At 61.3% G+C, this 57,671-nt stretch carries 38 protein-coding genes and 2 riboswitches (1 of these 40 running past the window's edge); of the genes, 21 read left to right on the plus strand and 17 right to left on the minus strand.

All coding sequences use genetic code 11. The features are described 5' to 3' along the window. Positions 1-294: 294 nt before the first annotated feature. The gene (locus tag CIB54_RS19675; protein WP_101220719.1) at positions 295-1,572 is read right to left on the minus strand and encodes a serine/threonine transporter; all 1,278 of its coding nucleotides are present in this window, start codon (positions 1,570-1,572) and stop codon (positions 295-297) included. Positions 1,573-2,125: 553 nt separating this feature from the next. Between CIB54_RS19675 and CIB54_RS19680 the strand changes: the two genes are divergently transcribed. From CIB54_RS19680 to CIB54_RS19710, 7 genes are all read left to right on the plus strand, one after another. Then, positions 2,126-2,638, plus strand: a complete 513-nt coding sequence (locus CIB54_RS19680) for a DUF4822 domain-containing protein (protein ID WP_065949658.1) — start codon at positions 2,126-2,128, stop codon at positions 2,636-2,638. A 41-nt stretch (positions 2,639-2,679) separates the two neighbouring features. Then, positions 2,680-3,114 carry a hypothetical protein gene (locus CIB54_RS19685; protein ID WP_065949657.1) on the plus strand — a complete coding sequence of 145 codons (435 nt, stop codon included), beginning with the start codon at positions 2,680-2,682 and terminating at the stop codon, positions 3,112-3,114. Between the two features lie 141 nt (positions 3,115-3,255). Beyond that, a complete protein-coding gene (locus CIB54_RS19690; RefSeq protein ID WP_065949662.1) occupies positions 3,256-4,209 on the plus strand; it encodes a 2-hydroxyacid dehydrogenase in 954 nt (317 codons plus the stop codon). 129 nt (positions 4,210-4,338) lie between these two features. Continuing rightward, entirely contained in the window at positions 4,339-5,406 is a 1,068-nt protein-coding gene (locus CIB54_RS19695; RefSeq protein WP_101220720.1) for a phosphotransferase family protein, read from the plus strand. A 22-nt stretch (positions 5,407-5,428) separates the two neighbouring features. Next, on the plus strand, positions 5,429-6,196 hold the full coding sequence (locus tag CIB54_RS19700; protein ID WP_065949655.1) for an SDR family oxidoreductase: 768 nt from the start codon (positions 5,429-5,431) through the stop codon (positions 6,194-6,196). Between the two features lie 69 nt (positions 6,197-6,265). Continuing rightward, entirely contained in the window at positions 6,266-7,699 is a 1,434-nt protein-coding gene (locus CIB54_RS19705) for a MocR-like pyridoxine biosynthesis transcription factor PdxR (RefSeq protein WP_101220721.1), read from the plus strand. 82 nt (positions 7,700-7,781) lie between these two features. After that, a complete protein-coding gene (locus CIB54_RS19710; RefSeq protein WP_101220722.1) occupies positions 7,782-8,183 on the plus strand; it encodes a cupin domain-containing protein in 402 nt (133 codons plus the stop codon). Between the two features lie 190 nt (positions 8,184-8,373). On the opposite strand, the gene pepN is transcribed toward CIB54_RS19710, so the two are convergent. The 6 genes from pepN to CIB54_RS19740 are packed head-to-tail and all read right to left on the minus strand — an operon-like array spanning position 8,374 to position 14,874. Then, a complete protein-coding gene (pepN, locus tag CIB54_RS19715) occupies positions 8,374-11,031 on the minus strand; it encodes an aminopeptidase N (protein WP_101220723.1) in 2,658 nt (885 codons plus the stop codon). A gap of 13 nt (positions 11,032-11,044) precedes the next feature. Further along, complete coding sequence (locus CIB54_RS19720; protein ID WP_191950973.1) at positions 11,045-11,875, minus strand: DUF2797 domain-containing protein; 831 nt, start codon at positions 11,873-11,875, stop codon at positions 11,045-11,047. After that, positions 11,872-12,132: a YeaC family protein gene (locus tag CIB54_RS19725; RefSeq protein WP_065895393.1), complete on the minus strand. Its 261-nt coding sequence runs from the start codon at positions 12,130-12,132 to the stop codon at positions 11,872-11,874. Before CIB54_RS19725 ends, CIB54_RS19720 begins: the two co-directional genes overlap by 4 nt. A gap of 14 nt (positions 12,133-12,146) precedes the next feature. Further along, complete coding sequence (locus CIB54_RS19730; protein WP_101220724.1) at positions 12,147-13,016, minus strand: rhomboid family intramembrane serine protease; 870 nt, start codon at positions 13,014-13,016, stop codon at positions 12,147-12,149. Then, positions 13,013-13,987, minus strand: coding sequence for a metallophosphoesterase (locus CIB54_RS19735; RefSeq protein ID WP_420094163.1), 975 nt, complete (start codon positions 13,985-13,987; stop codon positions 13,013-13,015). Before CIB54_RS19735 ends, CIB54_RS19730 begins: the two co-directional genes overlap by 4 nt. After that, a complete protein-coding gene (locus CIB54_RS19740; RefSeq protein ID WP_057725186.1) occupies positions 13,984-14,874 on the minus strand; it encodes an NAD(+) kinase in 891 nt (296 codons plus the stop codon). Before CIB54_RS19740 ends, CIB54_RS19735 begins: the two co-directional genes overlap by 4 nt. A 156-nt stretch (positions 14,875-15,030) precedes the next feature. On the opposite strand from CIB54_RS19740, the gene CIB54_RS19745 reads away from it, so the two are divergent. Further along, positions 15,031-15,978 carry a DUF1853 family protein gene (locus tag CIB54_RS19745; RefSeq protein WP_065949648.1) on the plus strand — a complete coding sequence of 316 codons (948 nt, stop codon included), beginning with the start codon at positions 15,031-15,033 and terminating at the stop codon, positions 15,976-15,978. Between the two features lie 108 nt (positions 15,979-16,086). Here CIB54_RS19745 and CIB54_RS19750 read toward each other — a convergent pair whose 3' ends face one another. From CIB54_RS19750 to CIB54_RS19770, 5 genes are all read right to left on the minus strand, one after another. Beyond that, positions 16,087-16,689 carry a vWA domain-containing protein gene (locus CIB54_RS19750; protein WP_101220752.1) on the minus strand — a complete coding sequence of 201 codons (603 nt, stop codon included), beginning with the start codon at positions 16,687-16,689 and terminating at the stop codon, positions 16,087-16,089. Positions 16,690-16,742: 53 nt separating this feature from the next. Next, positions 16,743-17,741, minus strand: a complete 999-nt coding sequence (locus CIB54_RS19755; protein WP_101220726.1) for a magnesium chelatase ATPase subunit I — start codon at positions 17,739-17,741, stop codon at positions 16,743-16,745. After that, positions 17,741-21,502, minus strand: a complete 3,762-nt coding sequence (gene cobN / locus CIB54_RS19760; protein ID WP_101220727.1) for a cobaltochelatase subunit CobN — start codon at positions 21,500-21,502, stop codon at positions 17,741-17,743. Before cobN ends, CIB54_RS19755 begins: the two co-directional genes overlap by 1 nt. A 2-nt stretch (positions 21,503-21,504) precedes the next feature. Beyond that, positions 21,505-22,578: a cobalamin biosynthesis protein CobW gene (gene cobW, locus CIB54_RS19765; protein ID WP_065949645.1), complete on the minus strand. Its 1,074-nt coding sequence runs from the start codon at positions 22,576-22,578 to the stop codon at positions 21,505-21,507. A 92-nt stretch (positions 22,579-22,670) separates the two neighbouring features. Further along, positions 22,671-22,871: riboswitch (cobalamin riboswitch) on the minus strand. Positions 22,872-22,917: 46 nt separating this feature from the next. Beyond that, positions 22,918-24,354 (minus strand): M10 family metallopeptidase C-terminal domain-containing protein, encoded by a 1,437-nt coding sequence (locus tag CIB54_RS19770; protein ID WP_157829745.1) that lies wholly within the window; start codon positions 24,352-24,354, stop codon positions 22,918-22,920. Positions 24,355-24,537: 183 nt separating this feature from the next. Next, positions 24,538-24,766, plus strand: a riboswitch (cobalamin riboswitch). A 96-nt stretch (positions 24,767-24,862) separates the two neighbouring features. On the opposite strand from CIB54_RS19770, the gene CIB54_RS19775 reads away from it, so the two are divergent. The 4 genes from CIB54_RS19775 to cobM are packed head-to-tail and all read left to right on the plus strand — an operon-like array spanning position 24,863 to position 26,973. Then, positions 24,863-25,051, plus strand: a complete 189-nt coding sequence (locus CIB54_RS19775; RefSeq protein ID WP_065949644.1) for a CbtB domain-containing protein — start codon at positions 24,863-24,865, stop codon at positions 25,049-25,051. A gap of 11 nt (positions 25,052-25,062) precedes the next feature. After that, positions 25,063-25,767, plus strand: coding sequence for a CbtA family protein (locus tag CIB54_RS19780; protein ID WP_065949643.1), 705 nt, complete (start codon positions 25,063-25,065; stop codon positions 25,765-25,767). Beyond that, complete coding sequence (locus CIB54_RS19785) at positions 25,764-26,186, plus strand: cobalamin biosynthesis protein (RefSeq protein ID WP_101220729.1); 423 nt, start codon at positions 25,764-25,766, stop codon at positions 26,184-26,186. The genes CIB54_RS19780 and CIB54_RS19785 overlap by 4 nt, the downstream gene beginning before the upstream one ends. Positions 26,187-26,226: 40 nt before the next feature. Then, entirely contained in the window at positions 26,227-26,973 is a 747-nt protein-coding gene (cobM, locus tag CIB54_RS19790; RefSeq protein WP_065949641.1) for a precorrin-4 C(11)-methyltransferase, read from the plus strand. Between the two features lie 143 nt (positions 26,974-27,116). On the opposite strand, the gene nfuA is transcribed toward cobM, so the two are convergent. Beyond that, positions 27,117-27,701, minus strand: a complete 585-nt coding sequence (gene nfuA, locus CIB54_RS19795; RefSeq protein ID WP_003190728.1) for a Fe-S biogenesis protein NfuA — start codon at positions 27,699-27,701, stop codon at positions 27,117-27,119. Between the two features lie 178 nt (positions 27,702-27,879). Here nfuA and CIB54_RS19800 point away from each other — a divergent pair, with 178 nt between their 5' ends. Then, complete coding sequence (locus CIB54_RS19800) at positions 27,880-32,331, plus strand: SET domain-containing protein-lysine N-methyltransferase (RefSeq protein ID WP_232790582.1); 4,452 nt, start codon at positions 27,880-27,882, stop codon at positions 32,329-32,331. Positions 32,332-32,364: 33 nt separating this feature from the next. Here the strand turns inward: CIB54_RS19800 and CIB54_RS19805 are convergent, their stop codons facing one another. After that, positions 32,365-34,671, minus strand: a complete 2,307-nt coding sequence (locus tag CIB54_RS19805; RefSeq protein ID WP_101220731.1) for a fatty acid cis/trans isomerase — start codon at positions 34,669-34,671, stop codon at positions 32,365-32,367. Between the two features lie 165 nt (positions 34,672-34,836). Between CIB54_RS19805 and metH the strand changes: the two genes are divergently transcribed. Next, positions 34,837-38,547 (plus strand): methionine synthase, encoded by a 3,711-nt coding sequence (metH, locus tag CIB54_RS19810; RefSeq protein WP_101220732.1) that lies wholly within the window; start codon positions 34,837-34,839, stop codon positions 38,545-38,547. Between the two features lie 118 nt (positions 38,548-38,665). On the opposite strand, the gene CIB54_RS19815 is transcribed toward metH, so the two are convergent. Continuing rightward, a complete protein-coding gene (locus CIB54_RS19815; RefSeq protein WP_101220733.1) occupies positions 38,666-45,886 on the minus strand; it encodes an NEL-type E3 ubiquitin ligase domain-containing protein in 7,221 nt (2,406 codons plus the stop codon). Positions 45,887-46,097: 211 nt separating this feature from the next. On the opposite strand from CIB54_RS19815, the gene CIB54_RS19820 reads away from it, so the two are divergent. From CIB54_RS19820 to poxB, 5 genes are all read left to right on the plus strand, one after another. Next, complete coding sequence (locus tag CIB54_RS19820) at positions 46,098-50,945, plus strand: dermonecrotic toxin domain-containing protein (RefSeq protein WP_101220734.1); 4,848 nt, start codon at positions 46,098-46,100, stop codon at positions 50,943-50,945. A 113-nt stretch (positions 50,946-51,058) separates the two neighbouring features. Next, positions 51,059-51,277 carry a DUF2970 domain-containing protein gene (locus tag CIB54_RS19825; protein ID WP_065952433.1) on the plus strand — a complete coding sequence of 73 codons (219 nt, stop codon included), beginning with the start codon at positions 51,059-51,061 and terminating at the stop codon, positions 51,275-51,277. Positions 51,278-51,822: 545 nt separating this feature from the next. Next, positions 51,823-53,481, plus strand: a complete 1,659-nt coding sequence (locus CIB54_RS19830; RefSeq protein ID WP_065952432.1) for a nitrite/sulfite reductase — start codon at positions 51,823-51,825, stop codon at positions 53,479-53,481. Continuing rightward, positions 53,465-53,959, plus strand: a complete 495-nt coding sequence (locus CIB54_RS19835) for a DUF934 domain-containing protein (protein ID WP_101220735.1) — start codon at positions 53,465-53,467, stop codon at positions 53,957-53,959. The genes CIB54_RS19830 and CIB54_RS19835 overlap by 17 nt, the downstream gene beginning before the upstream one ends. A gap of 254 nt (positions 53,960-54,213) precedes the next feature. Continuing rightward, on the plus strand, positions 54,214-55,938 hold the full coding sequence (gene poxB, locus CIB54_RS19840) for a ubiquinone-dependent pyruvate dehydrogenase (RefSeq protein WP_101220736.1): 1,725 nt from the start codon (positions 54,214-54,216) through the stop codon (positions 55,936-55,938). A gap of 51 nt (positions 55,939-55,989) precedes the next feature. On the opposite strand, the gene CIB54_RS19845 is transcribed toward poxB, so the two are convergent. Then, on the minus strand, positions 55,990-56,547 hold the full coding sequence (locus tag CIB54_RS19845) for an NADPH-dependent FMN reductase (RefSeq protein ID WP_101220737.1): 558 nt from the start codon (positions 56,545-56,547) through the stop codon (positions 55,990-55,992). A gap of 226 nt (positions 56,548-56,773) precedes the next feature. Between CIB54_RS19845 and CIB54_RS19850 the strand changes: the two genes are divergently transcribed. Next, on the plus strand, positions 56,774-57,010 hold the full coding sequence (locus CIB54_RS19850) for a hypothetical protein (protein ID WP_065952428.1): 237 nt from the start codon (positions 56,774-56,776) through the stop codon (positions 57,008-57,010). Between the two features lie 49 nt (positions 57,011-57,059). Here the strand turns inward: CIB54_RS19850 and CIB54_RS19855 are convergent, their stop codons facing one another. After that, positions 57,060-57,398, minus strand: coding sequence for a hypothetical protein (locus CIB54_RS19855; protein WP_065952436.1), 339 nt, complete (start codon positions 57,396-57,398; stop codon positions 57,060-57,062). Between the two features lie 182 nt (positions 57,399-57,580). Here CIB54_RS19855 and CIB54_RS19860 point away from each other — a divergent pair, with 182 nt between their 5' ends. Beyond that, positions 57,581-57,671, plus strand: the 5' portion of a protein-coding gene (locus tag CIB54_RS19860) for a LysR substrate-binding domain-containing protein (protein WP_065952427.1). The gene runs 818 nt beyond the window's last position; the window shows 91 of its 909 coding nt (coding positions 1-91); the start codon lies at positions 57,581-57,583; its stop codon lies off the right edge, out of view.

Raw genomic sequence — 57,671 nt, forward strand, 5'->3', positions numbered from 1 at the left:
TTTTATGCCTGGAACAAAGTATCAGCAACACCGCAAAACACATGTGGGAGGGGGCAAGCCCCCCTCCCACACTTGAATCTCTATACTCTTGAAGAGATCGCCGCGTATCGCAAGGTACGCGGCGTTTTTTATGCCTGGAACAAAGTATCAGCAACACCGCAAAACACATGTGGGAGGGGGCTTGCCCCCGATGGCGGTATGTCAGTCACCTATGAATTGACTGAACCACCGCATCGGGGGGCAAGCCCCCTCCCACATTTGAATCTCTGTAGTGCTTGAAGACTGTGTCAGACCTTAAGCAATCAGCGAATACACCAGCGCCGTAATCGCCACCAACCCCACCGCCGTGACAAACACATTCGACGCCTGCCCACGGTACTTGGCCATGGCCGGCACCTTGCGGATGGCGTACATCGGCATCAGGAACAGGATCGACGCAATCACCGGCCCACCCAGGGTCTCGATCATGCCGAGAATGCTCGGGTTCAGCGTGGCGACGATCCAGCACACCACCAGCATGAAGGCGGCGGTCATGCGGTCCAGCGACTTGGCTGCCGGACGGCGACCGGTCTTGAGCACCAGACCCTTGAGGCCCTCGCTGGCACCGATGTAGTGGCCCAGGAACGACTTGGCAATCGCCACGAATGCAATCAACGGCGCGGCGAAGGCAATGGTCGGGTTATCGAAATGGTTGGCCAGGTACGACAGGATCGACAGGTTCTGCGCCTTCGCCTCGGCCAACTGCGCCGGGGACAGGGTCAGCACGCAACTGAACACAAAGAACAGCACCATCGCCACCATCAACAGGTGCGCGCGGCACAGGATCTGTGAACTGCGCTCGTCGGCATGTGCGCCGTACTGGCGCTTCTGGTCCACCGCAAAGGCCGAGATGATTGGCGAATGGTTGAACGAAAACACCATCACCGGAATTGCCAGCCACAAGGTGTTGAGCAAGGCCGACGGTGCCGGAACCTCACTGGCGGTGCTGAGGATGCCGCCATTCCAATGCGGCACCAGGTAAACGGCAAGGAACAGCAAGGCAACGATAAACGGATACACCATCAGGCTCATGGCCTTGACGATCACCTGTTCACCGCAACGCACCACCGCCAGCAGGCCCAGGATCAGTACGAACGCCAGGACTGCCCGCGGCGGCGGCATGATGTGCAATTGATGTTCCATGAAACTGCTGACGGTGTTGGTCAGGGCCACGCTGTAGATCAGCAGGATCGGGAAGATCGCAAAGAAGTACAGCAAGGTGATCAGGGCGCCGGCCTTGAGGCCGAAATGTTCTTCGACCACGTCGGTAATGTCGGAGCCTTCACGGCCGGACAGGACGAAACGGGTCAGCCCACGGTGGGCAAAGAATGTCATCGGGAAGGCCAGCAGCGCCAGGATCACCAGTGGCCAGAAGCCCCCCAGGCCCGCGTTGATCGGCAAGAACAAAGTGCCGGCGCCGATGGCGGTGCCGAACAGCCCAAGCATCCAGGTGGTGTCCTGGCGGCTCCAGCTAGTGAGCGTTGCAGGTGTCGTTGCATAGCGATCGTTGACGCTATTGGCCTGATCATTCATCCGGTCGGATCTCCGCATTCACACGGCCGGGACGAGTCAGAAAAACCTGACAGGCAGCGCCCCGACCTCAACAGGGGCGCGATTGTCCGGGATTATTGAGAATAAGCAAAGGCTTAGCTGAGGAGTGGCGAGGCAGTGCAGAGGCTTGAGAGCGGCTTTTGGTCGTCGATGTCGAGCTTAGGCCATACCTGCCACGCTGAGCTGCCCGCCTCATTCGTCGATTCCGCCAGCCTGGTGTAACGCGCGATGAAAATGGGCACGCTCACACAACTCGATCTGTTTAAATCAGCCCAGTCGCTCAATGTTCTGCGACTGCAATCCACTGACAGGTACCCACTATTATTTTAATTTAACCACTCCAAGTAAGTTATTTCCTACATATAGTTCATCGTCGCACTCCCTATAAATTTATTAGCCGCCGCCTTTGTTACAAGGATTTGCCCAGATATTGAGCGCTCATCGTGTTAAGCCTATATTCCAACCCAGCGCGAACAACCAGTCTTTCTGAAACAATGACAACAAAGCGAACACTGAATCCGTCGGGAGCGACTCCATGAAAAAATACAACCTACTGTTTACCCTGTTACTTTTCGTTGGAATAATCACCCCACTTACCAGCCAGGCACAGTCGACAGCCGAACACTCCGACGCCAGGGCCCTGGCTACATCCCCCCGCTGGCTGACGACAAAAGTTTATGTAGAGGGTGCGCCGGACATCGACGTGAAGGACAAGTACCCAGGCGTGGTCGGCCTATCACTGTGGGACCCTGACCGTAATCGCTATGAATTTTTCTACAGCGATACCGGGCTGTCCAAGTACGAGAACGGCGGGGGCGGTTACTTCATGGTAACCGGTGACAAAAAAAGCCATATCCTGATACCCGATAAAGGGACAACAAGAACCATTGTCCGGAAACTTGAGACGCTGAACACTCAAGAATTCACTTATTCCCGAGAAGTGCCGCGCGACATGATCGATTCCAACCCACTGGTTCGAATATATGTTGTGCATGCGCCTTATACAGGCTCAATAAAAACCACTCCAACACCCAGCCTTAAACCGTGAACTCCACGACTAAAGACAACTTCCATAAAAGGCCTCACCCAATGAAAGCACTATTAAAGCCTTTATTAACTTCTGTTTTACTGCTATCTACCCTTGTTTCAACCGGCGTTCATGCACAGGCTTCCGCCCCTGGGAAACCTGTCGCCGCCAGTGCTGACAATGCCGTCATGTTGACCGTCTTTCTTAAGCATGATCAATCTCGCAACTTGAACGAAATAAGAGCGAAACTCACCGAGCAGGAATTCTTCAAAGTGTTTCCTCCTGAAGGGGTAGAAATTGTCAGTTGGAACATTGCCATGGGGATCGGTCACGTCATCGTTCTACGCTTCCCCGCCTCACGCCTGCGCGAAGTGAATCTTGCGATCGAGCGCTCTGCGTGGGGGCCGTTCAGGACGGAGTTCTTTCCTACCTACGATTACATGGACATCGTAGAGGCAGAACAGAGCAAGGTACGAAAAACCACGTCCGCCAAATAATCAGCGCGCGTAAACAGCGTCTCGCAATCGCCGGGACGCTCGTACTTTTCGCAAAATCAGTGGCGCTTTCTCAGGCCTGCGGCATTTCATGCAGCGAAAATGCAGCATAATCCGGGCATCGAACTCACCGGAGAGCTGCCCATGCCCACCACCGTTCTGGTCCTGGTTGAAACCATCAACGAATACCTGCAAATCATCGAGAGCAATGATTTCCATGTAATCCTGGCGCCCACGCCCGCTGAACGCGCGCAGGCGATCAAGGCTCACGGCGGGCAGATCAAGGCTGTTTTGACCCGTGGGCCACTGGGGCTGTATGCCGAAGAAATCGCCGCGCTGCCGCTGCTGGAGATCATCTGCGTGATCGGCGCAGGCTACGAGCATGTTGACCTGCAGGCAGCGGCCAACCGTGGAATTGTGGTGACTAACGGTGCAGGCGTGAACGCGCCGTCGGTGGCCGACCACGCCATGGCGCTGCTGCTGTCGCTGGTGCGCGGTATCACCCAGACTGACGCCGCCGTGCGCCGCCACGAATGGCCGAAGGTGATGCGCCCGTCCCTGGGCGGCAAGCAGCTGGGCATTCTCGGGCTGGGCGCGGTCGGCCTGGAGATCGCCAAGCGCGCGGCGCTGGGCTTTGGCATGGAAGTGAGTTACCACAATCGCCAACCTCGCGATGACGTGGACTACACCTATTGTGCAACTGCCGTGGAACTGGCGCGCACCTCGGATTTCCTGATCCTGGCCACGCCCGGCGGCGCCAGCACTCGGCACCTGATTGATCGTCACGCCCTCGACGCCCTGGGGCCGCATGGCTTTTTGGTCAACATCGGCCGCGGCAGCGTCGTGGTTACCGCCGACCTGGTAGCTGCGCTGGAACAGCGGCGCATCGGCGGCGCCGCGCTGGATGTATTTGACGACGAACCCAAGGTACCTGACGCGCTCAAGCGCCTGAGCAACACCGTGCTGACCTCCCATGTGGCCGGCCTGTCGCCGGAAGCGACCCACGATACCGTGCAACGGGTCGCGGACAATCTGGTGGAATACTTTGCCGGTCGCCCGGTACTTACGCCGGTAGCCTTGCCGGCGCCCGATAAATGACCGATCAGGCACGCTGATCCTGCTTCAACACGCAGACCTATTAAGCCGTCCCGACCTTGTCGCTGGGCGGCGACCCACATTAGATTAGCCAATAGTCCAAGGCCTTAAGAATAAGCAGAAGGGATAAGCATGGCGCTTAATGACCAATCGACCCAGATTCGCCCCGGCGAAGAACTTGATGCCAGCCTGATCGATCCCTACCTCAAGGCCCATATTCCCGGCCTGCACGGCACGGTCAAGATCAGCCAGTTCCCAGGCGGCGCCTCTAACCTGACGTATCTGCTGGAATACCCGGACCAGGAATTCGTGTTGCGTCGCCCACCGTTCGGCCACAAGGCCAAATCCGCCCATGACATGGGCCGCGAATACCGCATTCTCAATCAGCTCAAAGACGGCTTTCCCTATTGCCCCAAGGCCTACGTGCATTGCACTGATGAGTCGGTGATCGGCGCGGAGTTCTACGTGATGGAGCGCGTCAACGGCATCATCCTGCGTTCAGACCTGCCCGCCGAGCTGGGCCTGGACGCGACGCGCACCCAAGCCCTGTGCAAAAGCTTTATCGACAAGTTCGTCGAACTGCATCAGGTCGATTACAACGCCTGCGGCCTGGCCGACCTGGGCAAACCGCATGGCTATGTGGAGCGTCAGATCCGTGGCTGGAGCGAGCGCTACGAAAAAGCCCTGACCCCCGATGCCCCGCGCTGGGAAGCCGTGCGCGCCTGGCTCAACGACAAGATGCCGGGCGACCACCCGACCTCCAGCATCGTGCACAACGACTATCGTTTCGACAACGTGATCCTCGACCCGCACAACCCGATGCAGATCATCGGTGTGCTGGACTGGGAACTGACCACCCTCGGCGACCCGTTGATGGACCTGGGCAACACCCTTGCCTACTGGATCGAAGCCGCCGACCCTGCGCCCGTGCAACTCATGCGGCGCCAGCCGAGCAATGCGCCCGGCATGCTCACCCGCCGCCAGTTCGTCGACTACTACGCCGAACGTTCGGGCATCCGGATCGACAATTTCGACTTCTACTACACCTACGGGCTGTTTCGCCTGGCCGGCATCGTGCAGCAGATCTATTACCGTTTCTTCCACGGTCAGACCCAGGACAAACGCTTTGCCCCGTTCATCCACATGAACACGCTGCTGGAGCAGATGAGCCTGGCGGTCATCGGCAAATCCGCCCTCTGACAACAATCACAAGGAACCGCTCATGTCCAAGACCCACCTGTTCGACCTCGACGGCAAGATTGCTTTCGTTTCCGGCGCCAGCCGCGGCATCGGCGAGGCCATCGCCAAGTTGCTGGCCCAGCAAGGCGCCCACGTGATTGTCTCGAGCCGCAAACTGGAAGGTTGCCAGCACGTTGCCGACGCGATCATTGCCGACGGCGGCAAGGCCACTGCGATTGCCTGCCATATCGGTGAAATGGAACAGATCGCCCAAGTGTTCGCCGGCATCCGTGAACAGTTCGGCCGCCTGGACATCCTGGTCAACAACGCCGCGACCAACCCCCAGTTCTGCAACGTGCTGGACACCGACCTCGGGGCGTTCCAGAAGACCGTCGACGTGAACATCCGCGGCTACTTCTTCATGTCAGTGGAAGCCGGCAAGCTGATGCGCGACAACGGCGGCGGCAGCATCATCAACGTGGCCTCGATCAACGGCATTTCCCCAGGTGTATTCCAGGGCATCTATTCGGTGACCAAGGCCGCCGTGATCAACATGACCAAGGTGTTCGCCAAGGAATGCGCCGCGTTCGGCATCCGTTGCAACGCCTTGCTGCCGGGCCTGACCGACACCAAGTTCGCCTCGGCGCTGGTCAAGAACGACGCGATCCTGAAGATGGCCCTGGCGCAGATCCCGCTCAAGCGCGTGGCCGACCCCAGCGAAATGGCCGGCGCCGTGTTGTTCCTGGCCAGCGATGCGTCCAGCTACACCACCGGGGTGTCGCTGAATGTGGACGGCGGTTTCCTGTCCTGACCCCGACTGGTTTCTTCAGATCGATTTGCGCGTAACCTTGGCGCAGATCGATCTGTCCCGGGATGAAACATGGAACTGCACCTCGTCATCAACGGCCGCAAGGACCTGGCTGCCCAGCTTTACCAGCAACTGCGCGAAGCCATCACCTGCGGGCGCCTTTCAGCCGGCGCGCAATTGCCGCCCAGCCGACTGCTCGCCGAGCAACTGGGCGTCTCGCGCAAAACCGTGTCGGACACCTACGCCACCTTGACCTATGAAGGCCTGCTGGTCGGCAGGATTGGCCGGGGCACCTTCGTCAATGCGTGGGCACCTCAGCCTGACCGCGTGCAGACCGCCACCGACCTGGCCTGCGCCGCCAACCTGGGCAGATGGGCCGCACTGGCCTCGCCCATGCATCATCCCGCCAGCGACGAGATCCTGCGCTACGAATTCATCGGCGGGGCAACCACGCGCAATCAATTTCCCCAGGAAGAATGGCGACGCTGCACGCTCGATGCCTTGCGCAAGATCGCCCGGAACAGTGGTTTCTACAGTCAACCGGAAGGCTTGCCGGCGCTGCGCGAGGCCATCGCCGGGCATATCGCCTTTTCCCGCGGGGTGAAAGGTCGCGCCGGGGACATCGTGGTGACCAATGGCGCGCAACAGGCGCTGGACCTGATCGCCCGCGTGGTACTGGAGCCAGGCAGCATCGTCGCCATGGAAGACCCCGGCTACAGCCCCGCGCGCCAGTTGTTCGTGGCGATGGGGGCCAGGGTCGCCAGTGTGCCGGTCGATGCACAGGGCATACAGGTCGACCGGATCCCTGATGGCACCCGCCTGATCTATGTGACGCCGTCGCACCAGTTCCCCCTCGGCATGCCCATGAGCCCGGCGCGGCGTGAAGCCCTGCTCGACCGCGCCATCGCGCTCGGCGCAATCATCATCGAAGACGACTACGACAGTGAGTTCCGCTACGAAGGCCGCCCCACCGACTCCCTGCAAAGCATGGACACGCGAGGCGTGGTGACCTACGTCGGGACCTTTTCCAAAACCCTGTTGCCCGAGTTGCGCCTGGGCTACGCGGTACTGCCGCCGGCGATCCATGGCGCAGTACTCAAGGCCAAGCAATTGACCGACCAGCACAGCTCTACCCTGCCGCAATGGGCGCTGGCCAAGTTCATCAGCGAGGGCTACCTGCTCAAACATATTCGCCGCTGTCACAGCGTGTACGCGGGGCGCCGCGAACGGATTCTGCAGCGCCTGGCGGGAGACCTGTCGCCCTGGTTCGAGGCGGTGCCGACGGTGGCCGGGTTCCATCTGGCCGCGCTGTGCAAGGTGCCGGTGGATATCCCGTTGCTGATGCAACTGGCGCGCAAGGCGCAGGTGGGGCTGTACCCCCTGGATGTGTTTTTTCACGACACTGCGCCACGCGCCGGGCTGATTCTCGGCTTCGGCGCCATCGAAACCCTCGATATCGACCCGGCGCTGGACAAGGTCCGCGACATTCTGCGGCAGATTGGCTAGGCGCTTTTGCGCAGGATTGGTCATTGGTCGACCCAGCTCCAGAGCGTAGGGTGAACAGGTCTCGAACGCCATGGAACGCCTCATGAAACGATTGCTCGCCACCGCCGCGATACTGGCCTCGCTCAACGCTTACGCCCACGAACCGGTGTACCACCAGGAAACGCTCAAGGTGCTGCAGGAACACGCGTTGGCCAACGTGCCCGGCAAGAAAACCATCATGCTCACCGTGGACTACGCTCCCGGCCAGGCCACCGTGCCCCACAGCCACACCGGCACCGCCGTGGCTTATGTACTGGAAGGCGAAATAACCTCACGGGTCAACGATGAGAAAGCCATTACCTACAAGACCGGCGATTCGTTCTACGAGCCCGCCGGTTCGCGGCACTTCGAGTCGAGCAACGCCAGCCAGACCCGGCCCGCCAAACTGCTGGTGGTAATGGTGCTGGATGACAAGGCCGAGGTGCTCACGCCCCTTGCCCGATAAGCGGCACATCAGTAATCCCGTTCTGATCACTGTGCGAGGGGGCTTGCCCTGGCTTTTTGTAGGAGCGAGCTTGCTCGCGAAAAACGTCAACGATAACGCGTGCTTTCTGAATGAACGCGGTGACTGTGAGTTTTTCGCGAGCAAGCTCGCGCCTACAGACTGGCATCAGGGCAAGCCCCCTCCCACATTGTCAGGCAAGGCTCTTGCTGACCACCTCGAACACATCGCTGGACAGCTCGCCCGAGCCACGAATGCGCTCCAGCTCCGCCTTCATCAGCGCCTGCCGGGCGGCGTCGTATTTACGCCAGCGCGTCAGGGGCGCCAATTGGCGTGAAGCAATCTGCGGGTTCAGCGTATTGAGCTGGATCACCAGGTCCGCCAGGAAACGGTAGCCCGAACCATCCGCCGCATGGAAGTTGATCAGGTTCTGCCCGGCAAATGCGCCGATCAGTGCGCGCACCTTGTTCGGGTTCTTGATCGTGAACGCCGGGTGCTCCATCAGCGCCTTGACCCGCGCCAGCCCGCCCGGCAGGGTGCTGCCGGCCTGCACGCTGAACCATTGGTCCATGACCAGCGGGTTGTCCTTGAAGTTCTCGGCGAACACCGCCAGTGCCTGGGTTTTTTCCGCTTCGAACGGCGAGTTCACCAGCACGGCCAGGGCCGTCAGGCGCTCGGTCATGTTATCGCTGGTGTCGAACTGATCCAGGGTGGCCGTCAATACTTCTGGCTTGCCGCTGAGCATCAGGTACGACAACGCGATGTTCTGCAGGGCACGCCGGGCAAAGTGCTCGGCCTCGGCCACGTACGGCGTTTGCCTGGACAGCTCACGGTTGGCCTGGTAACGCAGCCACAGGCCTTCGAACAGGTTCTCGGCCAGTTGCTTGCGGGCGTATTCACGGGCGGCGTGAATGGCCTCCACATCCGCCACGTCGCTGATTTCGCTCAGGTAGGCTTCGCTCGGCAACGAGAGCATTTCGGCGACCATGGCCTGGTCCAGGCTTTCGTCGCTCAATACCGTGCGCAGCGCGTCGATCAGGCGCTGATCGAGCTTGAGCGGTTGCCCTGCCTGATGCTGGCCGATCAGTTCCTGCAATACCTGTACCGACAGTTGCTGGCCGGCATCCCAGCGGTTGAACCCGTCGCTGTCGTGCTGCATCAGGAACATCAGTTGGTCGCGGGTGTAGGCGAAGCTCAGTTTCACCGGCGCCGAGAAACCGCGCAGCAGGGAAGGCAACGGTTTTTCAGCGACATCGACGAAGGTGAACGTCTGCTCGGCTTGCGTCACCGAGATCACTCGTGAGGGAGCGCCAACCGTCGGCTCATCGGCCAGGCGCAGGGGGATGGCGGCGCCCTGCCCGTCCAGCAGGCCCAGCTCGACCGGGATCACGAAGGGCAGTTTTTCCACCTTGTCCGGGGTTGCCGGGCAGCTCTGGCGGAAGGTCAGGCTGTAGGTCCTGGCCGCCGCATCGTAGGACTCGCTCACTGCCAAACGCGGCGTGCCGGCCTGACTGTACCAGCGCTTGAACTGGCTGAGGTCGACGCCATTGGCATCTTCCATGGCCTTGATGAAGTCGTCGCAGGTCACGGCTTGGCCGTCATGGCGCTCGAAATACAGGTCGCTGCCTTTGCGAAAGCCCTCGGCGCCGAGCAAGGTGTGGATCATGCCGACCACTTCCGAGCCCTTTTCGTAAACCGTCAGGGTGTAGAAGTTGGAAATCTCGATAAAGCTCTCCGGGCGTACCGCATGGGCCATGGGGCCGGCGTCTTCGGCGAACTGGTGGGTACGCAGGTACGCCACGTCCTGGATGCGCTTGACCGTGGCCGAGTTCATGTCGGCGGAGAAGCCCGAGTCGCGGAACACGGTGAAACCTTCCTTGAGCGACAACTGGAACCAGTCGCGGCAGGTCACGCGGTTACCCGACCAGTTATGGAAATATTCGTGGGCGACGATGGCCTCGACGCGCTGGTGTGCGGCGTCGGTGGCGGTTTCGGCGCGGGCCAGCACAGCGCTGGAGTTGAAGATATTAAGGCCCTTGTTCTCCATGGCGCCCATGTTGAAGTCGTTCACCGCCACGATCATGAAAATGTCGAGGTCGTACTCGCGGCCGTAGGTTTGTTCATCCCAGCGCATGGATTTTTTCAGGCTGGTCATGGCGTGCTGGCACTTGTCGATATTTTCCGGCTCGACGTAGATGCGCAGCGCGACTTCGCGGTCGGTCATGGTGGTGAAGCTGTCTTCGACGCACCACAGGTCACCGGCCACCAGGGCGAACAGGTAGGCGGGTTTCTTGAACGGGTCTTCCCAGGTCGCCCAGTGCCGACCGTCTTCGCCGGGGCCGCTGGCAATCGGGTTGCCGTTGGACAACAGCACCGGGTAGCGGTGCTGTTCGGCGATCACGGTGGTGGTGAACACACTCATCACGTCGGGGCGGTCGAGGTAGTAAGTGATCTTGCGAAAACCCTCGGCCTCGCACTGGGTGCAGAACATGCCGCCGGACTTGTACAGGCCTTCCAGGGCGGTGTTGGTTTCCGGGTGAATCTTGACCGTGGTGTCGAGGGTGAAGGTTTCACTCTTGGGCTGCACGGTCAGGTGGCTGTCGGTCAACTGGTAGTCAGCCTCCGTCAGCGCCTGATCGGCGAGGTTCACGCTCAGCAGCTCCAGCTGCTGACCATCCAGCACCAGCGGCGGCAAACCGGCGCCGCGCTCGGGATTGCGGCGCATCACCAGTTGCGCGTGGACCAGGCTGTGGTCCTCGAACAACTCGAAGGTCAGGTGCGTCTCGTCGATCAGGTAGTCCGGCGCCTGATAGTCCTTCAGGTAAATCATCTTCGGTTGTTCGGTGCGCATGGGTGGCATCCTTCTACTGATGCACGGCGAGCTGGTAGGCCGTGTATTTACGAATATTGATCACGCCGGTGTCGAAGATCAGGTATTGGCCCTTGATTCCCAGCAGCGTGCCTTCGGCAATCGGATTCTTGTCCAGGTTGAAGCTGACGATCTTGGCCGGATACTGCTCCACCGGGTAGCGGATCTCGATCGGCTCGACGTCGGCAATGGTTTGGATGGCCTGCAGGCCAAAGCGTTCCTGCAAACCGAGCAAGCCTTCGGCGCAGGCGGCAAACAGCTCATCGCGTACCTGCTTGAGGTCGACGGACTGCGCGTCGCCCTTGAGCAGCGCACGCCAGTTGGTCTTGTCGGCCACCTGGCTGCGAAACAGATCTTCGACAAAGCCGGACTGCTGGCGCGTGGCCACACGCATGATCGGCAGCGCCTGGCTGGCGCCCTGGTCGAGCCAGCGGGTCGGCAACTGCGTGGCACGGGTGATGCCGACCTTGATCCCCGACGAATTGGCCAGGTACACCACATGGTCGGTCATGCAGAATGTTTCACCCCAGCCCGGATCGCGGCAGGTGCCGGCGTCGTAATGGCAGCGCTCGGGGCTCATGATGCACAGGTCACACTGGGCCAGCTTGGTCATGCACGGGTAGCAATACCCCTGGCTGAAACTGTTTTTGGTCTTGCGGCCGCAATGGCTGCAATGAATCGCACCGAGGTATTCCAGGCGAATATAGGTGCCGATCAACGGGTTGACCGGCACCTCGGTGTCGCCAAGGCGAAACGCGTACTGAACGGTCGGCTCACCGAGTTTTGCCGACATTTTGCTGACTGCACCGCGACCGATTTCAATCAATGGATCGCATCCGACTTGAACAGGATGTTCGGCACCGGTGCCGATTTCGACGCGCATTCCTGCGGGCCCATGTAGCCGGTGCGCTGGTCTTCGGGCAGGTTCTGCAGTTCCCAGGCGATCATCGCCTGCAACGACAACTCGCGCTGTTCGGCGGTGAGCTTGCGGCCGTCGGACCACTTGCCGATTTCCACGGCGAGCTTGAGGCTCTCGTAGATGTCCGGGGTGATGTTTTCGATCATTTCAGCAAAAGAGGACATAAGGCTCTTCCTTATCAAATAGGCGATTTGCGGCGGTTGTACAACCCGCCCAGCAAGCCGGTCAGGCAACCGATAACCAGGCCACCCACATGGGCCGCGTTGGCGATTTCACCGAAGCCGATCATCGAGACCAGCCCCGACAGGCAGAGCACCAGCCACACCAGCATCATCACCAGCACCCCACGGGGCAGGCGATACGCCGGGTTGGGCGCGAGTAACTGAAAGATCCAGCAATGCCCGAGCAGGCCATACAACACGCCGGACAAACCGCCAAACAGGCCCGGACCGCCGTAAGCGTACTGCGCGTAATTGGAGACCAGGCTGAACAACAGGGTCAGGCCCAGCAGGTTGATGCCGCCCTGGCGCGCTTCAATGCGTCGGCCCAGCTCCCAGTACCACATGCCGTTCATGGCCAGGTGCAGGATGCCGAAGTGAATCAGCATCGGCGTGACCAACCGCCACCACTGCCCGGACGCCAGGCTGTCGGCCAACGGCGTGAACTGGATGTACTCGCCCAGCACCCGGAACGGCAGGAACGTCAGCCAGGCCATGGTCTGCAGGTTTTCGCCGAGCAGTGTCACCGCGCCAACGATCAGGCTTGCCAGCAGCACCAGTGCCGTGACCGGACTGTGCCGAACCTGCTGGATAAAGCTGGCGCGCGCAACCGGTGCCTGCTCGGGAATATCCAGTTGCTGGTCCGGGTCGCCGGCGGGAAAGCGTTGGTACAACACGCGCACGTCGTCACTGATGCTCTCGGGCACCCACAGCACTTGCTCGCCCGCTTCCTCGCTGACGCGATGGGGCACCTGCATGCGGTGCAGCAATTTGACGAAACCGCCCAGGTCGACACTCAGGGGCAGGCGCAATACAGCCACGGTACTCATTGAATAACCTCAGGTCGCTCAACGTCGACCCAGACGAATTTATGCGGATCCAGTCGGGTTTCCTGGTCCAGGCGATACGCCACCAGCTTGCCGTACAGCACCGCGCTGTAGTCCAGGCAGGCCAGGTTGGGGCGGATCGGCGCCGGATTGCCGCTGCGCCAGTAATGACCGACGAACAACAACGGCTCGTCGACGCCATAGCGCAGCAGGGTGTTCTTTTCCGTGGAGGACAACGGCGTGCGCGCCACGGGCTCGGGCAAGGCGTCGGGCTGGAACACGATGTCGCCGTAGGTTTTCGGGTCGTCTTCCCAGAATTTGGTGCGGAAGAACGAACGCGTCAGGCCATCGCCACCGGTCAGGGTGAGGCCGTGCGGCAGGCGCATGTCGGTGCCGCGCAACAGGCGATCGAATGCGTTGCAGGCAAAACTGCCCGGTACGGCGGCGGCCTGCAGGAAGTGCTGATCGATGCAGCCATCCGGGAAGGTCGCGAGCAGCGGTTGGATAAAGCCCTCGTCCCAGCACGCGTGCACCACACGGAAACGCCCGGCGTCGACAAACAGCGGCATGTCATAGAACCAGCCGAGGAAGTCGTGCCAGTCGGCCGGGTACTGTTCGAACTGCGTCAGTGTCTCCTGGATCAACCGCGCATGACGCGGGTTGTGCTCGCGCACAAATTGCTTGCCGCTGCCCGGCGGTGCCGGCGTGGTCCAACCCAGCGCATTGAACTCATGGTTGCCCATGATGCACAGCGCCTGGCCGGCCTCGGTCATGTCGTGGACGATGTGCAGCGCTTCGCGGATGCGTGGCCCACGGTCGATGATATCGCCGAGAAACACCGCCATGCGCGACGGATGGCGCCAGGTGCCGCCCTGCTTGTGGTAACCCATCCGGTCGAGCAAGTGCTCCAGCGTGTGGGCGCAACCGTGCACGTCACCAATCAGGTCGTAGCTGCGCGCGGGATCGAGCATCAGTCGCCTCCACCCCCCAAGCGGCTGCCCCAGCCCAGCTTGGTGCGGCACACTTCGTAGTAGTTGTGGTCCAGCGGATGGATCAAGCGCAACTTCTGTGCCTTTTTGCTCACGGTGATGGTGTCACCGGGGGCGCAGGTGAAATGGTTCTGCCCGTCGCAGGAGACTTGCGGATAGATTTGCATGTCTTTGGACACCACGATCTTCAGCTCACTGTTGCCGTCGACCACAATCGGCCGACTCGACAACATATGGGGATACATCGGCACGATCACAATGGCATCGAGCTTGGGATGCATGATCGGGCCACCCGCCGATAGCGCATACGCGGTGGAGCCGGTCGGCGTGGCGACGATCAGGCCGTCGGCCTTCTGGCTGCACACGAACTGGCCGTCGATATACAGCTCGAACTCGATCATTCGCGTGGACTTGCCGGGATGCAGCACCACGTCATTGAGGGCATCGCCCTGACCGATGGCTTCGCCGTGGCGGCGCACTTCGGCCTGCAGCAGGAAGCGGTTTTCCACCAGGTAGTGGCCGTCGAGCACCTTGGCCACTTCGACTTCCAGCTCGTCGGGGCGAATATCGGTGAGAAACCCCAGGCTGCCACGGTTGATCCCCAGCACCGGCACGTTATGCCGCGCCAGGGCACGGGCCGCGCCGAGCAGGCTGCCGTCACCGCCGACCACGATGACCATGTCGCACACTTCGCCGAGCATTTTGCGCGAGGAGGTCTGCAGGCCGTGGCCCGGCAGGATTTCGCCGATGGTGTCTTCGAGGATCACATGCAGGTGGCGTTCCAGCAGGAATTTTTTCAGCCGGCGGACGGTGTCCAGCACCTGGGTACTGCCCAGGCGACCGATAATGCCGATATTGCGAAATTGCTCCATGGGGCTCCTGCGGGCATAGGGGTGTGGCAAAAAGAAAGGATTATGGGCGAAAGGCCGCGTCAGGCAAAATCCTTTGTCGCCGCCGGGCTGCGATGACAATGGTTCTCAGGCGGCTCCCAGGCACCTGCACGCGACTCAAGAGGCTATGCTCGCACCATGACTCTGTTCCCTGACCTGCACGCCCTGCCCCGCCAACTGCGCCACCCCGAGGTGCGCGACCTGGCGTGGGTGATGCTCGCGCCACCAATGCTCGCACAGACGCCGTGGCCGCAACGCCACCCGCTGGCGGGCAGTGACTGGGTACAGGCGCCGCAAGTACTCGACGCCTGGTTACGTGCGCTCGATCAGGACAGCCGCGCGCTGCAGCACTGGCTGAGCCTGGCGCGCACCCGGCGCCTGGGGCTCTACTATGAGCGCCTGTGGCAGTTCGCCGTGCAGCATGCACCCGGCGTCGAGCTGCTGGCGGCCAACCTGCCGATCCGCCGTGCCGGGCACACCCTGGGCGAGCTGGATATGCTGCTGCGCGACCGCGACGGCGTGCATCACCTGGAATTGGCGATCAAGCTCTATCTTGGTCCACAGGACGGCAACGGCCAGGACACCGCGCAATGGCTCGGCCCCGGCTGCCATGACCGGCTCGACCGCAAGCTGGCCCACCTGGCCCAGCATCAATTGCCGATCTCGGCGCGCCCGGAGAGCCGCGAGGCCCTGGCGGCGCTGGATATCCAGCAGTTCGATGCGCACCTGTGGCTGGGCGGGTATCTGCTTTACCCGTGGCCGGGCCAGGCCGACTCGCCCGTGGGCGCCCACCCACAGCATCTGCGTGGGCGCTGGTTGCATCAGCGCGATTGGCCGGAATTTGTGAGCACCCGCCCCGTCGGCCGCTGGCAACCCCTGCCCCGGCATGCGTGGCTGGCACCGGCGCATTACCCCGCGGCTGAGGTGTGGAGTGAGGAGCAGATGGGCGGCTGGCTGGCACACCTGGACCCGATGGCGCCAGCGCAATTGCTGGTGCGGCTGGTGCAGAGCGGTGAAGAGTGGGAGGAAGCGGAGCGGCTGTTTTTAGTCGCCGATCTTTGGCCGAATGTACCGGGGGCGGGCTGATAATCTGCGGTGTATTCAAGATCGCCATCGGGGGCAAGCCCCCTCCCACATTTGGAATGCGTTTCCCTTGTGGGAGGGGGCTTGCCCCCGATGGCGGCTGGCCAGGCACTACTCATCATCGATATGCCGATAATCCAGCTGCAACCCAATAGCCAGCTCTCGCGCCCGTCCCAACCGGATCGGCCCGCGCTCGATATCCACCAGCAATCCCGGGCACGCCAGCAGCGGCACCCCATCGATCACCTTGAGCCGCCCATCGGTAATCACCAGCAAGCGCTGCAGCTCTGCCGGATAACGCTTGCGCCGTGCCACCAACCAATGCCCGGCCTCGGTCAAGGCTGCCAGCAGCGGCGTACCGCCACCGGCGCCGAGCGGCTCAAGCCAGTCTGCCAGGCTTTTTGCCGCTTTCAAGCCTTGCACCTGCCACTTCGGCGCTTGCCCGCTGGCCGTCAACAAGGCCAGGCGCGCACGTTGTCGGTAGGCGTCATCAAACACCTGCGCCAGCAGGCCCTTGGCATCGCTCAACGCGCGGTGCCGCCGGGTGGAGGCCGAGGCGTCGACAATCACCAGCCACAGCTCCTGGGCAGAGCGGCTGCGCACCTGCCAGCGTAAATCTTCACGGCGTTGCGGCCTGCCGCCGAGCAAGGTGACCGGCCAGTTGATTTGGCCCTGGCGCGCACTGCGCGCCTTGCCTTGCCTGCCATTATCCAGCCGCCCTGCCTTGGGTCGGGCATCCGCCCCCGCGTCAGGTCGAGGGCGAATGCCTAGGGCTTTTTTGGCCAGGCGGGAACATCGCGGCGGGGCCCGGTGGGCAGGGCCGGCGCGGGCATATCGCCCCATTGGCCCTGGCCCGGCGAGGGGTCCGAGGGTTGGGGGGCTTGGCCCTGGTTGGGCGGACTGGCCGCCGGTGCCTGCTCCTGGCGTCGATGACGCAAGGCAAATTCCGCGACCGCGTCTATATCTTCCTCGGCGATAGCGCCGGCCCCGCGCCAGGCGGCATGCGCCCTGGCGCCGCGCAGCCACACGAGGTCGGAGCGCATCCCGTCCACGCCTGCGGCAAAGCAGCGCTGGGTAATCTGCTCCAGGGCACGGTCATCCAGCTCGATACTGTCAAGGCGTGCGCGCGCCTGGGTGCAGCGTTCGCGCAAAGCGGCTTGCGGCAGCGCCCACTGTTCACAGAACGCGACGGGGTCACTGTCGAAATCCAGGCGACGACGGATGATCTGCCCACGCTCGGCCGGCAACGTCTGCCCGCTCAAGGCCACGTTGAAGCCAAAGCGGTCGAGCAGCTGCGGGCGCAGCTCTCCCTCTTCCGGATTCATCGTGCCGATCAGCACAAAACGCGCCGCATGCCGATGGGAGATGCCATCCCGTTCGATCAGGTTAGTGCCGCTGGCAGCCACATCAAGCAACAGATCGACTAAATGATCAGGCAGCAAGTTGACTTCATCAACGTACAACACGCCACCATCGGCTTTGGCCAGCACGCCGGGGGAAAATTGTGCACGGCCCTCGCCGAGCGCGGCGTCCAAGTCCAGGGTGCCGACCAGGCGTTCCTCGGTCGCGCCCAGGGGCAAGGTGACAAACTGCCCGCTGGCGAGCAGGTCCGCCAGGCCACGGGCCAGGGTGGACTTGGCCATGCCGCGCGGGCCTTCGATCAGCACACCGCCGATCCTGGGATCGATCGCGTTCAGGCACAGCGCCAGTTTCAGCTCATCGGCAGCGACCACGGCGGCCAGCGGGAAATGCGCAATATCGGTCATCAACTGTCTTCTTCCATATCCAGCAACAGGTTTTCCAACGCTTCGCGGTAAGCGCCGGGCGCTTGCCACATGCCGCGCTGCTGGGCTTCGAGCATGCGCTCGGTCATGTCGCGCAGGGCGTCGGGGTTGTGCTGTTGCACAAACGCGCGGGTGTCAGGGTCGAGCAGGTAGGCGTCGGCGAGCAGCGCGTATTGGTGATCATCGATCAACGCGGTGGTGGCGTCGAAGGCAAACAGGTTGTCCACGGTCGCAGCCATTTCAAACGCGCCTTTATAGCCGTGACGCTTCACGCCTTCGATCCACTTCGGGTTGGCCGCACGGGAACGCACTACCCGATTCAGCTCTTCCTTCAAGGTGCGGATTTTCGGCAGGTCCGGCTGGCTGTGATCGCCATGATAGCTGGCGGCTTTGTCGCCGCTCAGGGTTTCCACGGCGGCGAGCATGCCGCCCTGGAATTGATAGTAATCATTGGAGTCGAGCACGTCGTGCTCGCGGTTGTCCTGGTTCTGCAGCACCGCCTGCACCTGGCTCAAGCGCTGGGCGAATTGCCCACGGGCAGCGGTGCCTTCGTCGGCGCCGCCGTAGGCGTAGCCACCCCAATTGAGGTACACCTCGGCCAAGTCCTCGCGGCTTTGCCACAGGCGACCGTCAATCGCACCCTGCACGCCCGCGCCATAGGCGCCTGGCTTGGCGCCGAAAATGCGCCAACCGGCCTGTTTCGCCGCGGACGCTGCGTCCAGGCCCGACTCAAGCAGCGCTTGGCGCTCACTGCGCACCTTGGCGGCCAGCGGGTTCATGTCATCCGGCTCGTCCAGGGCCGCCACCGCTTGCACCGCCGCATCGAACAGGCGGATCAGGTTGGCGAACGCGTCACGAAAGAAGCCGGAGACGCGCAGCGTCACGTCGACACGCGGACGGTCCAACAGGCTGATCGGCAGAATCTCGAAGTCATCCACACGCTGGCTGCCGGTGGCCCATACCGGGCGCACGCCCATCAGCGCCATGGCCTGGGCGATATCGTCGCCACCAGTGCGCATGGTGGCAGTGCCCCACACCGACAGGCCCAACTGGCGCAAATGATCGCCGTGGTCCTGCAGGTGCCGTTCAAGCAGCAGATTGGCCGACTGGAACCCGATGCGCCAGGCCGTGGTGGTCGGCAGGTTGCGCACATCCACGGTGAAGAAATTGCGCCCCGTGGGCAATACATCCAGGCGCCCGCGACTCGGCGCGCCACTGGCACCGGCCGGCACAAAGCGACCACCCAGGGCGTCCAGCAGGCCGCGCATTTCTGCCGGGCCGCAGGCATCCAGGCGCGGCGCCACGACAATGCGCAAGCTTTCGACCACCGCCTTCACCTCTTCCCAGCCGGCTTCCTCCAACTGCTCCAGCGGCCCCTCCAGCGCCTGCTCGATCAAGCGCATCGCGTAGAGCTCCAGGCGCTCGCGGGTGTCTCCGGCGGTGCGCCACAGCTGTGCGTCGAGCTTGCGCAACACTTCCGGCTGACGCCCGGTCCACGGCTCTGATAGCGCGCAGTCCAGCGGATCGAAACCCAGCTCGAACGCCTTGGCCAACACCCGCAACAGGCTCGATTGCGCGCCACGGCCATCGCCACGGGGAATGCGCAGCAAGGCCAGCAAGGTATCGATACGCAAGCGCCCCGCTGGCGACTCGCCAAAGATATGCAGGCCGTCGCGGATCTGTGATTCCTTCAAGTCACACAGGTAGGTGTCCAGGCGCGGTAACCAGATGTCGGCATCGGCCTCGCCGTCCAGCTCCAGTTCCTGATCGATACGGGTTTCGCGCACCAGCTTGAGGATGTCTTTCTGCAATTCCAGCGCGCGTCGCGGGTCGAGCAACTGCGCTTCGTAATATTCGTCGGCCAGCAATTCCAGGTCGCGTAGCGGGCCGTAGGTTTCGGCGCGGGTCAGGGGCGGCATCAGGTGGTCGATGATCACCGCCTGGGTACGCCGCTTGGCCTGGGCGCCCTCGCCCGGGTCATTGACGATAAAGGGGTAGATATTCGGCAGCGGCCCGAGCAGCACGTCCGGCCAGCAGTTTTCCGACAGGCCCACGCCCTTGCCGGGCAGCCATTCGAGATTGCCGTGCTTGCCCACATGAATCAGCGCATGCGCGCCGTAGGTTCGGCGCAGCCAGAAGTAGAACGCCAGATAGCCGTGGGGCGGCACCAGGTCAGGGTCGTGATACACCGCGCTCTGATCAACCTGATAACCCCGCGCCGGTTGAATACCGACGAAGGTCTGGTCCAGGCGCAGGCCGGCGATCATCAGGCGGCCGTCGCGGCACATCGGGTCCTGATGCGGTGCGCCCCAACGCGCGAGCACGGCCTGGCGATTGGCTTCAGGCAGGCGCTGGAACATCGCTTCATAGTCGTCCAGGCCCAGGCTTTGATGGCACGGGCGCAGGTCGAGGCTGTCCAGGTCGTTGGTGACGCCGCCCAGCAATGCGTGGATCAAGGCGGTGCCGCTGTCCGGCAAGGTGGAAGGCACCGGGTACCCTTCGGCTTGCAACGCGCGCAGGATGTTCAGCGCTGCCGCCGGCGTATCCAGGCCCACACCATTGCCGATACGGCCGTCGCGGGTTGGATAATTGGCCAGGATCAATGCGACACGCTTGTGCGCATTCGGCAGTCGCGCCAGCTCGACCCAGCGGCGCGCCAGTTCGGCGACAAAATCCATGCGCTCGGGCGCGGCGCGGTAGCAGACCACGTCCGACTGGCTGCGCTCACTACGCCAGGCCAGGTCCTTGAAGCTGATCGGCCGGCTGATGATGCGCCCGTCCAGCTCTGGCAAGGCGATATGCATCGCCAGGTCGCGGGGGCCGAGCCCTTGTGCGCTGGCTTCCCAGCCGGGTTGGTTATCCTGGGCGCAGATCGCCTGAATTACCGGGATATTGCGCCGAAACGGGCGCAGGTGCGGTGCTTCCGGGCTGGATTGGGCAAAGCCTGTGGTGTTGAGTATCACCGCGGCTTGCACCTCGTCCAACAGGTCCTCGACCACCGTGAGGCAACCGGGCTCTTTCAAACTGGCCACTGCGATGGGCAACGGGTTCAGGCCCGCTGCCTGCAAGCGCTGGCAGAACACATCGATAAACCCGGTATTGGCCGCCTGCAAGTGGGAGCGGTAGAACAGCACCGCAGCCACGGGGACGTCGGCGCGCCAATCCGCCTGCCAGTCATTGAGGCGGGCATTGGCTCTGTGGGGGTGATAGATCGCCGTACGCGGCAAGGTTTGCGGCTCGGCCCAGGCATAGTCGCGGCCCAGATGGGCACTGGCCAGACAGTGATAAAAGTCCAGCGCATTGCCCAGGCCACCCTGGCGCAAAAAGTGCCACAGACGCTCGCGCTGTTCGGCAGCGACGGTGCTCAGGCCGCTGAGTTCCGGGTCCGGACGATCATCCCCCGGCATCAGGATCAGCGTGACGCCGCGCTCGGCCAGTTCCACCAGGCGCTCGATGCCGTAGCGCCAATAACCGATGCCGCCATGCAAGGAAATCAGGATGACCTTGGCGTGGCGCAGCACCTCATCGACGTACAGGTCGACCGAGGCGTGGTTCTGCACCTGCATCGGGTTGGCCAGGCGCAGGCTGGGGTAATCCTCGGGCAACTGCTGCGCCGCTTCGGCGAGCAGCGCCAGGCTGGAATCGCCGCTGCACAGGATCACCAGTTCGGCAGGGGTTTGGCCAAGGTCGGCGATAGTGTCGTCCGCGACGAAACCACCGGGCTGGGTCCTGAGCAGGTGCATGGTTAAACGCTGAGGGCAGCGCGCAGTTGCGCTTCGAGGCCGGCGGCATCCAGTTCCTGGCCGATCAGCACCAGGCGCGTGGTGCGTGCTTCTTCCAAGCCCCAGGCCCGGTCAAAGTGCTTGTCGAAGCGCGTGCCCACGCCCTGGATCAGCAGGCGCATCGGCTTGTTCGGGATCGCAGCGAAACCTTTGACGCGCAGGATGCCGTGCTGCACCACCAGTTGGGTCAGGGCGTCGAGCAACAGGGCTTCGTCGGCTTGAGGCAGGTCGATTGAGATCGAGTCGAAGGCGTCGTGATCGTGGTCGTGATTAAGGGGGTCCTCACCGTCGTGGTGATGATCATGATGGCTGTGGCGAGCATCAATGTGCTCCTCCGAGCCCGCACCCAGGCCAATCAGCACGTCCAACGGCAGGCGACCGCTGCTGGCTTCGATGATCTTCACCGCCGGCGGCAGCTCTTCAGCGACTTCCAGGCGCACGCGGGCCAGGTCTTCGGCGCTGATCAGGTCGGATTTGTTGAGGATCACCAGGTCGGCGCTGGCCAATTGGTCGGCGAACAATTCGTGCAAAGGCGACTCGTGGTCCAGGTTCGGGTCGAGTTTGCGCTGGGCATCGACTTGATCCGGAAACGCGGCGAAGGTGCCGGCAGCCACGGCCGGGCTGTCGACCACGGTAATCACCGCGTCCACGGTGCACGCATTGCGGATTTCCGGCCATTGGAAGGCCTGGACCAATGGCTTGGGCAAGGCCAGGCCCGAGGTTTCGATGAGAATGTGGTCAAGGTCGCCGCGTCGGGCCACCAGTTCGCGCATCACCGGGAAGAACTCTTCCTGAACGGTGCAGCACAGGCAACCGTTGGCCAGTTCGTACACGCGGCCATTGGCTTCTTCCTCGGTGCAACCGATGGAACACTGCTTGAGGATTTCACCGTCAATGCCCAGCTCGCCAAACTCGTTGACGATCACGGCAATGCGACGGCCCTGGGCGTTGTCGAGCATATGACGCAGCAACGTAGTCTTGCCCGAGCCGAGAAAGCCGGTAACGATGGTGACGGGGAGTTTGGCCAGTGTTTTCATCGGATGCCCTTTGGGGCGGGCATACGGGACGACAGGCCCTGCGGCGGCGCGCAGCAGCGGGTTTCGTCACCGGATCACCCCGCCCGGTTGAATTGAAAAATCGATTGCGAGGCAGGTCTCCTGGCTTGGGGCTTGCGGGTCTTGCGACCGGCGCCGGCTGCGCCTTCCCGCCGTATCGGCAGTGGCATTGCAGTCAGGTGAACCCTTCACAGTTGCGGGGGCAGCCGCGGCTTGTACCGCGTTCCCTTCTTAGCTTCGGCCGCAGCCGAAGAACCTCGAGCAGGCAAGGCTACGCAGTGCGCGGTCTGCGGTCAATGTCCCGTAGCCGCGATGAAAGGTTCAGGCGTAGTGATAGCTGACAGGTACATCGCCAACAATATCGGTATGCAGTATTTGCCCCTGGCTCTCGAGGTACAGGTCAATCTCGCCATTGCCGGTCAAGTCGAGTACGACCCACGACTCGTTCGTGTGCGGATCGTAGCCCACGCCCACCTCGCCTGCCCGCCCGGTGAACTGGCTGACGAATGTCAGCGAACGGATGTCATGTTTGCGCAACAGCGCGCCAATATCGATTTTGTCCTGACCACTGACAAAGTCGGTCACCTGGTCCGGGGCGTACAACGTCGAATCACCGGCATTGTCGTATACAAACGTATCGCTGCCCGCACCGCCGCGCATGCGGTCCGCCCCGGCGCCGCCTTTGAGGCGGTTGTCGGCGTCATTTCCGATCAGCACGTCATTGCCCGAACCACCGATGGCGTTTTCCAGGACAACGCCCTTGGCGATGGACACATTGCCCTTCATTCCCCCTACGTCGCAGAAGGATTCGGCACGCAAGTTGATCACCTGGTCCTGATGATATCCGGAGAAGTCCAACGTATCGTTGCCACCCCCATCCCAGACGCAAAAGACAGCACGGTTGCGCGATGAACTCAAGGACAGGTCGTCTCGCTGGGTATTGGAGTTGAACCCGTAGGTGGTATCGGTGTTACGGGTCTGGTGATTGGCACCATAGACCCGCTGAGACCAGGCAATGTCAGCCATCAACGGCGACGAGGCATGTTGGCCCTTGAAGTCCTGACCGGTATTGCTCGGCGCAAAATAACTCATGACGGAGTGGCCCCGACTGTCTTGTGCGTAGGCGGCGTGGTCTGCATAGTTGGAAGGCCCCCACGACGCATCATAATTGCCCGTATGCGCGGCGCCCAATGTGTGTCCGATCTCGTGAGTGAGCGTTTGGCGCGCGAAGCTGTTGACTGCCGGCGCGCGGTTATCCGAATAGTCGGGGTTAACCCGTACCCGTCCTTGATAACTCGAGAACAAGCCATCCGCCACCGGTGGCTGCTGGTTGTCACTGTTGACGAACCGCAGCCGCGCTTCAGCGTCAACAGCATCTTCTTCAAACTTGATATTCGCCACATCCGCCCAGGATTGCATTGAACGTCTGGCCTGTGCTTTTTGTGTTTCGTTAAACTTGCTTTCCTGTGATGCAACTTCACTAAACGTATAACCGACCCGCACGACGCCATCGCGATTGCTGTCTGTCAACCGACGCCCCCTCCTGTCAATGTTGCGCGCCATCGCCTCCGTAGACCACGAGGGTTTACCGGAGCCTGCGCGATAGTAGGGATCGTCGACACGCAAGGATTTGTCCCAAAGCGCGGGGGTGTTGGCGCCTGGACGCTGTTGGTCGCCGGGTGCGCAGCCGTGTTGCAGCTGATGACTATATTCGGACACATTACCCGGATTGAAAACACGTCGAGATACATACGTCATAAATAAGCCTCCTACCCCTAATGACACTTCAACTTCCAGGGGCCACCTTCCAACACGCGACAATAAAAATAAAGCATGAGCACGCCCTTAACCAATTAAGGATATTGCCTATTGGTTGCCCAGCAGCACTGAGCGCTGCGCCAACCTGTGCCTCAATTGACGCCCAGGTCTGGCCCGTGTTTTCCTATGCATCTTGTTTCGGGTGCCCTTCACAGGGTGAAACGGGAAACCGGTGACCCATGCCTTGATTGATCAGAGGCATGAACAGTCCGGTGCTGCCCCCGCAACGGTAAGCGAGCGAAGCGTCAAATCCACTGTGCCTGTGCATGGGAAGGAGACGCTTGTCAGGCCGACTCTTTCCAGAGCCGTCCCCTCGCAAGCCCGGAGACCGGCCCGAAAAATTCAGATAACAAACCCGCGGTGGGCGGGCGCTGTTCAGAATCCTGCGTGCCCGGCTCGCGGGGTTCTCATGCGCTCGTTTCACTCAAGACACCTGAAGGGACGCGCCATGTCGATCACCAGCAGTACCTCGCACACCGCCAGCAGCACCTCTACCCTGAGCCAACGCCTGAGCGCCGCCATCGGCGCGTCGATCCTCGGCGCGTGCCTGGTGTACTTCGCCGGTTTCTCGCATATCGAGGCGGTGCACAACGCCGCCCATGATACCCGGCACAGCGCCGCGTTCCCGTGCCACTGAGGCCTGCCGAGATGATCAAGCGTATCGCGCAAACTGCGGGCTTCACCGGCCTTCTGGCTGCCCTGTTGCTGACGCTGCTGCAAAGCTTGTGGGTCGCTCCACTGATTTTGCAGGCGGAAACCTTCGAAAAGGCCCCATCGGCCACCGAAGTCACCCATGAGCACACCGCAGGCGCGCCTGCACACACCCATGACGCCCAGGCCTGGGAGCCGCAGGACGGCTGGCAACGCGTGCTGTCCACCACCGGCGGCAACCTGGTGGTAGCGGTCGGGTTTGCGCTGATGCTGGCCGGGCTCTACACGTTGCGTGCCCCCACTCGCACCGCCCAAGGCTTGCTGTGGGGGCTGGCCGGTTACGCGACCTTTGTGCTCGCCCCCACCTTGGGCCTGCCACCGGAGTTGCCGGGTACCGCCGCCGCAGACCTGGCACAGCGCCAGATCTGGTGGGTCGGCACCGCCGCCTCGACGGCTGCAGCAATTGCGTTGCTGGTGTTCGGGCGCAACGGGTGGCTGAAAGTACTGGGTGTGGCAATTCTTGTGGTGCCCCACGTGATCGGCGCACCGCAACCCGAGGTGCATTCGATGCTGGCACCGCAAGCCCTGGAAGCGCAGTTCAAGATCGCTTCGCAGTTGACCAACGTTGCGTTCTGGCTGGCCCTGGGCTTGATCAGCGCCTGGCTGTTCCGCCGGCACCGCGACGGCTCATACCCGGCATGACCCTGGTCGTCGGCCTGGGCTGCCAGCGAGGCTGTAGTGCCCAGGCCCTGCTGGCGCTGGTTGACAGTGGCCTCGCCGAGGCCGGAATCGACCGTCAGCACCTGAGCGCATTGGCAAGCATTGAGCGCAAGCAGGATGAGCCAGGGCTTTTGGCACTGTCTCGGATCCTGAACGTGCCACTGCTGTGTTTCAGTGCCGCGCACCTGAGCGCTTATGAGGAACGTCTGAGCCACAAATCCGCCGTCGCTTTTGCCCATACCCAGTGTCACGGGGTTGCCGAAAGCGCCGCGCTGGCCCTGGCCGAGCAGCTCGCCAGCGCCCCCGTCCGGCTGCTGATCACTCGCCGCAAAAGCGCGCAGGCCACCTTTGCATTGGCCGGCGTCGACGCTAACCCGGATAATCACCCCACCCGATCTTGAGCATTGTTCATGCTCGTGCGCACTCCAACAGGAATCTTGCATGACCGTTTACTTCATCGGCGCAGGTCCCGGCGACCCGGAACTGATCACCGTCAAGGGCCAGCGGCTGATCCGCAGTTGCCCGGTGATCATCTACGCCGGCTCGCTGGTACCCGCAGCGGTACTGGAAGGCCATCAGGCGCAGCAGGTGGTCAACAGCGCGGAACTGCACCTGGAACAGATCATCGACTTGATCAAAACGGCCCACGCCAACGGCCACGATGTGGCGCGTGTGCATTCCGGCGACCCAAGCCTGTATGGAGCGATTGGCGAGCAGATCCGTCACTTGCGTGAGTTGGGCATTGCGTTCCAGATCATACCCGGCGTCACGGCGGTGGCAGCCTGCGCGGCGTTGCTGGAAACCGAGCTGACCCTGCCGGATATCGCCCAGAGCGTAATCCTGACCCGCTATGCCGATAAAACCAGCATGCCCGCCGGTGAAGACTTCGACAGCCTGGCCCGCCACGGCACGACCATGGCGATTCACCTGGGGGTCAATCACCTGGAGAAGATCGTCGCCGAGCTGCTGCCGCACTATGGCGCCGATTGCCCGATCGCCGTGGTGCACCGCGCGACGTGGCCGGATCAGGACTGGGTGGTGGGTTCGCTGAGTGATATTGCCCGGAAGGTCGAGGCCAAAGGCTTTCGACGTACGGCGCTGATTGTGGTGGGGCGGGTACTGGCCAGTGACACATTCAGTGAGTCTTCACTGTATCGGGCGGGACATGTGCATCTATACCGACCTTGAGTTTCTACGTCACACCGCTATCGGGGGCAAGCCCCCTCCCACACTTGATCCTTATTGTTAGATAGTTATCACAACCCACTGAATTTCAAGCAGAAAAAACGGCGCTCACGGGGCGCCGTTTTTCGTCGCAGTGAACACCTTACTCAGTAGTAGGCGTTTTCTTTCTGCGTGTGGTCGGTCACGTCACGTACGCCCTTGAGCTCGGGAATGCGTTCGAGCAAGGTCCGCTCGATACCTTCGCGCAACGTCACGTCCGCCTGGCCGCAGCCTTGGCAACCACCACCGAATTTCAATACGGCAATACCGTCATCCACGACGTCGATCAGGCTCACCTGGCCGCCGTGGCTGGCCAGCCCCGGGTTGATTTCGGTTTGCAGGTAGTAGTTGATGCGCTCGTTGACCGGGCTGTCGGCGTTGACATTGGGCACCTTGGCGTTCGGGGCCTTGATGGTCAACTGGCCGCCCATGCGGTCGGTGGCGTAATCGACCACGGCGTCATCGAGGAAGGCTTCGCTGAAGGCATCAATGTACGCGGTGAAGCTTTTCAGCCCCAGGGCGGTGTCTTCAGGTTTCTCTTCCCCCGGCTTGCAGTAGGCAATGCACGTCTCGGCGTACTGGGTACCGGGCTGGGTGATAAAGACGCGGATGCCGATACCCGGGGTGTTCTGCTTGGACAGCAGGTCAGCCAGGTAATCGTGGGCGGCGTCGGTAATGGTTATGGCAGTCATGGAAACTCCTCACAGGCTTGCGGGCAGTTTACGCCAAATTATTACGCAGGTACAAAGTCCGAGTGTTTTTGTCGGAAAAGCATCCCGGCGCTGCGCCCCTGCCGAGTCCTGTAGCAATGCCTATCTATGTAGCACGTGCGAGAGAGTGAGTCTGCCTAGCATGACGTCGCGATCCTAATTGCTCACGCGCGAGGTTTTAATGAAGCCCACACTTTCCCGACTCATGTCCAAGAGTCCACCTACACGTCTGTCGGACCTCGATCACCTGCTCGACCATCTGGCGGGCCTGATCCAGGGCCCGACACTTGCGAACGCTCTGACGTCTTACTACTACCCTCCAGCAGACTCCGCACTGGGCCGCGAATGCAAAGCCGCTTTTCGCGTGCTTAAAATCCTTGAAGAGGATGACGACTTCAAGACGTTCCTCAGTGAAAAACCCTCGCCCAACAACTCCCCGCTCGGCGATTTCCCTTACGACTTCCTGTCCGAGCTACTCAGTACGCCGAAATCACCTATCCCCACCCCAGCCGAAGTGTTCGACATTGCAGGCCATCCAGTGGTGCTGCGTAAAGCGCCGCTCTACTTCGCCAACCAGATCGACGTCCTGCTGGACATCCACCGCAAAGTCGGCAACGGCGTCAAAAGCGACGGTTCAGTTCGGCTTGATCGGGTATTGGCCTACTACGCAATCATACCCGCCGCCCCGACTACCATGGCCCAGTGGAAGGCCGTGCAATACCACCTGCAGGAATATCGGGCGCTTTGCCGGCTGGGTCACGATGGCCATGTCAGCGACCTGGAACACTTGCTAGGGCCAGAGGACGACAAGATCATCAAGCACGTCGTGCGCGACCTCGAGCGCGACAATGCCCGGTCGTTGTTCGCACAGGTAGTCCCCCAGCGGTTGACCCCGGCACAACAAGCAGCGCTAGACACCACCCCCACCGTCCTCCTGGAACAGCTGCTCAATACCCGCGAAAACCTGGCAGTGGGCCAATCCATCGCCGCGGCACTGGACTGGTATGGTGCCGGCGATGACCAAGAGTGCCCGCAAGCCGTCAAAGTGAAACTGCTCTGGCGCGCACTCTGGCTGACGATCACGCCCGACGCCCACTCACTCAACGACAACGAACTCAAAGCGTTCATCCCGCCGGCAGTCAACTATGGGGTCATTCGTCAGTCATTGATCAAGGAGTACGAGCGCTCATTGGACCTCAATCCATCGACGGCGCGCCTGGCCGTCTGCGTGCTCAAGGCCAATATTCCCAGTGAAATATGGGTCGAGGGCATTCCAGATGAGTTGCCCTACGGCACCTCCAGCGCATGGGTCAACTTCAAAAGCGGATTTATCCTGGCCGAGTCCGTTGCCCCAGGCTCATCACGGCATATGACATTCGAGCGACTGCTCAATCTGCCGGGTGAGTTCCTTCGTGTGTATGCCGACGAACCAGCACAACAAACACGGGTGGTTGCCGCGAAAATCCAACCGACGCTCACCTGGGCAGTAGAAACTGGCCTACTGCCGGTAAGCCGGTACGGCTACTCCACCCAAGACATCGAACACGCATTGGCCGCCCTGGAACAGCATGAAAGCGAGATGATTAAGGCGGCGCAAGACCTCGCGCTGCAACCACCCAGTCGTTTTCGCTTCAACTCGGACGCTGAGTTTGACCAGGCTTTCAATGACTACCTGCACATCCCAAGAGCGGCCTACAAAACCCTGATCAAAGGCTTGCTGGCGCAGTTTGCGCCGTTATGGCCGGGCAATAGCGACCGTGACGAAATCACCGTTTATTCATTGCGCAAACCCCTGCATGACGTCCAGGTCGAACATGAAGACAAGCACAACACTGACGCCGTTCGCGGGCGCTCGGGGTTTATCTTGCGTCTGGCGTGCGCTGACCACCCCTACACCCTGCGCTACATCGAGGTTTTTCCGAACGCCGGCATTGTTCGCGTGCGCGAAGACCTCAAAAACCTGTGGGTGGGCGGCGAGGTAAAGGTTGAACGTGTTGGCGGGACCAGCCGCTCAAGCCGAGGCCGCTTCAGAAAAGGCACCGAACTGCCATTCGACTGGAAAGCTTATCAGGACGCCGTGAAGCCTGAGCCCGGCCAGACAGCCACCCTGATCGTCGAGCAAGTCGGGCAGGTGATGCCAGCGCTCATCGCGCCCCACGATCAGCAAGCGCCACAGGTCCCACCGCCGCTGCCCCCTCGGCAGCCCCTGTCATTGGCCGCCAATATCCGCCAATCGCCACGGATCGAGGCACTGGCAGAGATGATCGCGCGTGAGTTGTTCTTTTGCGATGAAAAGATCCTCTTGGAGAAAACCCGTAAAGCCACACGGGCCATGGATATCGGCCATGACTTTTTTGAAGACATCTCGTACTGGGGAAAAATGTTCGTGCCATTCTGGGGCGCTATCGACGACCTGGCCTCAGGCGATCCCCAGCGTATCGAGTCAGGTGGACTCGGCCTTTTTACCGATATCGTGTCGTTCGGTGTGCCCATCGGTAAATACATTGCCGGCTGCACGCGCGTCGTGGTCCAGGCGGGCAAGGCCGGTATCCGCCTTGCATTGCCGCACCTGTCCACGCTGACCAGAAAGCTGATCACCGCCACGTTGCAGGAACTCAACCCACTGGGTGCGGTGGTCGCGGTATTGAACCTGGGGCGATTCGCCCTGATCAATCTCGGCACGGCAGCCCTGCGCCAGGCAAGCAAGGGGATCGCGCAGTTGCGCGACGGGAGTGTCGCAGCCCGCCACATGATATCCGTCGACCCGCGCATCTGGTCACCGCGCCAGGCCGGCGACCGCTTGTTCACGGTGGACGGTTGCCCCAACATCCCCATGCGCAATGTCGGCACCCTGGAGGCTGCGGATTATCGGCTGATTGACGCCGGCTCCAACCGCGTTTTCGGGCCACGGTTTCGCGAGCCGGTCACGGTTATCAGCAACAGCAACCCGCTGATCCGCAAATACGCCGTGGACCCTCACTGGATTGCAGGGCTCAAGCCCGATTCCCGCGGGATCTTTTTCCGTGCCGAGTACAACCAACGGTTCATCTGCAATATCGATGACAGAGGTACGATCTCGGTATATCAGGTGCGGGACAACTCCTATGGTTTTATCCAGGAGACCGCCGCCGGCGCCGACAACAGTTTTTCCGTGGTGCTGGTCAACCCCAAGAGCAACCGGGACTTGTCGATCACTCTATCGTCCGTAGAGCCGGGGCACTGGTATTCAAGCCTGATCAAAGTCACCGGCGGCGCTCCGGAAAAGCCCGACTTCGTCACGCCCTCGGTCCTGTTGAATTGGACGCAAGCCAGTGAAAACGCCCTGAAAAAAACCATGGATGATTTTGTGCGGACCTACAACCTGGACCCCAACGCATTCAGGCAGTTTGTGCATACCGGCGACAACCTGGCGAGTCGTGGGCTCACGATGCTGGACCGAGCAGGCACCGCCCGCACGGAGGTAACCTTCGATCATTTGGAAAGTTGGCGCACGACCTCCCAGAAAAAACGCAACACGCTCACCCTCGAGGGATTCGCCGCCGACCACAACCTCGACCCAAGAGCCTTTGCAGAGTATGTAAACCTGGATGGCAGCTATCGGGCAGCCGGAAAGGTACTCGCCAAACATGCCAGCGGCGCGCAGTTCACCCCGGTGAGCCACACCCATCTGCAAGCGTGGTACACCCTCTACAACGCCAATAATTCAAGCTCTTCCATGGCCACATTTGTTGAAGCAAACGATCTCAACCCGGTGATCTGGAGCACCTATGTCAACGACAACGGCAGCCTGACCCGTGTGGGAAGAGAAATGCGGGTTTTCGGCTCAAGAGACATCGTAGACGAGCCGATCGCCAGGAAACGCCCAACTGCCCCGCCCCAGCCGGGCAGTTCGAAGCGGCCGCGACTGGAAAACGATACGCCCCCCTCACGGCACCGATCCACGTCTATCACCGGCTCTTACGATCACAGAATCAACAATAATGCACCGATCCTGCAGGACCCGAACGATGTGCGGCGCAGCCTGACCCAGGATCTCGAAGGCCCACCTGAAAAAATCAAGATCACCGAGGCCAATCAATTTTTTGATGAGTTCAACGGCCGCCAACATATCGAGATCAAGAAGGCTGCAACCAAAAGCATCCGCGAATGGATCGCCAGGGAAGGTAATCACCATCGCACGCTTGATCGATTGCTTGAGGTCAAGAAGCTCGATGAGGGCTCGGAACGGGGTTTATCGGTGGTCGCCAAGAGCGATATCAAACGGTTCGATGTCCTCGGCCCCTACACCGGCAAGTTGCACTTGAACAAGGCTTCGATTGCTGCCGAGGTAATGGAAAAAGGCAGGGTGGCCGTCGGTACTTATCTATTCCAGACGAACACCAAAGGGGCGTCTATCAGCGGTCACGGCAACAGCAATATCCTCAGCCTGATTAACGCGGTCAACGTACCGCGCATCGCCGACGTCGGTATCGAAAATGTGGCAGCCTTACATGTAGGCAAGTACATGGTGTTCCTGCTCGCGTGGAAGGATATTCCTGCCGGCACGGAGTTGCTGATGGACTACGGGCGAGAATACTGGAAGTACATAAAACCCCAAGGCCATCGCCCATAGGGGGGACCGATCTGATCGCCCCCGGTCGCCACTTCAGAGGTTCTCGTAGCGGTTCATGTCCAATACACCCTCTTCTACCGGCGTGGTGTCGTGGATGTAGTGCGACAAGTCATGGAAGTACTGCCAGAACTGCGGGTGACTGCGACGAATACCCCAGCGGTCGACAATCTGCTCGAAGCGCTTGGCATCCTTGGCTTTTTCCATCGCCGCAACAAACTCCGGCACTTGCTGGGCAGGGATGTTGAACATGAAGTTCGGGTAGCTGCTGAGCACACCCGGGTAGATGGTCAGGGTGTCCAACCCCGGCTGATAGCGATACGCCTCACCCAACAGGAACGCCACGTTACTGTGGGCGCGATTGCGCAGCATGCTGTAGATCACCCGCTGACCACTGGCGGTTTCGATGCGCAGCAGGGTGGCCTCCGGTAATTGGTCGATCACCTTGAGCCCTGCCGCAGGGCGCGACGTCAGGCGGCTCAGCGCCTGTTCGGCGTCCTGCAAGGCCGGGTCGATACCGGCGCGCGAGCAATAGGCCCCGGTGCAGCGGTTGATTGGATCGGGGCTGACGTTCAGGGCACCGTAGCGGCTCAGCAGTTGATTGGCGAAGTCGCGTTTAGGGTCTTCTTCATTCAGGTCAAGCCCGCTCGGCGTGTCGTCATCGATGGCTTCATAGTCCAGCCACAGCTTGAGTTTGCCGCTGTTCTGGTACCAGTCATCAAGGAAGTCCTCGCGGGTATCGGCCGGCATCAGGCGCAGGAAGTTCTGCTCGGCGCCGTTGCGGATCAGGTCGAAGTACAAGCGCGTCTGGGCCTGGTGCGACACGTTGCCGAACACGTCGAAGTTCACCGCCAACTGGTAATAGGTGCGCTCCAGCAGCGGGTAGTCGAACAGCCACAGCGTCTGCGGGACTTCGCCGATCAGGCCTTTGTTCACCGAGGCGCTGTCGAAATGGCGGAAGATGCTTAGCAAGGCGTTGTCATTACCCGCCCACAGCGTCGACCAGCCTGGCGCCGGCAGGTGCGCATAGTTGTCACGGCGCAGGGCTTCGTATTGATTGCGCTTGTCGCGATAAGCCAGCCACAGGCTCAGCACGCTGCCCACGTCATCGTTCTGTCCAGGCATGGCCAGCAGCGGCGTGGCCTGGCCGCGATAGCGCGCATCGGTGATGTACAGGTCGTGGTCCGGGTCCTGGAACAACGTCCAGAAGTTATCGCGGATCACGTCGGTAGCGATCTGCCCACGGCACACCGGGCCGCGTATGAACGTGCGCACGAAGTATTCGGCGTTATCCAGCATGAACTGGTAACGGGCCTTGGCCGGGATGGCTTCGAAGGTGGCGAACGGGTTGGCTCGACTGCCGGGGCCGTAGCCCGGCAAGGCTGTCACTTGCCAGTCACCGGCGTAGAACAGCGCCTTGATGCGCGCCATTTTCGCGGCGCTCAACGGGTAAGTGATATGAGTTTTATGCACGATCACGCCCTGCACCGGCCACAGTCGGTAGTACACCTGGGTGCCGGGGTCGTCGTTGGGGCGCCGCGTGGCGATCAGATCGATGGGCTGGCCGCTCGGCGTGCGTGAGCGAACCCATTGGAAATAATGCCCCGGCTCACCGTTCTCGAAATAGAGGTGGGCGAGAAACAAATGCTCGAACAACCAGCGGGCCACCAGGCTTTCCCGAGCGCCCGGCTGGTTGAACAGGTTTTCCCACTGCTGTACCTGCAAGGCTTCCCTGGCACTGGGGGCCAGGCTTTGCTCGTCGAGCGGCGCGCCGGAGGCCAGCCAGCGTTGCAGCGTCTGGTATTGCTGGTCGGTCAGGCCGGTGACCGCCAGCGGCATGCCTTCCCTGGGGTGGCTACCGGCGTAGGCACTGAACTCACCCGGCGTCGCGCACATATTGGCGCGGTTCAAGCCCAGCGCGATCTCATCGGGAAGCCTGGCATTGGGTTGCAGCGGCGCGTTATGGCCCAGTTCCAGCATGCGCGCCATCAAAGCGGCCTGGCTGCCCTGGGCATCCAGCACTGAATAGAACCCCTTCTGCTGCCAGGCCTGTTTGCCGAACGCGTCGTAAAACAACCGCGTGGTCGGCGCGGCGGTGCTGCGCTCGCCGTCATACACCGGCATCTTGCTTGCACCCCGCGTCGCGCCCTCGGCGCTGCCCAGGTTGAGCTGGCAGGCGGAGTCGTAACAGGCATGGCACGCCACGCACTTCTCGGTGAAGATCGGTTGGATGTCGCGGGTGTAGGAAATCGCCGAAGCGGAGCGGTTTACCGGCACAGCATCTGCCTGCACCGTACTGGCTATCAAAGCCAGAACGGCGCTGACAATTAAACGAAGTGACATGTATCCGGTCCCGATTCAAGGCGTGCAGTCTGAAAGTGGCGGTGATTCTACCGAGCCATGGCTGCCTGCAACATGAGCGACATTCATGCAGAACCCGACATGCTCAAATCCTGCACAGGTTTGTTATCATTCATGCCCTCCGTAATGCCTGACCAGAGTAGTCCCATGTCCGATCGTAGCGCTCGTCTGCAAGCCCTTCACCACGCCCTCAAGGAACGTATCCTGATCCTGGACGGTGGCATGGGCACGATGATCCAGAGCTATAAGCTCGAGGAACAGGACTACCGTGGCAAACGCTTCGCCGACTGGCCGAGCGACGTCAAGGGTAACAACGACCTGCTGGTACTCACCCGCCCCGATGTGATCGGTGGGATCGAAAAGGCCTACCTGGATGCGGGTGCGGACATTCTCGAGACCAATACCTTCAACGCCACGCGGATTTCCATGGCCGACTACGGCATGGAGGAACTGGCCTATGAACTGAACGTCGAGGGCGCACGCCTGGCGCGCAAGGTGGCCGACGCCAAGACCTCGGAAAATCCAGCCAAGCCGCGTTTTGTCGCGGGCGTGCTCGGCCCCACCAGCCGTACCTGCTCGCTGTCGCCGGACGTGAACAACCCCGGCTACCGCAACGTGACCTTCGATGAACTGGTGGAAAACTACACCGAAGCCACCCAGGGCCTGATCGAAGGCGGCGCCGACCTGATCCTGATCGAAACCATCTTCGATACGCTCAACGCCAAGGCCGCGATCTTCGCCGTGCAAGGTGTGTTCGAGGAACTGGGCGTCGAACTGCCGATCATGATTTCCGGCACCATTACCGATGCGTCCGGCCGCACCCTGTCGGGCCAGACCACCGAAGCGTTCTGGAACTCCGTGGCCCACGCCAAGCCGATCTCGGTCGGTTTGAACTGCGCCCTCGGTGCCAGCGAACTGCGCCCGTACCTGGAAGAGCTGTCGAACAAGGCCAACACCCACGTTTCCGCCCACCCGAACGCCGGCCTGCCCAACGAATTCGGCGAGTACGACGAGCTGCCGTCGGAAACCGCCAAGGTCATCGAAGAGTTCGCCCAGAGCGGTTTCCTGAATATCGTCGGCGGCTGCTGCGGCACCACGCCAGGCCATATCGAAGCCATCGCCAGGGCCGTGGCCGGCTATGCGCCGCGCCCGATCCCGGACATTCCCAAGGCTTGCCGCCTGTCCGGCCTGGAGCCGTTCACGATTGATCGCAGCTCGTTGTTCGTCAACGTCGGCGAACGCACCAACATCACCGGTTCAGCCAAATTCGCCCGCCTGATCCGCGAAGACAACTATACCGAAGCCCTGGAAGTCGCCCTGCAGCAGGTAGAAGCCGGCGCCCAGGTGATCGACATCAACATGGACGAGGGCATGCTCGATTCGAAGAAGGCCATGGTGACCTTCCTCAATCTGATTGCCGGTGAACCGGACATCTCTCGCGTGCCGATCATGATCGACTCCTCCAAGTGGGAAGTGATCGAGGCCGGCCTCAAGTGCATCCAGGGCAAGGGCATCGTCAACTCGATCAGCATGAAGGAAGGCGTCGAGCAGTTCATTCACCACGCCAAGCTGTGCAAGCGCTATGGCGCCGCCGTGGTGGTGATGGCGTTTGACGAAGCCGGCCAGGCCGACACCGAAGCGCGCAAGAAAGAAATCTGCAAGCGCTCCTACGACATCCTGGTCAATGAAGTCGGCTTCCCGCCGGAAGACATCATCTTCGACCCGAATATCTTCGCGGTCGCCACCGGCATCGAAGAGCACAACAACTACGCCGTCGACTTTATCAACGCCTGTGCCTATATCCGTGACGAGCTGCCGTATGCGCTGACCTCCGGCGGCGTGTCCAACGTGTCGTTCTCGTTCCGTGGCAACAACCCGGTGCGTGAGGCGATCCACTCGGTGTTCCTGCTGTATGCGATCCGCAACGGCCTGACCATGGGCATCGTCAACGCCGGCCAGCTGGAGATCTACGACCAGATCCCGGCCGAACTGCGCGATGCCGTGGAAGACGTGGTGCTCAACCGCACCCCGGACGGCACCGACGCCCTCCTCGCCATCGCCGACAAGTACAAGGGCGATGGCAGCGTCAAGGAAGCCGAGACCGAAGAGTGGCGCGGCTGGGACGTCAACAAGCGCCTGGAACACGCACTGGTCAAGGGCATCACCACCCATATCGTTGAAGACACCGAGGAGTCGCGGCTGTCGTTCGCGCGGCCGATCGAGGTGATCGAAGGCCCGCTGATGTCCGGCATGAACATCGTTGGCGACCTGTTCGGCGCCGGCAAGATGTTCCTGCCACAAGTGGTGAAATCGGCCCGGGTGATGAAACAGGCCGTGGCCCACCTGATCCCGTTCATCGAGCTGGAAAAAGGCGACAAGCCGGAGGCCAAGGGCAAGATCCTGATGGCCACGGTCAAGGGCGACGTGCACGACATCGGCAAGAACATCGTTGGCGTGGTGCTCGGCTGCAACGGCTATGACATTGTCGATCTGGGGGTGATGGTGCCCGCCGAGAAGATCCTCCAAGTCGCCAAGGAGCAGAAGTGCGACATCATCGGCTTGTCCGGTCTGATCACACCGTCATTGGATGAGATGGTCCACGTGGCCCGCGAGATGCAGCGCCAGGACTTCCACCTGCCGCTGATGATCGGTGGCGCCACCACTTCCAAGGCGCACACGGCGGTGAAGATCGAGCCCAAGTACAGCAATGATGCGGTGATCTACGTCACCGATGCCTCCCGTGCGGTGGGCGTGGCCACGCAATTGCTGTCCAAGGAACTGAAGGCTGGCTTCGTCGAGAAGACCCGCCTGGAATACATCGACGTGCGTGAGCGCACCTCCAACCGCAGCGCCCGCACTGAACGCCTGAGCTACCCGGCGGCGATTGCCAAGAAGCCGCAGTTCGACTGGAGCAGCTACACCCCGATCAAACCGAGCTTTACCGGCGCCAAGGTGCTGGACAATATCGACCTGGATGTCCTGGCCGACTACATCGACTGGACGCCGTTCTTTATCTCCTGGGACCTGGCCGGCAAATTCCCGCGCATCCTTACCGACGAAGTGGTGGGCGAAGCCGCTACCGCGCTGTACGCCGACGCCCGGGAAATGCTCAGGAAGCTGATCGATGAAAAGCTCATCAGCGCCCGTGCGGTGTTCGGTTTCTGGCCGACCAACCAGGTGCAGGACGATGACCTGGAAGTCTACGGTGACGACGGCCAGCCGATCGCCAAATTGCATCACCTGCGCCAGCAGATCATCAAGACCGACGGCAAACCGAATTTCTCCCTGGCCGACTTCGTCGCGCCTAAAGACAGCGGCGTGACCGACTACATCGGTGGCTTTATCACCACCGCCGGTATCGGCGCCGAAGAGGTCGCCAAGGCCTATCAGGACGCCGGCGACGACTACAACTCGATCATGGTCAAGGCCCTGGCCGACCGTTTGGCCGAAGCCTGCGCCGAATGGCTGCACCAGCAAGTGCGTAAAGAGCATTGGGGTTATGCCAAGGACGAACAGCTGGACAACGATGCGCTGATCAAAGAGCAATACAGCGGCATCCGCCCTGCCCCCGGTTACCCGGCGTGCCCGGACCACACCGAGAAAGCCCAGCTGTTCCAACTGCTCGACCCCGAGGCTCGCGAAATGCACGCCGGGCGCAGTGGCGTGTTCCTCACCGAGCACTACGCGATGTTCCCGGCGGCGGCGGTCAGCGGCTGGTACTTCGCCCATCCGCAGGCGCAGTACTTTGCCGTGGGCAAGGTCGACAAGGACCAGGTGGCCAGTTACACCACCCGCAAAGGCCAGGACCTGGCCGTGACCGAGCGCTGGCTGGCGCCGAACCTGGGGTATGACAACTAAGCAGGATCAAAGCGTCCCTGGGCCATCGGGGGTTCCTTGGCCTGGAACGCTGACCCAGCTGAATGCCCGCCACTGCCCGCACGACGAACTCGCACTGCGGGCAGTGGCACCTGATGAGTTACGGGCGCGAGGAAGGACCGGGTTTGGGCGACCCAGAGCCCGGCGGTGATGTTGCCACCCTGCCCGCCGACAGATCCGCGACTTCCCTGCGCGACAGTTCAAGCAGTTTCTGTGCCCGTGCGCTACCCAGCTCGATCTCCAACAGGTTCAACGCGACGATGTAGCGTTCCTGACTCTCGGTGCCCAGCTCCCTGGCACTGTGCTCGTCTTCCAGCGCCCCTTGGCGCGTGGCCGCGTTTTGCTCAAGGGCCTCGAACGCGTCGGGATAGCGCTCGCGCAGGTAATTGAGCCAGTACTCCCGAGCGATCAGGCTTTCATAAAACCCATCGGACGCTTCGGCCGCGAGTACCGAAGCGCGCGCCGCAGTCACCGCGGCCCCGCTGAGCGGCGTGCCAAACGCCATGTACGAGGGTTGCCCTGGCAGTTCCAGCCTATCAGGCCACCCCCTGGTCATGCCGATCCGATACTCCAAACGCGCTTCGGCCGGATCCTGCCCACGGGCATTGGCCCCGGCCAACAGGTCGACCTGGTCGAGCCGGAACAATTGCCGGGACAAGTCCAGCAGCCGCTGGCCTTTGAGCCTCAAATTGTGCGCCGGCACTCCCTCCAGCACCCTCGCCTCGAACACCAGCACCTCCACTTCGCTGAAGGAAAGGATGCGCCCGTCGATACAGGTGCTGTGGGTTTTCGACGCTTGGAACAACGACCTGCGCTGTTGCGCACTGGCGGCAGCGACCTCGATCACGTCCCAGACACGCCGGGTAAGATCGGCGCGGGTGTATCGGTACTCGTGGGTATACCGTAGCTGGGAAAGCAAATGAAAGAACGGCCCATGGCCTGACTCCTGGGCCAGTTGCCGCCACCATTGCCGCCTGGACGCTGCCAGCGCGGCCGGCGTGTTCACCAGCCAGGATTGCGCTGCAGCATCACCCGTCTCATCCGTCAGGTCGGGGATGACTTCCAACGGCTCCCCGCCATCACCGTCGGAGTCACCGTCCGAATCATCACTGGAACCAGAGCTCGAGTCTGCTTCGGAGTCACTTTCAAGGGCGGCAATCCGCGAGTCAATGTCGGGGCGCGTAAACCCCGCCACACCACCGCCTTGGTGGGTATCGCTGTAGTGCCTGAGCTGCTCGAAGCTGTTGAGTGAGAGCCGATGGTTGTCGGTAAGGTCGAGACCGAGCACCAACGGATCGTGATTACCGTCCAGCAAGCGATCCGGAAACATCGTGAGAGTATTGCCACTGAGGTTCAAGCTCGTCAGGTGCGTTGCCTCCAGTGCGCCGTCGGGCCAGTGTGTAATGCCGTTGTAGCTCAGGTCCAGGGTCTGGAGCCCACTGAAGGCACGGGTGCTGAACTCACTCAGGCTGTTGTGGCTCAGGTCGAGCCGGCGCAACCGCGCACCACCCAATTGGCGATACAGCGGCTCGGGGTCGCTGATGGCGTTGGCCGACAGCTCCAATTGTTCAAGCTGGTCCATCCGCGCCACCGCCTGCGGCACCGCCGTCAGGTCGTTGCCGCCCAGGACTAACCTGCGCAGTGCCGGGAAGCTGTTGAGGAAGCCATCGGCGCCGTGCGCCGAGACCCGCACACCGGTCAGGTCCAGGGTCTGTACATGGGCAAACGGCAGGTCTAATGCCGGCAGAGTGTCGGCTTGCAGGCCGTGCAGACTCAGTTCAGCAGCGGGCTCGGCCGCCAAGCCACCTTGCCAGCACTCGCGGATCTTGATCGCTACCATCTGACGCTCTTGGGCCACCACGCTCACGTCCGGGCCGTGCAGCTCACGGGTATACAGCCAGCCATTGAGCTGGCGGGTCAGAGACGCGTACTGCGCATACCCGCTATTGAGCTGCACATCGATTTGCGCATCGCTCATCCCGTCTTTGCGCAGTTGCGCAAGCCGTTGCAAGGCCTGCTCCTCGGTCAGCGCCGGATGCAGTTGCTGCAAACGTTTGGCATACCCCGCGACACCTTGCGGGCCAGCGACAGGCTCGGGCAATGGCAACAAATAGCGAGCCATCGATTGATCGGTCTCCTGCGGTGCAAAGACCGCCGGCACCACTTCCTGCTCAAAGCGCTGCAGCGTACCCTCGGGCAAGCCTTGGGCGTTTTCAACCCGCTGGCGCGCCGATTTCAGCGCGGCTTCACCCGTGGGGCTGAACCGGTTACCCGCCAGGTTGACCTTCATCAACAGCGCGTCGTTCGCCAGTACCGGTGATGGCAATGTCGCTATCTGGTTGTCCCGCAGGTCGAGCCAGTTCAATTGCGGCAACGTTTCGGCCCCGGTTGGCCAGCCCTGCAAACGCGTGCCCCGCAGGTTCAACACCTTGAGCTGCGTCAACGCGCTGACATCCAGGCCATTGAGCGAGTTATTGCCCAGGTCCAACAGCTCCAGGCTGCCAAGACCATTGAGCTGCGCCTGGACCGCGGGCGTCGCCACCAGGCCGTTGTTGGCCAGGTCGAGGCGGGTCAGATTGGGCAGATCATCTGCGCCAATGGGTATCTCGCTCAAGCCAAGCCCGTTGAGTTCAAGGGTTTGGGTGCCACTGAAGGCGCGGATGAAGCTGCGCGTCTGCGCGGTGGACTCACCCGACCAACCCAGGCGCAGCGTGCGCACATGGGAAAACGTCCCGGCCGGCAGAGCGGGCAGCGTCACGGCTTTCCCAGGGTAAAGTGGGGCGATCACTTGCACATCCTGCGCCGGCAATTCAAACACCGATACATCCGCCTGCCCCCCATAGCGCTGGGCTACTGCCCCGCGCCAGCTGGTTTCAAGCGCGCTGATCACCTCGGCATTTTGACCCGACTGCCAGGGTGATAAACGCGACCTGAAACGCAACTCAGGGGTCGCCGGGCCATAGAACGCCCCGAAAAGCCCACTTTGCTCGACACCCAGAGCCTCGATAGCGGCAAACCTGGTTTCAGGGGTATCCCAGGTCGCCATTATGTTTTCGCTTAACGCGGTGGTTTGCAGAGAGGAACCCATCAGCGCTTGCAACTCACCCGAGGCGTAGCCGCTGACCATCTGGTTCAAGTCAGCCAAATGCCTGCTCCCTCCCCGATAGTTTCTGACGTATTCATACGCGGGCTTGAACGCCTCGCGGGGGAACTTTGACCAGTCCAGCGACAGGCCGGCCCACAGCTTTTCATACCCGTCATACAGGCGCTCAGGCAGTGCGCGAATGCTGGTATTGGTCAGGTCCAGGCGCTCCAGCTGGGTAAAACCTTCAACGTAGGCAGGCCACTGCGACAGCGTATGAGGCGCGTCAAACTGCAATTTTTTCAACTTTACCAACGCGGACAAATCGAGTTTATTGAGTGCGGTAGGGGAAAACCCGGTGCAATGAATATGCAGTTCCTCAAGCGCAGTCAGTGCATTGAGTTTTGAGGAAAAGTCCGCAGCCAACGTCCCCGCATCGGCCTTGAACGTCAGGCTTTTGAGTTTCGGCATCGCGCTCACGGCCACGGGCACCGTTGTCAGAGACGGCCTGCCGAGCAGGCTTGAGTTCCATACGCGGCCGTTTTCACCAATGGACAGGGTTTCAACGTCAGGAAAGCGCGCAAGAAAACTATCGGCATTGGCATCGTTCATACCGCGCCCACCCACCGACAATTCACGGATATGGGGAAAATCAGTGGTCAGGGGCGGCAGAGGCTCATTGATCATAATGGCCAGACGATCGGAAAAGCTCACTTCCCCAGCCAGCGCTGCGCGCCCCCACAGCGCCTTGAACATCTGCGCCACTTGAGTTTTGTGCCGATACGCCGAGCTGTCGGGTGTGCCACTGAATGGATCAGCCGCCACCGGGGGCTGGCCTACCCATTGGTCGAGTGCCGAGGCAAACGCTGCGTATTCGCGCCCGCGGTTTTGCAGAAGGGTGAGTATGGCGCTGTCGGTCTTGCTCTGTTGCAACTGCCGAATATAACCCGTGGCTTGTTCATCGCTCAGCTCCGGATAAAGCGCTCTCGCTCGCGCCGCAAGGTTGGCTCTCAGGCCTGGACTACGCCCACTGGCGTAATACCCCACCTGCTTGTCATTGATCCGCACAGGCGGCTTGAACCACTGCCGTTGCGGCTCCAGCAATTGCGCTGTTTCACTGCGATGAAGGTCGGCAGCCTCGATGATTTTTTCTTGCAGTTGCGCGCTCTGACCTACGTGCGGTACACCCAGCGCCTGCCGCGCCTCATCGGGCATGGAGTGCATCAACGAAGCATAAAAATTATCGCCCTGTGTGGGCAGACTATTGAGTTCCTCGCCTCGCTCATTGAACGCCTGGAAGCGCGGGCCTTTTTTCACCAGATACCTCTTGTCTCGTGCCGAGTCACTGCCGATGCTGTCCAGCAAGGGGCCGCTACCACTGTCTTCGCGAATCTCCAGGCGCAACGTTTGCGGCCAACCCGGTAGCTTTTCCAGGGTATGCAACGCCAACCGGCGACTGTCCCTCAAGGCCATGGTTTCGCTGCGCAACCCGGCATACGCGCGGGTCTGGCGGCCTTGCCGGGCGTACCAGCGGGCCTCCTCCAGCAGGGTCAACGGCACCCGGCCGGTGGCGTGCAGTTGCTCAAGGTCATCGGGGCGGGCATCGGCCAGCACGTCTTGGGCGCCAGCCTCGCTGAGCCCCGGACAGACACGCTGCAGCCGGCTAACCTGGCTGTCCACCGGCTCGGTGCCGGCGTAGAGGCTGTCGAAAATGGCGGCTTTGCGGGCCTGGGCAAAGTCGGCGAGTTGCTTGCCAAGCTCTTGCGGCCTCAAGTCACGCACGCGCGCGCTCTCTCTGCCCAGCAGGTAGTTCACTTGCGGCTCCTCCAATGCCGCCAGAATGACCGCCGGCAATCGCCCGCCCAGGACATCGGCGCGGGTAATCTGGATCGGCGTCTTGGCAACCGCGCCACGCGGCGCGTGCTCGGAACCGTACTTCAACGAGTCACCGGAGAGCTCTGCCCCCTTGAACACCTCAAGCACACGCCCTTTTGGCCAGCGGGGCATTTGGGCCACCAGCGGCAACGCAAACAGATAACGCTCATCGATCGGCTGGCTGCCTCGCAGTTGTTCGATCACCTGGCCGCTGTCTGCGTCGGCCTTGAACAGGCGCATGGCATCCGTCAGTTCGGGAGGCGGTGCCGCGTGGTCCATGTGCATCTTGCGCAGGGCGTTGTCGCTGACGCCGCTCACATCCGCCACCTTGATCAGCTCGGTATCGGAAAAGCCCTCGGTGGTATGGCCCATGCGCCGCAACAGCGTCAGGCGGTCCCACTCCAGCGGCCGCTCCAGGCTATGGCGCCAGGCGCCACGGTTGTTACTGTGCAGCACCGGCTGGTAGGCGTCGGCATTGGTCGGGTGCTTGATCCGCCAGCGCTGGATCGACTCATCAAACACCTGCTCGTAGAGCTGACCGCCCTGGCGCATATAGGTCTTGCCATTGAGCGTGTATTGCCCCAGCGCGTTGGGGGCCGTGCCGGCATCCAGCGTGTCGGGGCTTTGATAGCCCGTCAGGTCCGGCTTCCACAGGCGGGTTTCACCATTGGGCAGGGTGACGGGGCTCAGGTTTTCGAGCACCGGCACCGCGTTGGCGGCCCTGAACCGGCTCACCGCCGTCCCCACACCCGCCATCAGCGCAATCTGGGCCAGGTTTTCAGCCACATCGATCAGGTGTTCCTTGGCTGCGAGCTTGTCGCCCTCGGCCCACTCGATCGAGCCTGCCACCGTCTCGGAGAGCAATTGCTCGGCCATCACCGCCAGCATGACCTCGCCCAGCACCGGCACAAACATAGACACCAGGTTGAGCGCGAGCATGCCGACTTCCAGCAAGTGTGCCAGTTTGGCCTCCCGCGCCTTGACGTCGACGTCGGCAGTCGGCACTGCGTGGGCGCGGGCGTCGGCCAGCACCTTGTCGCGGTGCTTTTCATAGAGAAAGGGCCACAGGTCGAGCAGGCCGGAATAAGTACCACCGCTGCGAAACGGCATCATGCTGCCAGGTGCAAGGTAAGGGTCGGCTACCGGCTCCATCTTTGCCGGTTTTGCAGGCGGCAGTTCTTTAATACGCAAGATCTTTGACAACCCGAGCAGGAATTCCACCGCCGATCGCCAAGGCGAGCTCAACGGATCAACGGGCGAGTCGGCAGACTTTTGCGTGAACTGGCTGAAGTAGCGCGGCCGCTGGTCATAAGCCACGAACTGGCTGAAAAACTGCTGATAGGGCGTTGGTGCAGGGTCGTCGGCGGCCATGCCCGCGCGGGCGGTGAACAGGCGTTTGAACTCGTCGCGCATTTGTTGCTTGGTGTAGCGTTTGAGCGGATGCGCCGGGTCATGGGGGATATAGAGAATCAACGCGTCGCTGTGCTGATCGCCGATTGCAAAATAGACGCAGCCGGTCAGTCTTTTCCCCATCAGGCTCATGTCGAGCAACCAGACCTTTTTGTTGCCGAGCGTGGGATAAAGGCTGCCATTGATCACCGAGACAATCATGGCGTGATCCGCCACCTCGATATCCCCGGTCGCTACGGCGTAGTCGGCGGCGGCCTGCAGGGTTGCCTTCTGACTGGCGATAAAGTGTTGGCGCAGGGGCGGTATCGGGCTGGCGTCGACCGGTGCAAAGAACGCCTTCAGGTAAATCTGATACTGCGCCCCGATATCGAGGCTGCGGCATAACGTCATGAACTGGCTGACCGTCAGGTTGACCGTCGTCGGCTCATAGTTGCCGGCGGTGGCGGTTTCCAGCACATAACCCGAGGTGTTGTGGTAAGCACCCGCTTCGCACTCCCAGGCTTCAAAGTTATGCAAGGCGGCTTGCAGCATCGATAACTTGAGGAGTTCGAAAGACGCCACTTCCACTTCCAGCACACTGACCGCCAGCGCGCGCCGCAGGCACAGGAAGGTCTTGTCGACATCGACTTCTACCTGGTGCTGGTCTTTCAAGGCTTTGACCAGCAACGGCCTGGCGAATGCATCGACGTCCAGGAACGTCGACATCGTGCTGTCCAATTGGACCTGGGCGGCCGCGCTGGCCTTGACGCTCGCATTGACGGCCTTGCGGTGTGCCGGCGAAAACTTTTTGTATTCCTGCGGCAACACCGACGGGGTGTTTTCAAGCGCTGACCTGCGGGCAGGTGTCGCGTCCACCAGCCATTGGGGCACGGTCTTTTCAATAAACTCGCGATGAATACTTCGGGTGGCAGCGGGTGGTTTTCCAGCGGCGCAAAGGGGCGGTGAATCAGTCATGGTGTCGCTCCGGGTAAAGGGGAGTGACAGAGCATCACGACGCTCACCGCAATCGGTGGTGCATATGTGCCGGCGTGTTTTAGCGCTGCGCGTATCCCGTTACCGCGGCCATCACGACTGAATGGAGTTTGCTGTTGCGCACCGACCATCGGTCCGCAGACCTGGCAACCCACCAATGCCGGGTTATCTACAGAAAAAAAGGAAATTCGTCATGCCCATTCAACTCATGGCCCTGAGCCAGTTGCCCAGCCAAGCCATCCATGCCCATTTCGCCACTCGCCCGCGCCTATTTTCAGTGTTGTTCAAGGCGCTGCGCACGGGCCTTCTGGAACACTACCCGGATCTGAAACCGGACCTGCTCACGCTCAAGCTGGCCAGCCCCACCGTGACCGGCAGTTATGCGTTCCCGCTGCTGGTGAACGTCGCCATAGCGCATGTGCTCAACCCTCAGCTGCTGGACCTGCAACCCCGCGGCGAAATGCCGTACTACCTCTCGCCCGCACCCGGAAGCGGCCTGGCCGACATCGACATGCAGGTGGTTGCGCGCATCATCGACGAGTTACCCGGCTCGCTTTACCTGCATTGGCAACAGGACCTGGCGGACTACTGGAGCGCCCTCGACAGCCACGGCAGCAGCCGCTGGCAATGGCTTGGCGAGTTTCTCCAAGGGCAAATGAGCGCAGCCGCCACGCGCCCCTCCACCTTGAGCGACGCCCAACGGGACATGCTGGCAACCGCCGCCACCTGGCCCGTAAGCCGGGAACGCCTGCCCCGCTCCACGCCCGCCACGTATGCCTATTTCATTGAGACCACGCTGTCCAGAGGCGGAAACGAACAACGCCTGCTGACCCCAGACCTGCTGCTGGTACGCGACAGGCAGGTGCTGCTGTGCAGCGTGTCCGGCGCTGTCGAGTCGTTTGATTGCCTGGATGCCTTTGGTGAAACCTGGGGCACGCGGATGCAGGCCCGGTTCCAGTTCGACAGCCTCACTTGGCGGCGCAATGAACCCGACGGCAACGTGTTCGAACAACAGGCCGGGCTGATTCTCAACCAGCAACTGGAGGACCTGGCGAGCGTGTCATTTCAAGGTCAAGGCGAAGAAGTGCTCACGCGTACCCTGGATAAACTCACCGACCCCGCTGTGCTTTTTACCCAACTGCCCGTGGCACCGGCGGCGCAGTTGCAAGAGATCGATCACCAACTGCCCGGATGGCTCAAGCAAGCCAAGGCCGATGACCGTTTTGCCTACCACCGCCATCTGCAAGATATGGCGCAGGTGTTGAAAAACAACCAGGGCCGCTCATTCAACGAGGGCATTGAAAACATCCACACCTTCAGCCGCGACGCATTGCGCAAGCAGATGCACACCGACCATGGGGATTACGACCCCGATGACCTGATGCTGGACTTCGCCGTAGCAGCCGGTTATCCAGGCACCACCGGCATTATCGACCATGTGCGTCTGTCACTGACGGAACTGGCCTTGAAGAATCTCGCCGGCAAGCCCAAAGGCACACTGACGCTGTCCTCCAAAAGCACCGCGACGCTTCCCGCCTGGCTGAGCGAAGACTACCTGTTGGGCAGCCACGGCTTGATCCAGCGCGTCGACATTGGCACCAGCTACCCAGAGAAGATCAAGGAGTTGCTGCTGTCCGACACGGTAGAGGCGCGCCGACGAGAACACCTGTTTACCACAGAACTCAAGGTCCACCTGCCGATGCTCGCGCTGGAATATGCGATCAGGCAGCAATACGGCGTTACCACCACCGGCTATCGGTATGTAAAAGCCTTGATGAGCGAAAACCCGGCAGACAGAGTCGTTGACGATCAGGAGATCGTGCTGCGCCCTCTGGCCCTGTGCCGCAAGACCGGTGCCGCGCCGGACACTGTGAACAATTTCTTCATCATCGAACCCCGCGACGTAGGCACCGGCCCGCACCTGCTGTATCGACCGTTGTATACCGATGCCCTGTATCAATACCCGACACGCCAGGCCTTGCTCAATGCGCTGGCCGCCCCCGGAGAGTTGCAGACCAGTGTACTGACCTGGCTGAGCGACAGGGCACGGCCGGTCTACGACCACGGCGGCTTCACCGAGCCGCACATCATTCGCTTTCTGCCCGGGGATGAATTCGCCCCGCCTGAACAGCCCCTGCCCGCGTCGCTGGCCGTCGATGAAGGTGCCGAAGAGTGGCTGCAGTCGCAGATCAACGGCCAACTGCCTAACCACCTGTTCGGCAGCACCGCACGGGCGCTGGTGGACCTGGCGGATCGCGCGTCGGTGTCCAACAGCGAAAGCCGCTGGGCCATTGTGATGGAAGGCGCCTGGTTGCTGTTCAACACCTTGTTGTTGCCCCTGGCACGCGGCCCGGCCATGTTGAGCGGTTGGCTGCTGGTGTTGGTCAGCAGCCTGGAACAGGATCTGGCGGGTCTGCAAAGCACGGACCCAACCACGCGCGAGCTGGCGCTGATCGATCTGCTGCTCAATACCGCGATGGTGCTGTTGCACGTCGCTACGCCAGCACACCGTCCCCAACAAGCCCTGGCAGAACTCGCCCCGCCAGACAACGCCCTGCACTTGTCATCCTGGCGCCGCCCTGCGGGCCAGCCGCCTCAGGCTGGCGTGCCGCTGGTTCGCCATGGCCCGGTGGCGCTGCCCGGCGAGCCGCCGGCGACCGGCCACACGGCCCTGGACTTCAGCCGCTCGATTGCCACCCCGCAGGCCGGCGCGAGGCTGCTCAAAGCGTTACTCGATGTGCACGTGCCCTGGCCTGAAACCTTGCCGCCGCCGGAGGCCAGTGGTGCGCTCAAAGGGTTGTATCGCATCGGCGCCACCTGGCACGCCAGCCTCGGCGGGCTGCTGTTCCAGGTCAGTGTGGTGCCAGGTTTCGCCGAGGTGTATCTGGTCGACCCAAAGCACCCGCTGCGCCCCGGGTTCAAGCTGGCCGGCGATGCACAAGGGCATTGGCGACTGGAGCGCAAGGCCAGGCTTGCGGGAGGCATGCCCAGGGAAAAACTGGATAAATGGCAGCGCGAACATCGCGATCAATTAAAGGCGCTGAAGAATGATCTGGACAGGCTCAACGCCGCGTTCCTGCCTTTTGCGATGTCCTCGATGTCGTTCGAAAGAGCACAGAGCTTTGCCCGTAACCAGTGGGTCGAGCAGCTAAGGGGCCTGCACGAGGATTGGCTGAGGCTCGGCACCTCGGCGCAGATTCCGCAACTGCACAGCAGAATTGCAACCCGTCATGAACAACGACGCCTCAGTTCGATACAGGCCAGGATCGCCTGGAATATTGCCATAGAAAACAACCAGAAAAACGCCGAGGCGGCCTACGCCGTGATGCAACAGATCGAAGCCAAGGCCGGCGAACTGATGCGTGCCGACAGGACCGATCCAACGCACTCAAGTGCGCGCAATAACGCCACCAAAATGCTCTATAACTATTGGGCAGCGGTCTTCGAGGTCATGTCGCAGAGGCTTTCAGACACCTATTACGCCGAACACGGCGAAACTGATAGCGAACTCCATGAGCGAGTCAATAGCGAGTTACCCCGCAACATCACAGACGCCTATGAGGCGTATATCCACTTGAAAAAGCTGCAGCTCGAAGCGCTGAAACACATGGTCGAGCCAGCCCAACGCATTGAAACCTACCTCAAGAACGCGGACCCGGTACTGCGCCAACTCCTGCTGCGGGAAAACCCCTCCGATCAAACCATTTCTTCAACCACCTTCAAACTGCAGTCGCTGATTTTGCTCACCGAGCTGATACTCAACCGCACTCACCCTTCCCGGGAAGCGGCGGAGCATCCTTTCATCACTGACCTCACCGACCCGAAAAACATCACCTGTGTGCTAGCTCATACAGAGTTAAGTACGACCCGCGGCTACTCGACAGCGGAGCAAATTGACGTACTCAAGGGTGTTCTTGAACGGTATGAACGGCTGGAGAACGCCGTCAACTCGCTGACCGAAATGGGCTCGGGCTTCATACGTGAGGAATATCGGACGACGTTCCTGGAACAACTGGTTGCCGATCGTGCCGACCTTGAAGCGCATCTGGCCGACGTGATCCTCATAGAGGAAGGGTTCATTGACGTACCACGTCTGCCCTCTGCGCCCCGGAAGAAGCCCGCCAACCGAACAGTCATCAAGACGCGCAGCAAACACACGCTGGTGGGGGATTTGCGCCCGCCCCAGGCAGATATGCCCGGCAATTTTGTGGAGATCAAGGACCCGATCACCGGTCAGACCCTCGCCACTTACCTCGAACATGCCGAGGAAGGGGATTGGGTGGAAGTTGTCCAGGCGGCGCCGGTCATACCGCCCAAAGCTGCGGTGGTACGTTCGCTGAACACGATAAAACGCAGTGCAGACACTGTGATTGCGCAAAAGCCAGGGATTGTGAACACGATACGCACCGAACAGCGAAAACTTCGGGACCCCACACGACGCGAAACCCTCACTCCGCTGGACTGGGACGACATGTTGACCCAGCAGGCAAGCAGAGTGGACGCCTTGGCCGATGAAATCCAACGCGACCACGGCACGGACCCAAAGGCCGGGGCGCTGGCAGATACGTACAGGAAAGAGGCGAACGACCTGAGAACACTGGCCCACCAGGTGTGCGCCGAGGGCTACCTGCAGCAGCGCCCCCAAGCCTACAAAGTCGCCTATCTGTTCAAGCACGGGTTTATCGATATCAACCTGGCAGAACGTCGCGCGCCACTGAAGACCGGCGACTTCATCGACAAATACACCGTGCGCGATAAAAGCAAAATAGCAGCGGGAGTACCTTACAAGGACACCCTCTTGTGGCACGCACACTTCCATTACCCACTCATCGATACGGACGTATTGCACAGCAGCTTCGGCCACCTGAAGACCACGCAAGAGGAGCCCTTTACACGTAGAGAATTGATCGAACAGGCACAGGCAGACAACCGTGCGCTGATCTACCTGGAAAAAGCCGTGATCAGACCGCCCCTGGATTACGACCTGTTCCTCAAGCTGGCCGTGGAACCGGAGAACAGGCAGGCGGCGCTCCCTGAGTAAGCGCGAGGACGCGAGAGCGCCCAGGTTTTCAGCCACTGGCCCAACACCTGGCCGGTGGTGCATAGACACGGGGCGTCTATGCTCTGTAGGACAGTCTTCCTGACGAGGGTGTTATGGACGATCCACTCGACAACAAACCGCCGACCTTCTGGCAGATGCTGCACAGCGTGATGGCGGCAGCCTTTGGCGTGCAGAGCGGAAAAAATCGCGCACGCGACTTTACCCACGGCAAGCCCAGCCATTTCGTGGTACTGGGCATTTTGTTCACGGCGGTGTTTGCGCTGACGCTGTTCGGCATCGTCAAGCTGGTGCTGCACCTGGCAGGCGTGTAACGCTCATTCACCAGCACCAGGTAATCGGGGCGCTCATTGCCTTGCGGCACGTCGCCGGGCTGGGCCAAGCTGTTCTGCGCGGCGCGCCGGGAATAACGCACGCGCCATCGCTACCTTCAACATGATGGTTTGAGCCTTGGGCATTGAGCCGCAGGACAATGGCAATGCGACATTCAATCGAGGCTCAATCAGCCGTTTTTACTGGTGACTGACCCAGAATACGGCGGTCCCCACCACCAGAATGATCAGGAACAGAATGGCCCAGGCATCCACGGTACTGTCAGGTTTACGGGCTTTGGTGGAATTGCTCATTGCATCGCCTCTTGTCGGTTTTATAGATGACGGCACTAAGACTCGACCTCAGTAAAGATCATGATTGCCCGCATGACAAATGTGGGTATGGCGATAACGGTTCTCATTAGTCAGTTTGGTTATTTACATATACCCAAACATCACTTTTGCGCATATACGCAAACTGGTATCGTGCGCCGGCTCCGTTGGGAGTGCGCGGCCGTGCGCGCAGATTTGCCGAGAACAGGACCTATATGTACGTATACGACGAATACGATCAGCGCATCATCGAGGACCGCGTCAAGCAGTTCCGTGATCAGACCCGACGCTACTTAGCAGGTGAACTGAGCGAAGAAGAGTTCCGCCCTCTGCGCCTGCAAAATGGCCTTTATGTTCAGCGCTTTGCGCCGATGCTGCGGGTGGCCGTGCCCTATGGCCAACTGACTTCGCGCCAGACGCGGATGATGGCCAGGATTGCCCGCGACTTCGACAAAGGCTATGCCCACATCAGCACCCGCCAGAACGTACAGTTCAACTGGCCGGCCCTGGAAGACGTGCCGGACATCCTCGCTGAACTGGCCACCGTGCAGATGCACGCCATTCAGACCAGCGGTAACTGCCTGCGTAACGTGACCACCGACCAGTTTGCCGGCGTCGCTGCCGACGAGTTGATCGACCCGCGGCCGTGGTGCGAGATCGTGCGTCAGTGGACCACCTTCCACCCGGAATTCGCCTACCTGCCACGCAAGTTCAAGATCGCCATCAATGGCTCGACCTCGGACCGTGCGGCGATCGAAGTGCATGATATCGGCCTGGAGCCGGTGCACAACGCTGCTGGCGAGCTGGGCTTTCGCGTGCTGGTGGGTGGCGGCCTCGGGCGTACCCCGGTGGTCGGCGCGTTCATCAACGAGTTCCTGCCCTGGCAGGACCTGTTGAGCTACCTCGATGCCATTCTGCGGGTCTACAACCGCTACGGTCGTCGTGACAACAAGTACAAGGCGCGGATCAAGATTCTGGTAAAAGCGCTGACGCCCGAGGTGTTCGCTCAGAAAGTCGACGCCGAGATGGAACACCTGCGCGGCGGCCAGACCACGCTGACCGAAGCCGAAGTGCATCGCGTCGCCAAGCATTTCGTCGATCCCGAGTACAAGGCCCTGACCAACCAGGATGCCGAACTGTCCGCGCTCGATCAGCAACACCCAGGTTTCGCCCGCTGGCGCACCCGCAACACCCTGGCGCATAAACAGCCAGGCTACGTGGCGGTGACCCTGTCGTTGAAACCCACCGGCGTAGCGCCGGGCGATATCACCGACAAGCAACTGGACGCCGTCGCCGACCTGGCCGAGCGCTACAGCTTCGGCCAACTGCGCACCTCCCACGAGCAGAACATCATTCTCGCGGACGTCGAGCAGAGCCAACTGTTCACCCTGTGGGGCGAACTGCGCGAAGGCGGTTTCGCCACGCCGAACATCGGCCTGTTGACCGACATCATCTGCTGCCCGGGCGGCGACTTCTGCTCCCTGGCCAACGCCAAGTCGATCCCGATTGCCGAGTCCATCCAGCGCCGCTTCGACGACCTGGACTACCTGTTCGACATCGGCGAGCTGGACCTGAACATTTCCGGCTGCATGAACGCTTGTGGCCACCACCACGTCGGCCACATCGGCATCCTGGGCGTGGACAAGAAAGGCGAAGAATTCTACCAAGTGTCCCTGGGTGGCAGCGCCAGCCGCGATGCGAGCCTGGGCAAGATCCTCGGCCCATCCTTCGCCCAGGAAGCCATGCCCGAGGTGATCGGCAAGCTGATCGACGTGTACATCGAACAGCGCACCGAAGATGAGCGTTTCATCGACACCTACCAGCGCATCGGCATTGACCTGTTCAAGGAGCGCGTCTATGCAGCGAATCATTAAGAACAACGAAGTCCTCGACGAAACCTGGCACCTGCTGCCCAAGGACGCGAGCTTCGACGGCATCTCCAACTGCGACGACCTGATCGTGCCGCTGGCACTGTGGCGTGAACACGGCCACGCCCTCAAGGCCCGCGACGGCGGCCTGGGTGTGTGGCTGGACGCCGATGAAGAAGCCGAAGAGATCGGTGAAGACATCGAGCACTTCCAGGTCATCGCCCTGAACTTCCCGGCCTTCACCGACGGGCGCAACTACTCAAATGCGCGCCTGCTGCGTGAGCGTTATGGTTACAAAGGCGAATTGCGCGCGATTGGCGATGTGCTGCGCGACCAGCTGTTCTACCTGCGCCGCTGCGGGTTCGACGCCTTCGCCCTGCGCGCCGACAAAGACCCGTACGAAGCGCTGGAGAGTCTCAAGGACTTTTCGGTGACGTACCAGGCTGCAACGGATGAGCCGCTACCGCTGTTCCGTCGCCGCTGAGTCTTGGCGCACCAAAAAGCCCTGGCATGCCAGGGCTTTTTTATGGGCGCGGTGATGAGGTTCATCGGCGAATCTACTCGTCGCCTGATCCACCGCTATCGCGGCCTTGCTCAAGCTCGACGGTTACCACAGGGGAGCGGCGGTGAAGCCCCTCCCTGACGCAATCTTCACATAAAACGCGGAGCATTCGCCGTGATTGAACTGTCCCCTACTGATCAGCAGTTTTTCAACCTCACTGACGATTGGAGTTCTTCATGGCGAAAATCAACCTGGCCCAGCAGTTGGCGACCACCCTTGAACAGGCGGGTATCAAGCGCATCTGGGGCCTGACCGGCGACAGCCTCAATGGCCTCACCGACGCCCTGCGCAGCATGGACAGCATCGAGTGGATGCATGTGCGCCACGAAGAAGTGGCCGCGTTCGCCGCCGGCGCCGAGGCCGCCGCCACCGGTGAGTTGACGGTATGTGCCGGCAGTTGCGGGCCGGGCAACCTGCATCTGATCAATGGCCTGTTCGACTGCCATCGCAACCATGTGCCGGTACTGGCGATTGCTGCGCAGATTCCGTCCTCGGAGATCGGCCTGAATTATTTTCAGGAAACCCACCCTCAGGAGCTGTTCAAGGAATGCAGCCACTTTATCGAGCTGGTGAGCAACCCCGAGCAGATGCCCCACGTGCTGCATCGGGCCATGCGTTCGGCGATCCTCAATCGGGGCGTGGCGGTGGTGGTGATCCCGGGAGACGTGTCGCTGCTGGAGGTGGAAGACAAGCTCAAGCCGTGGCCGGCGCTGCATGCTCCGCGCACATTGCCGGCCGAGGCCGACCTGCAGCGCTTGAGCGATATGCTCCAGAGCAGCGAGAAAGTCACGCTGCTGTGCGGCAGCGGTTGCGCCGGTGCCCATGACCAGGTGGTGGCGTTGGCCGACGCCCTCGGCGCGCCGGTGGTGCACGCGCTGCGCGGCAAGGAACATGTGGAGTGGGATAACCCGTTCGATGTGGGCATGACCGGCCTGATCGGTTTCAGCTCCGGCTACCACGCGATGCTCGACTGCGACACGCTGATCATGCTCGGCACCGATTTCCCTTACCGTCAGTTCTACCCGACCGATGCCAGGATTATCCAGGTTGACCGCGACCCGCAGGCCCTGGGCCGACGTACGACGCTGGACCTGGGCATCGCCGCCGATGTCAGTGAGACCCTCTGCGCGCTGCTGCCGCGTCTGACGCGCAAGACCGATCGCAGCTTCCTTGAAACCTCCCTGAAGCATTACGAGAAAGCGCGCCAGGGCCTGGATGACCTCGCGCAACCGTCCAAGGCGGATCGACCGATCCATCCCCAATACGTGGCACGCCTGCTTAGCGAACTGGCCGATGATGATGCGATCTTCACCGCCGATGTCGGTTCACCGACCGTATGGGCCGCGCGCTACCTGAAGATGAACGGCAAGCGCCGCCTGATCGGCTCGTTCAACCATGGCTCCATGGCCAACGCCATGCCCCAGGCCATCGGCGCGCAGGCGGCGTTCCCGGGTCGGCAGGTGATCTCGATGTCGGGCGACGGCGGTTTCACCATGTTGATGGGGGATTTCATTTCGCTGGCGCAATTGAACCTCCCCGTCAAAGTGATCGTGTTCAACAACGCGTCACTGGGTTTCGTCGCAATGGAGATGAAGGCCGCAGGCTACCTGGACACGGGCACCGAGTTGAAAAACCCGGATTTCGCGGCCATGTCCAATGCCATGGGTATCCTGGGGATTCGCGTGGAACAATCCGAGGACCTTGAGCCGGCCCTGCGCCGCGCGCTGGCCCACAACGGCCCGGTGCTGGTGGATGTGGTCACGGCAACCCAGGAGTTGGTGATGCCGCCGACGATCAAACTCGAACAGGCCAAGGGGTTCAGCCTGTATATGCTCAAAGCGGTGATGAGCGGGCGTGGCGATGAAGTGATCGAACTGGCGCGCACCAACTGGCTGCGCTGATCCAACGGCGGGAGGGGCAGACCCCTCCCGCATTCGGACTCATTGTTCAATTCAGCCCTGTTGTTTTTCGACCCATTGGCCGTAGGCATCAATAAATGCCTGCAGGAACGGCCTGGTCTTTTCCGACAGCTTGCCGGCCTCATCGAACACACTGCCCGCTCCGCCCAGGTAGGCTTCGGGCTGTTGCATGCACCACACGTCAAGAAACACCAGGGACTGGCGCAGGTGATGGTTGGCTCCAAAGCCACCAATGGCGCCCGGCGATACGCTGATGATCGCTCCGGGCTTGCCGCTCCAGGCACTCTGCCCGTACGGGCGCGACCCGACATCGATGGCATTCTTCAACGGCGCCGGCACGGAACGGTTGTATTCGGGCGTTACGAACAGCACCGCGTCGGATGAACTCACCTGTTGACGGAAAGTGCTGTAGGCTTGCGGCGCGCCTGGTCCGTCTATGTCCTCGTTGTAGAGCGGCAAATCGCCAATTTCAACAATACTCAGTTTCAGGTTGGCAGGCGCCAGCTCGGCCAGGGCCAAGGCGACCTTGCGGTTGATCGAGTCTTTTCTCAAGCTGCCAACCAGGACGGCAATCGTGTAGACCTTGCTCATTGAGGTTTCCCGACGTCTGACTAAAGGAGCCTGTAGTTATAAAGATTTCACCGCGCGCGCACCAGCGGGTTTTGAGAATGCTGCATAAGTTGGCGCGCAATCACATGCGTGGGAAACGTCTGAAATTTTAAACGAATAGTATTTTTTTCTTATAGGTAAACTACCCCGCTCCCTGACGGTCTACAGAACCGCAAATCGAGTGTTTATCTCCAGAGGTTCTAAACAGATGGCAGCAGTACTAGTCGGACAGTTTCATGCCAGAGACGCAGAAGGCCGCGTATATTCGGTGCATGAGTTCCAGGAATCCGAACCGGCGCAAGGCGACCTGGCGGGCTCGGCGCCTGCCGTCACCTACAAGCTGGCCATTGGCGACCGGGTGGAGAAGCTGGAGGGTGATGAGTTCAGATTGATTCAATCGGGCACGATCCTCGTACGCGAATCGAAGAACACCCTCGCCTCATAAGATTCAGCCTTCACCACCTGCCCAGTCCAGGCGACTGGGCTGGGGATGCTCACGGGCTGCGGATTTGCGTCACTTCGATGCCCTGCTCGCCTTGCTTGAGCGTCACCACCACCTGCCCTCTTTCCCCCTCCACCGCATACATCGAGCGCGTATAGCCCGCCCGGTCATAAGCGGGATAGGCCTGCACCTGCCTGATCAACGTGATACCGAGCACCGCGCCCACCTGCTCGCCGACCCGTTCTTGGGAGCGAATAAACGCTTCAAGTGCGAGGTCCTCCGGTGTGTGTTCGGCGTGATTATTGAAGAAGTAAGCCGCCATGCATCCCACGGTCACCAGGACCAGCAGTTGCTTGGCCGTTACCCCGAAGAGTGTCGAGGGTAGAGGCATTTGAGACCAGACCTGTTTTTGTTGTAAGTACCGGGTCACCGGCATTGGTCGTTGCTGATCAGACACAGCATTCTAGTAGGGTCGTGGCGCAACGCCATAGGCCGGGGCGACGCGCGCAGTCTTTTTTGCGCACAAAGCCCTGCGCCATTGAATCCCCAACGCGCTGCACATAGACTCCGGCCATGCGTTTACGTCATATCGAAGTGATTCAGGCCATCTTGCAGACCGGGCACCTCGGCACGGCCGCCGAGTGGTTGCAACTCCCCGTGGGCG

Source organism: Pseudomonas fluorescens (assembly GCF_002837185.1).
Classification (GTDB): domain Bacteria; phylum Pseudomonadota; class Gammaproteobacteria; order Pseudomonadales; family Pseudomonadaceae; genus Aquipseudomonas; species Aquipseudomonas fluorescens_AM.

Excerpts from the sequence above, each read along its gene's own strand:
- CIB54_RS19675 (WP_101220719.1), bottom strand. The coding sequence starts at position 1,572 with ATGAATGATCAGGCCAATAGCGTCAACGATCGCTATGCAACGACACCT.
- CIB54_RS19680 (WP_065949658.1), top strand. The coding sequence starts at position 2,126 with ATGAAAAAATACAACCTACTGTTTACCCTGTTACTTTTCGTTGGAATA.
- CIB54_RS19685 (WP_065949657.1), top strand. The coding sequence starts at position 2,680 with ATGAAAGCACTATTAAAGCCTTTATTAACTTCTGTTTTACTGCTATCT.
- CIB54_RS19690 (WP_065949662.1), top strand. The coding sequence starts at position 3,256 with ATGCCCACCACCGTTCTGGTCCTGGTTGAAACCATCAACGAATACCTG.
- CIB54_RS19695 (WP_101220720.1), top strand. The coding sequence starts at position 4,339 with ATGGCGCTTAATGACCAATCGACCCAGATTCGCCCCGGCGAAGAACTT.
- CIB54_RS19700 (WP_065949655.1), top strand. The coding sequence starts at position 5,429 with ATGTCCAAGACCCACCTGTTCGACCTCGACGGCAAGATTGCTTTCGTT.
- CIB54_RS19705 (WP_101220721.1), top strand. The coding sequence starts at position 6,266 with ATGGAACTGCACCTCGTCATCAACGGCCGCAAGGACCTGGCTGCCCAG.
- CIB54_RS19710 (WP_101220722.1), top strand. The coding sequence starts at position 7,782 with ATGAAACGATTGCTCGCCACCGCCGCGATACTGGCCTCGCTCAACGCT.
- pepN (WP_101220723.1), bottom strand. The coding sequence starts at position 11,031 with ATGCGCACCGAACAACCGAAGATGATTTACCTGAAGGACTATCAGGCG.
- CIB54_RS19725 (WP_065895393.1), bottom strand. The coding sequence starts at position 12,132 with ATGTCCTCTTTTGCTGAAATGATCGAAAACATCACCCCGGACATCTAC.
- CIB54_RS19730 (WP_101220724.1), bottom strand. The coding sequence starts at position 13,016 with ATGAGTACCGTGGCTGTATTGCGCCTGCCCCTGAGTGTCGACCTGGGC.
- CIB54_RS19740 (WP_057725186.1), bottom strand. The coding sequence starts at position 14,874 with ATGGAGCAATTTCGCAATATCGGCATTATCGGTCGCCTGGGCAGTACC.
- CIB54_RS19745 (WP_065949648.1), top strand. The coding sequence starts at position 15,031 with ATGACTCTGTTCCCTGACCTGCACGCCCTGCCCCGCCAACTGCGCCAC.
- CIB54_RS19755 (WP_101220726.1), bottom strand. The coding sequence starts at position 17,741 with ATGACCGATATTGCGCATTTCCCGCTGGCCGCCGTGGTCGCTGCCGAT.
- cobN (WP_101220727.1), bottom strand. The coding sequence starts at position 21,502 with ATGCACCTGCTCAGGACCCAGCCCGGTGGTTTCGTCGCGGACGACACT.
- cobW (WP_065949645.1), bottom strand. The coding sequence starts at position 22,578 with ATGAAAACACTGGCCAAACTCCCCGTCACCATCGTTACCGGCTTTCTC.
- CIB54_RS19770 (WP_157829745.1), bottom strand. The coding sequence starts at position 24,354 with ATGACGTATGTATCTCGACGTGTTTTCAATCCGGGTAATGTGTCCGAA.
- CIB54_RS19775 (WP_065949644.1), top strand. The coding sequence starts at position 24,863 with ATGTCGATCACCAGCAGTACCTCGCACACCGCCAGCAGCACCTCTACC.
- CIB54_RS19780 (WP_065949643.1), top strand. The coding sequence starts at position 25,063 with ATGATCAAGCGTATCGCGCAAACTGCGGGCTTCACCGGCCTTCTGGCT.
- CIB54_RS19785 (WP_101220729.1), top strand. The coding sequence starts at position 25,764 with ATGACCCTGGTCGTCGGCCTGGGCTGCCAGCGAGGCTGTAGTGCCCAG.
- cobM (WP_065949641.1), top strand. The coding sequence starts at position 26,227 with ATGACCGTTTACTTCATCGGCGCAGGTCCCGGCGACCCGGAACTGATC.
- nfuA (WP_003190728.1), bottom strand. The coding sequence starts at position 27,701 with ATGACTGCCATAACCATTACCGACGCCGCCCACGATTACCTGGCTGAC.
- CIB54_RS19805 (WP_101220731.1), bottom strand. The coding sequence starts at position 34,671 with ATGTCACTTCGTTTAATTGTCAGCGCCGTTCTGGCTTTGATAGCCAGT.
- metH (WP_101220732.1), top strand. The coding sequence starts at position 34,837 with ATGTCCGATCGTAGCGCTCGTCTGCAAGCCCTTCACCACGCCCTCAAG.
- CIB54_RS19815 (WP_101220733.1), bottom strand. The coding sequence starts at position 45,886 with ATGACTGATTCACCGCCCCTTTGCGCCGCTGGAAAACCACCCGCTGCC.
- CIB54_RS19820 (WP_101220734.1), top strand. The coding sequence starts at position 46,098 with ATGCCCATTCAACTCATGGCCCTGAGCCAGTTGCCCAGCCAAGCCATC.
- CIB54_RS19825 (WP_065952433.1), top strand. The coding sequence starts at position 51,059 with ATGGACGATCCACTCGACAACAAACCGCCGACCTTCTGGCAGATGCTG.
- CIB54_RS19830 (WP_065952432.1), top strand. The coding sequence starts at position 51,823 with ATGTACGTATACGACGAATACGATCAGCGCATCATCGAGGACCGCGTC.
- CIB54_RS19835 (WP_101220735.1), top strand. The coding sequence starts at position 53,465 with ATGCAGCGAATCATTAAGAACAACGAAGTCCTCGACGAAACCTGGCAC.
- poxB (WP_101220736.1), top strand. The coding sequence starts at position 54,214 with ATGGCGAAAATCAACCTGGCCCAGCAGTTGGCGACCACCCTTGAACAG.
- CIB54_RS19845 (WP_101220737.1), bottom strand. The coding sequence starts at position 56,547 with ATGAGCAAGGTCTACACGATTGCCGTCCTGGTTGGCAGCTTGAGAAAA.
- CIB54_RS19850 (WP_065952428.1), top strand. The coding sequence starts at position 56,774 with ATGGCAGCAGTACTAGTCGGACAGTTTCATGCCAGAGACGCAGAAGGC.
- CIB54_RS19855 (WP_065952436.1), bottom strand. The coding sequence starts at position 57,398 with ATGCCTCTACCCTCGACACTCTTCGGGGTAACGGCCAAGCAACTGCTG.